The sequence below is a fragment of the Marinobacter antarcticus genome, from assembly GCF_900142385.1.
Lineage (GTDB): Bacteria > Pseudomonadota > Gammaproteobacteria > Pseudomonadales > Oleiphilaceae > Marinobacter > Marinobacter antarcticus.
Genome location: NZ_FRAQ01000002.1, coordinates 173,014 through 230,684, shown reverse-complemented (window position 1 = coordinate 230,684; position 57,671 = coordinate 173,014). Strand labels below are relative to the sequence as shown.

Genomic DNA, 57,671 nt, shown 5'->3' with positions numbered 1-57,671 from the left:
GGCGCCTGTGACTCTCATCCCAGACGCGAACCCGATCAGCATTTCTTAAGGATGGCATAATGCGCATGAAACTGGCCGCAACGGCGGCAATCGCCCTTACCGCTCTTCCCCTGGCAGCCTCCGCAGACGGCGAAGTCAACATCTACTCTTATCGTCAGGCGTACCTTCTTGAGCCACTTCTGAATGCTTTTGAAAAAGAAACCGGTATCAAGAGCAACGTCGTATTCGCCAAACAAGGCCTGGCGGAGCGCCTGGAGCGGGAAGGACGTAACAGCCCGGCAGATGTTGTGATGACTGTCGACATCTCCCGCCTCAATGAACTGGTCGAGCGTGACCTGGTTCAAGACGTCGACAACGATGTGCTGGAAAAGAACATCCCGGAAAACCTGCGCCATCCGGATGGCAAATGGTTTGCCCTCACGACCCGTGCCCGTTTGATATACACTTCTAAAGAGCGCGTTAAAGAAGGAGAAATCACAACCTACGAGCAGCTGGCCGACGACAAGTGGGACAACCGCATCTGTACCCGCAGCGGCAAGCACCCGTACAACATTGCCCTGATTTCATCGATGATCGCGCATCACGGTGAAGCCGAAACAGAAACCTGGCTGAATGGCGTCAAAGATAACCTGGCCCGCAGGCCCCAGGGCGGCGACCGCGACCAGATCAAAGCGATTGCAGAAGGTGTGTGTGACGTATCGATCGGCAACAGTTACTACTACGGCAACATGCTGCAAGACGAAAACCAGCGCCCGGCCGCAGAAGCTGTTCGCTTGGTATTCCCGAATGCCGATGGCCGTGGAACCCACATCAACATCAGTGGTATTTCCCTGACCAAAAGCGCACCGAACCGGGATAACGCAGTAAAGTTGATGGAATTCCTGTCATCCCCGGAAGCTCAGGGCATCTACGCTACAGCTAACACCGAATACCCGGCCAACCCGAACGTAAAGCCCACCGGGCTGGTTGCAGAATGGGGTGAGATCCAGCCGGACAGCCTTTCTCTGCAAACTATCGCAGAAAACCGTAACGCGGCAGTCAAACTGGTTGACCGCGTAGACTACGACGGCGAATAAACGGTTCGGTAAGGGCAGCGACGCTGCCCTTACCTTCACTTTCAATCGACCCCGCAAATGATTCCAGTCATTGCAGCGGCTATTTGAGCTGATTACAATCGACAGCCTTCGATACTTGTCTAGCCAATCAATGTCAGTAACAGGAACCCTATGAGCGAGGCCGCGTCCAGCGTTAACCCCGGGCTTGCCCAGCCCCTGCTGGCAAAGCGCACCTCAAGCCGCTGGCTGTTCAGCGCTATTCTCACCACAGCCATCGTCGCTCTGCCTGTTCTGTCGGTCATTTTTCTGGCCTTCTTCCCGGAAGAAAATATCTGGCCACACCTGATAGATACCACACTGCCCCGTTATCTCGTCACCACCCTGAAACTCATGACGGGTGTTGGCGCTATTACCCTGGTCATCGGCCTCTCGACCGCCTGGGCCGTAACCATGTGCGAGTTCCCCGGCCGCAAGTTCTTTGAATGGGCCATGCTGTTGCCTTTCGCTGTGCCGGCTTATGTAATTGCCTATATTTACACCAGCCTTCTGGACTATGCCGGCCCGGTTCAGGGCGCCCTCCGGGACTGGTTTGGCTGGGCCAACGCTGCGGATTACTGGTTCCCCCAAATCCGCAGCCTGGAAGGTGCCACGCTGATGCTCGGCCTGGTGCTCTACCCCTATGTTTATCTTCTCGCCAGGGCCGCATTTCTCGATCAGTCGCCTTCCCTTTTTGCGGTCAGCCGCAGTCTTGGCCACTCAGCACTGAGTACGTTTTTCAAAGTCGTTCTGCCCATCGCCCGCCCGGCCGTTGCGGTTGGTCTTTCACTGGTGCTGATGGAAACCCTGAACGATTTTGGCACCGTCGATTTCTTTGCGGTGCAGACCCTCACCGCTGGCCTGTTTGATACCTGGATGAACCTCGGCAACCTGGGTGGTGCTGCGCAGATAGCCACAACCATGCTCGTATTTGTTGTTATTCTGGTCACCCTTGAGCGCTACTCCCGACGCCGGCAACAACAGTTCGCCGCCAGGGATAACCGCGACCCGATCCGTCGCTTTACCATGTCATTTCCCCGGCAACTGATCTGTGTTGCCGTTTGCGCTGTCCCGGTGGTGTTTGGTTTTATTATCCCCGGAGTGACCCTTGGCGTTTACGCCTGGGAGTATTTTGATGAGAGCTGGAACCCGGTGTTTGTGCGCAACACGCTTAACAGCCTGTTTCTTTCAGGAACAGCGGCACTGACTACTCTTTTGATCGGCACCACCCTTGCCTACAGCCGCAGGCTTCACAACACGCAAGGCATGAAGGTACTCATGCGCCTTTCAAGCCTGGGGTATGCCATGCCGGGTGCCGTACTTGCAGTTGGTGTGATTGTGCCTTTTGCAGGTTTTGATAACTGGCTGGACAGCCTGATGAGAGACACCTTCAACGTCAGCACCGGCCTGCTACTTAGCGGATCGGCCTTCGCCATCGTTTTTGCCTATACGGTCAGGTTCCTGGCGGTCTCTGCCGGTAGCGTAGAAAGTGCGCTACAGAAGATTACCCCGAGTATGGATATGGCATCCCGGTCACTGGGCAACAGCCCGGGTAGAACACTCGTGAAGGTACACCTTCCCATGCTTCGCGGCACATTGATTACCGCTGCACTGGTGGTTTTCGTGGACTGTATGAAAGAGTTACCGGCCACGCTGATACTCCGACCGTTCAACTTTGAAACCCTGGCCACCTACGTGTACCAGTTTGCCTCCGATGAGCGCCTGTATCACAGTGCCCTGCCGGCCCTGATTATTGTATTGGCCGGTATTATCCCCATCATTCTGATGAGCCGGTCAATTTCCAACACCCGCTCTATGACCTGATCTAGTCCTCGTCTCGGGGCTGGGGCATTATCCTTGAGCGGGCATCCTGAACCACAAACCGACCCTGAAACACAGCAACCGGATCACCCTGCGGCAGACTGTTAGGCGGGCCGCAGAACACTTCAGTGGTCAGATCCAGTCGCCCCTTGCCGTGCCTTGCCAGGCTCTTTCTGAAACGTTCAGGGATTTCATCCCCCGGAAGCCGGCAGATGGCATAAAAATCCGAACTCACCGGCTCAAGATAATCAATGCTGCCGGTCTGCACCACCACACTGCCTTTCAGCCCAAGATCTGCGAGTGCAAGCTCCGTGAGCCCCCAGGCCGCCGTTACAGCAACCGAGTACACACTGCCACCAAAACCGGTGCCCTGATGATTGCGATTTGGCTCAAGCGGTGCACTCAGAAGCAAGGCGCTGCCGTCCCACGAGTGCAATTCAATTCCCAGAGCGCGGGAAAGCGGAATTTCCTCGTGAATGCGCCTCTGGAATGCGGAAAGCTGAGTCATAAACTCCTCCTGATATGTACTAATTCTAGGCGCACTATCCGTTTTTCCCTATGCGACCAACGTCGGTTCCGAAACGAATCAGGCCCGGCTGCGCCGGGCCTGATTCGAACAAAAACAGGTTGTGCGTTACTGCCAGATCACCTTCTGGCGCTTTGCATACCAATCGTTCACCTTGCTTTCGTAAGCGTCTTCCACCACGTTTCGTTTGAGCTTCATCGTCGGGGTCAGAAAACTGTTCCCGATCGACCACTCATCACTGACGATTGTAACAAAGGCCAGTTGTTCGTGGGGGTCTACCGTCTTGTTCACGTTAACCACAAGTTCAGCAAAACTCGCCTCAAGCTCCTTGCGGAAACCCTCGTCAGTCAGCTTCGGCCGGATTCCCTCAGCCAGCTGAATGATGGCGAAGGGCTGGGTCTGGTTGGCCCCGGAAACACACACCATCTCGATCGACTGATGCGCCATCAGACGGTTCTCAATCGGCGCAGGCGCAATGTACTTGCCCTTGCTGGTTTTGAAAATCTCCTTCATCCTGCCTGTAATCTTCAGGCGACCCAGTTCATCGATTTCGCCTATGTCGCCGGTTCTCAGGAAACCATCATCGGTAAAGGTTTCACGGGTTTTCTCTTCATCCTTGTAGTAACCCATCATGGTGGCCGGGCTCTTGACCAGGATCTCGCCCTCAGGGCTGATTTTCGTTTCCACACCCGGCATGGACTCACCCACATAACCGGTACGAGAACGCCCCGGCTTGTTGATGTGAGAATAGGCAAAATTCTCAGACATGCCGTAGCCTTCAAGCAATTCCAGACCAAGGTTGCGATACCAGTCCAGCACATCGCCGGCGAGCGGAGCCGAACCGCTGCCAGCCAACTTGGCTTTATCCAGCCCGAGCCCCTTGAGAATCTTTTTCTTGATCAGCTTGTTCACCACCGGAATCTTCAGCAGCTTATCCAGTTTCTTTTGCGGCAGCTTATGGAGAACACCCTGCTGGAATTTAACCCACAATCTGGGTACCGAAAGGAATAAGGTTGGCTGTGCGCGTTTCATATCCTCAACAAAGGTGTCGAGGGATTCCGCGAAAAAGAGCTGATAGCCCGCATACAGTGAAGCCAGTTCAACAAACGTTCGCTCAAATACGTGCGCCAGCGGCAGATAGGACAACATGCGTTCATTGGAGCCGACTTGCAGAACCTTAAGACCACCGTCGGCGGCAAACGCCATATTACGGAAGCTGAGCATGACGCCTTTCGGCTTGCCGGTGCTGCCCGAGGTGTAAACAATCGTCGCCAGCTCGTCAGCATCACGCTGAACGTTCTCCTCCAAAGGCGGATACTTGGCAACAATATCGTCCCAGGTTTCAAAATCGTTGGACGGGCTCAGCGGATAGGAAATGCAACGGACTGATTCCGGTACGCCCGACTTCATCATGTCCCAGTCGTCCAGTTTGCCCACAAACAGAACATCACACTCAGCGTGGTTCAGCACGTAGTTAACTGTATCGGCATTCAACGTCGGGTATAAAGGCACAGAAATGTGCCCAGCCATCCAGATCGCCCAATCGGTCATTATCCAATGCGCGCAGTTCTTGGATATCAGGCCGATACGGCTTTTGTCAGCGAGATTCAGTGACTTGAGGTACGACGCCATACGACGGGCCTCGTCAACAGCCCTGCCCCATGTGTACTCCACCACCTTGCCATCGCCGATGGGCTGCGTCATATACAGCGAGTTCGCCTTAGCGCCCTCCCAGTGATAAACCATATCCAGGGGAAGTTTGTTTGTTGTGTCCATGGATCTTCCTTGCTTACGTTATTTGATTTATGCACACAGTATTAAGACTTTAGTAGGGTATTTCAACACATTATGATGCGTCAAAGCGTGACTCACGCTGAGAGAGCAAAAACTCTCTCCGGGAATATCCGATCAGGCCAACCTCGCGTTAACATGCGCTACCACCAAGGTGGCGGGGCTGTGATAAACTCCCGCATCTTGTTACTGCAACTACCGCAACAGACCTCGGAGATGGGCATATGGCCAAGAAAATCCTGCGCACCCTGTTGGGCGCGTCATTAATCGCAATGGCAAGTCTTTCACAAGCTGCAGAGCCACGTGTTGTCGCTATTACACAGATTGTTGAACACCCGGCGCTGGATGCTGTTTATCAGGGTATAAAAGATGAGCTGGCAGAACGGGGCTACAAAGAAGGTGACAACCTGACGGTCATGCATGAGAGCGCTCAGGGGAATTCCGCCATTGCATCCCAGATTGCCCGCAAATTTATCGGTGATAGTCCCGACGTAATTGTTGCCATCGCTACACCTTCTGCACAGACAGTTGCCGCTGCCGCCCGCAACATCCCCGTGGTGTTTGCTGCCGTAACGGACCCGGTTGGCGCAAAACTGGTGAAGAATGCCGAGGCACCGGGCGCGAACATTACCGGCGTAAGCGATATGCTGCCCATCGACAGGCACCTGGATATGCTGCTGCGCATCGTTCCGGATGCCAAGCGCATTGGCACCGTCTATAACCCCGGTGAAGCCAACGCAGTATCACTGATCGAACTGCTTGATGAGCGCCTGCAAGCCCGTGGCCTGACACTGGTTAAAGGTGCCGCCACCAAAACCTCCGAAGTGCTGGGCGCAGCCCGCTCCCTGGTGGGTAAGGTAGATGCCATTTACCTGACAACCGACAACACGGTTATCAGCGCTGCCGAAGCGGTCATTTCTGTGGGCGAACGAGCCAAGATACCGGTATTTGCAGCTGACACGGCTACGGTTGCCCGTGGCGCCGTTGCCGCGATGGGTTTTGATTACTACGATCACGGCCGCCAGGCCGGCGTAATGGTTGCACGCATCCTCGAAGGCGAGAAGCCGGGCGACATGGCAGTAGAGACCATGGAAAAGCTCAGCCTGTTCGTAAACCCGGAAGCGGGCGAACGCATGGGTATCACCCTGTCGGATGAAATAATCGCCGAAGCCGCCGAAGTCGTAAAAAGCGGCAAGTAACGCCCGACCTACACGGGCGGACTCTCTATAAAGAGCCCGCCCGTTCTTATTTCACAGTGAATCTTACCCATGCTCAGTGATATTGCACTTTACGGCGCAATTGAAACCGGCCTTATTTACGGCCTGGTTGCATTCGCTATTTACCTTTCTTTTCGCGTACTCGATTTCCCCGATCTGACCGTTGACGGCAGCTTCCCGCTGGGCGCTGCCGTTGCCGCCGTGCTCATTGTTGATGGCTGGGACCCCTGGCTGGCAACAGGCTGCGCCGTGGTCGCCGGCATGGCTGCCGGTGCTGTAACCGCCATCCTTAACGTAAAGCTGAAGATTCTGAACTTGCTGGCTTCCATCCTCACGATGATCGCCCTGTATTCAGTCAATCTCCGGGTGATGGGCCGACCCAACATAGCCCTGCTTGGCGAAGATACGATACTCACACCCTGGTATTCACTGGATCTTCCCTATCACCAGGTACCAGTATTGCTGTTTGTGATTGTGATCTTCGTCGCCCTGATACTGCTCTGGCGCTTCATGAAATCTGAAACCGGCCTCGCCATGCGCGCCACCGGAGCCAACCCTCGCATGGCACGTGCCCAGGGCATTGCCACCGGCGCCATGATCATCCTTGGCGTAGCGGTATCCAATGGCCTGGTTGGCCTCGCTGGCGCACTCTTTGCGCAGAGCCAGGGCGCAGCAGATGTCACCATGGGTGTTGGCGTTATTGTTATCGGCCTGGCCTCACTGATTGGTGGTGAGGCAGTGATCACACCATCAACAGTTGTTCGTGCCCTGATCGCCTGTGTGGTTGGCGCCATTATTTACCGCTTGGCCATAGCCTTGGCATTGAACGCAGATTTTCTCGGCCTGCAAGCACAGGATCTGAACCTGATAACCGCCGTTCTGGTCACCCTGGCAATTGTATTGCCCGGCATCCGCAGTTCCGTGGTTAGCAAATTCACCCGCAAGAAAGCCTGAGGAGGCAATATGATCAGTGCAACCGATCTCCAGCTTACCTTTGGTAAAGGCACTCCGCTGGAAAACCCCGCTCTCCGGGGCATGAGCCTCACCGTTAATCAGGGCGAGTTTGTTACCGTGATTGGCAGCAACGGTGCCGGCAAGTCCACATTCCTGAACGCCCTGGCGGGTGAGGTTCTGGTTGATAGCGGCACTATTGTTGTCGACAACCTCAACGTTACCAAGCTGCCCACCCACAAACGGGCAGGCCGCGTGGCACGGGTATTTCAGGACCCGCTGGCTGGCACCTGTGAAGGCCTGAGCATCGAGGAGAACCTTTCGCTCGCCATCAAACGCGGCCAGCATCGCAGCCTGGGCACGGCCGTAAAAAAACAGTACATGGAACAGTTCCGGGAAAGCCTCTCCTCCCTGAATCTAGGGCTTGAAAACCGCCTCGGCGATAAAATGGGCTTACTCTCCGGCGGCCAGCGCCAGGCAGTCAGCCTGCTGATGGCGAGCCTTACCCCATCTGCCATTATGCTGCTGGATGAACACACCGCAGCTCTGGACCCCAAAACCGGTGCTTTCGTGCTGGCGCTCACCACCAAAATCATCGAAGAGCAAAAACTGACGGCCCTGATGGTCACCCACAGCATGAAACAGGCGCTGGAAGTTGGCAGCCGAACAGTAATGCTGCACCAGGGGCAGGTGGTGTTTGATATTGCAGGCAAGGATCGCGAAGGCCTGGAAGTGAAGGATCTTCTGGAGTTGTTTGAAACCCAGCGCGGGCTTTCAGTGGACGACGACAGCCTTCTATTGGGCTAACAAAAAGGCAGGATGCTCTCCTGCCTTCCCCACTCCCGGCAGCTAAAGATTGATATGGAATGGCCGATAAGAAAATTATCCGCTTTACCGAACAGCCATGGAGCAGTGACTCAAAGCGGTTTCCCTCTGAAAAATAAATAAATATTACAGAGAACTGTTGAATATGGGCCCTCATCAAAACAAAACACTCCGTATCCGTTTTTTAGTATTAACCGTCCTGTTAGCCGCCGTTGTCGTGATTGAGAGCGGCGCAATCATCATGGGCAACATGGCCATTGGGAACCAATCCGCCGAGCTCGCTGAAAACAAAATCCCTGTTCTCAACAAAGCCCATGAGTTAAAGCTTTCGGTGGTTCAGGTACAGCAGTGGCTGACCGACATCAGCGCCACGCGCGGTCGTGACGGATTAAATGACGGTTTTGATGAGGCTGCGAATAACGCCGAAAAATTCAGAACACTGATCGATGATCTCATCGTGCTTGATAGTGAGCATGCGAAGCGTTATCAGGCGATGCTGCCGGTTTTTAATGCCTATTATGACGTAGGGAAACAGATGGCCCAGACCTATATTGACGAGGGCCCGTCCGGCGGAAACCAGATGATGGCGCAATTTGATGAAGTCGCCGCAAAAATGTCGACGGAGGTCGATAGTTTTCTTGAAACGGTTGATCAGGAGACAGTCGCTGCCCTGTCGAACCAGCAGATGTCGGCCGCATCAACCGGGCGCACTATCGTTATAGGTTCCATCATCGTGCTGCTTGGCGTTGGTCTGGTCTACCTGCTCGTATCCCGGGTATTGGCCTGTCTGCCCAAGGTTATGGTCGAGTTGCAGCGGGTGGCCGAAGGCGACCTTACCTCCTCCATCGAGGTGACCCGCCGGGATGAAATCGGTGACCTGATGCGAGGTTTGCAATCCATGCAGCAACGGCTGCTTGAAATGATTTCACAGATCAATGCCACAACTACCCAGCTCTCCACAGCGGCGGAAGAGGTATCGACGGTAACAGCACAAACTAGCGCCAATATTCAGCAGCAGCAGTCCGAAACCGACCAGTTGGCAACGGCGATGAACGAAATGAGTGCCACAGTAAGGGAAGTTGCTGAGAGTGTTGGCAATACATCCACGGCTGCAAACGGCACAAATGCCGAGGCTGAAAAAGGCCGCAGGGTTATGGAGCAGGCGGTACAGGAAATCCAGCAACTGGCTGTGCAGATTGAAAGAGCCTCGGAAGTCATGGGCCAAGTTGAACGCGACAGCGACAACATAAACACCGTGCTGGATGTGATTAAAAGCATCGCAGAACAGACCAACCTGCTCGCGTTAAATGCGGCAATCGAGGCAGCCCGCGCTGGTGATCAGGGCCGCGGGTTCGCTGTAGTGGCAGACGAGGTGAGAACTCTGGCTGGTCGCACTCAGGCCTCTACCGCCGAGATCAACCAGATCATAGAAAAGCTTCAGACAGGTTCGCGCAATGCGGCACAGGCAATGAGCCAGAGCCGGGAGCAGGCCAAATCAGTAGTTGATCAGTCTTCTCTGGCGAGTTCTTCGTTGACGACCATTGTGGAATCGGTGTCACAAATCGATCAAATGAGCAGCCAGATCGCAACGGCGGCAGAGGAACAGAGCACGGTGGCTGAAGATATGAATCGTAATCTGGTCCGGCTCAGCGACATGGGGAAACAGAACGCCTCGGGTGCCCATCAAACGTCCCAGGCAGGCCAGGAACTGGCGCGCATGGCCTCTTCGCTGCAAGGGTTGATCGGGCAGTTCCGAGTGAAACAGTAGGAACGGTCTAACCGGCACTCAAAACCCGGCCACCATGGGTCGGGTTTTGTATGATTTACGATCACAACATATAGTTATTTTCACATTCCCACCCCAAGCCTCGGATTATTCGGAAAATTCCTTCTTGCAAGCCATTTTCCATTGATTTTCTTTGCCAGAAACCTCTTATCAATAGTTCCACTTAAATTCACAAAACACTATATCCTGTTATACTCATCGAAAATAAGCCCATATATAGTGTTTCGCAGGCAGCGATACAAAAGCAAAATCAACAGTACCTACACAGGTTTTGCAACGTTTTACAGGGAAAAGGCACCGCCAAAAAGGTGCCATCGACAACCGATTTACTTGAAGATTGAGGGTGGCAATGAACGCTAAGGCAGAAGCAGTGGTTACATCGATTCCGATGCAGGACACTTCGCTTGATATCTGGACCAGCAAATATCAGCTCAAAACCAAAACCGGCGAAGCCGTCGACAAGGACATCAACGCCACCTATCACCGCGTTGCCGTTGCCCTGTCGCAAGTCGAGAACAAAGATGTGCGCGCCGAGCACATGAAAAACTTCGCCTGGGCCCTCAAGAACGGTGCCATTCCGGCCGGCCGGATTACCTCCAACGCCGGTGCCGAAGCGCACAAGCCTGCAACCTCTACCATCAACTGCACCGTGTCCGGTTCCGTTCAGGATTCCATGAACGACATCCTGGAGAAAAACCACGAAGCAGGCCTCACCCTCAAGGCTGGCTGTGGTATCGGTTACGAGTTCTCTACCCTGCGCCCGAAAGGTGCCTACGTAGCCGGCGCCGGTGCGACCACATCCGGCCCGTTGTCCTTCATGGATATCTTCGACCGCATGTGTTTTACCGTGTCTTCAGCCGGTGGCCGCCGCGGTGCCCAGATGGCCACCTTTGATGTTCACCACCCGGATGTTATCGATTTCATCCAGGCCAAGCGTGAAGACGGCCGCCTGCGCCAGTTCAACCTCTCACTGCTGATCACCGAAGACTTCATTGAAGCCGTTCGTAACGACAGCGACTGGAACCTCTCCTTCCCGGTGACCAAGAAAGAAGCAGAAGAAGAAGGCCTGGATCTGGCCGATCCCAGCCAATTCGTGTATCGCGACTTCCCGATACTGAAAGGCTATGTGGTTAACGAAGAAGGCAAGGTGGCGTGCCGTATCTACCGCACCCTGAAAGCCCAGTTCATCTGGGACACCATCATGACCTCCACCTACGATTACGCAGAGCCCGGCTTCATCCTGATCGACAAGGTCAATCAGATGAACAACAACTGGTTCTGTGAAGACATCCGCGCCACCAATCCCTGTGGCGAGCAGCCCCTGCCCCCTTACGGCAGCTGCCTGCTGGGCTCTGTGAACCTGACCAAGTTTGTGGACTACCCGTTCACCGACAAAGCCAGCTTCAACTATGAAAAGTACCGCAAGGTTGTGGGCATTTTTACCCGCATGCTGGACAACGTAGTAGAAATCAACGGCCTGCCCCTGGCTGAACAACGCCACGAAATTACCTACAAGCGCCGCCACGGCATGGGCATTCTGGGCCTGGGCTCAACCCTCGCCATGCTGCGCATGCCTTACGGTTCAGAGGACTCCGTGCAGTTCACGGAAGACGTTGTACGCGAAATGGCTGTAGAAGGCTGGCGCCAGTCGCTGACCCTGGCCGAAGAGAAAGGCGTTGCGCCGATCATGAACGACGAGTTCGAAATTACCCCGAAAATGATGGGTAAATGCCCGCAGCTGTCAAAAGACGGCTACAAGCTCGGCGATAGACTCACAGGCCGCGTACTGCACGCCAAATACAGCCGCTACATGCAGGAAATTGCCAAGGTTGACCCCAAGCTGGTTGAACAGCTGGCAGAGAAAGGTGGCCGCTTTACCCACCACACCTCTATTGCACCGACCGGCACCATCAGCCTGTCGCTGGCCAACAACGCCAGTAACGGCATAGAGCCAAGCTTCTCGCACCACTATGCCCGTAACGTGATCCGCGAAGGCCGTAAGACCAAAGAAAAAGTCGACGTGTTCTCCTTCGAGCTGCTGGCCTATCGCCACCTGGTTAACCCCGGTGCCATGCCCTTCTCCGAAGAAGAAGACAAAAAGCTGCCCAGCTACTTCACCACCTCCGATGACGTAAGCCCGGCGCAGCACGTAGACATCCAGGCCGCTGCGCAGAAGTGGGTAGATTCTTCGATTTCCAAAACCGCGAACGTACCAACCGATTTCGAATATAAAGAATTCAAGAACATCTACCTCTACGCCTACGACATGGGCCTGAAAGGCTGCACCACCTTCCGCTTTAACCCGGAAGCCTTCCAGGGCGTACTGGTAAAAGAGAAAGACCTTGAAAACACCCTCTACGAGTTCACCCTCGACGACGGCAGCAAGGTGAACCTGAAGGGCAACGAAGAGGTAGAGTACGACGGCGAGACACATACCGCCGCCAACCTGTTTGACGCGCTCAAAGAAGGCACCTACGGAAAGTATTGATCCGGAAAACCGACACAGGACAGAAGACATGACAGTGAAAATCAGCAACAAAATCGTCGGCTACCGGGTGAAAAAAGCCAACACCGACGCACCCAGCGAACCGCAGGCAGCGGCACAGCCGGAAACCCAGCTCGTTAAGATGAACGAGTACATCGAACGGCCGGATTTTCTGGTGGGCACCACCTACAAAATCAAGCCGCCGGTGGCCGAGCACGCGATGTACATCACCATTAACGACATCCTGCTCAACGAAGGCACAAACCACGAAAGCCGGCAGCCGTACGAAGTGTTTATCAACTCCAAATCCATGGAGCACTTCCAGTGGGTAATCGCCCTCACCCGCGTAATCTCTGCGGTATTCCGCAAAGGCGGCGACCTGACCTTCCTGGTGGAAGAGCTGCGCTCCGTATACGACCCCAACGGCGGCTACTTCAAGAAAGGCGGCGTGTTCATGCCTTCCCTGGTGGCTGAAATTGGTGCCGTTATCGAGAAGCACCTGAAGGCCGTAGGCCTGATGGAAAGCGAGGAAATGAGCGAAACCACCAAGCGCATCCTCGCCGAAAAGCGTGCGGAGTTCGAAGCCAACAACACCAAGGCGACCAACGACGACACGGCTGGTGACTTCCCGCCCAACTCCACCATGTGCGGCAAGTGCAACACAAAGGCGGTGATTGTGATGGACGGCTGTGCGACTTGCTTGTCCTGCGGCGATAGTAAGTGCGGTTGAAGTGAATGATTGGTAGGTAAACAGGAAGGCCCGGGGTTTGCGCTCCGGGCCTTTTTTGTTTGTGCCCTCACCTACTGACATGTATTCGCGTGACCGCTTCGTTATTGCGCGGTGATATTACGAGATTTGGCGGAAGCGCGGTTGTAATTGTCTGGTTTTGGGCTAGTTTTGTGAGTAGCTTGCTTAGGAATAACGTAATAGCGATGCGTAAAAATATGGAAGTCACGATATTGAATAACGAAGAGCGCGGTCTATTACGCTGTTAGGCGCTGGGTTCGAACAAGGAGAGGAAATGAGCACAAGACAGATCCACGTTTTCATCAGTCACGCCTGGAAATATTCAGGACATTACCAAACACTTGCAAGTTGGATCTTCGAAGAAAACTGGAGAGTGGGTCAAGCGTCCCTGGACTTTCGGAATTATTCTGTACCAAAGGATAATCCAATTCACAATGCACCAAACGACAAGCAGCTTAAAGAAGCGATATTAAAACAAATTGCTATGAGCCACGTGATAGTGATTCCGACGGGGATGTATACCGGATATAGCAAATGGATCGCAAAAGAAATCAAAGGTTCTACCGACTACGGAAAGCCAATTTTAGCAGTTAACCCACAAGGTCAACGTCGCACCTCGGGCGTGGTAGCTAATGCATCATCGATGTCGGTTGGCTGGGCAAAGAAATCCGTAATTGGAGGGATCTGGGAGCTGTACAAGTAATGGCCGCTATCGATATCGACTCAGAAGATTTACCTGGTTTGTATCAATCAGCGAATCAGGCGTCGCTTAGCTCGCAGAATGTCTACTATACCGGCTTGAAGTGGTACCTTTTTCTGTTAGTGCTTGCAGCGTTCGTTTCGTACCTGCGCCCAACTGATGCTGTGGGAGCACTGGTTTCGGCAAGCCTTTTCCTGATTACGCTCGGAATACTCATTTTCATCCGGGTTAAAAGACCCGATGACGTTTGGTACAACGGTCGCGCGGTTGCGGAATCGGTCAAAACTATCGCTTGGCGCTGGATGATGAGGGCCGAGCCATACGAAGACGATGAGAACATCGAAATTGTATCTCGAACATTTCTAAGTGACCTCAAGACGATACTAGATCAGAACAAAAGTCTTTCTCATTCACTTCAGGCAGGAATTGCCTTAAATGACCCAATATCTGAAAAAATGCGAGAGGTCAGGAAGCTCCCAGTTGCGGAGAGGTTGCTTGTCTACGTGAATCATCGGGTAACCGACCAAGCGAACTGGTATTGGATGAAATCGCGGTTCAATAAGCGCCGTGCTCAACAGTGGTTCTGGGTATCTGTTGTTTTGCACTCCGCCGCGATCCTTATGCTGCTTTACAGAATCAAAGACCCTTCCTTCGCTCTTCCCGTTGAGGTCTTAGCGACCGCTGCTGGTGCCGTACTAACTTGGCTTCAGGCTAAGAAGCACAATGAATTGAATTCTGCATACGCATTAGCCGCCCATGAGATTGTAATAATCAAAGGTGAGTCCACGTCGGTGCACGATGAAGGGCAACTGTCCGAGTTTGTAACCAATAGTGAATCAGCATTTTCAAGAGAGCATACACAGTGGGTCGCACGCAAGGGGGACTAGCCCCTAACAAGGCGCATCAATACGCGGCCCGTGGCCGCCGGACGCCCTTTTCATTGCGGCTGCGCCTCCATTACAAGAGCGCTGTTGTGCGCTGGCGTTACATGCATCATAAATAGGGAGCCACATGGCAGAACTTTTTAGTACGAACCAGAGCAAAACTGTTCTCACAAAGTTTAAACACAAAATTGATGGTTTGGTTCCTGTTGACGATTTCGAAAAGCAACGGAATAGCCTTATTCGCTTAGTTGTTGGTTCCATGGAAAACAAGCCCGATCAATGGGATGAGCTTTGTGAAATCAATATTCAATGGATTGGCAACCAATTTATTAATCGACTGGCTGATGAGGAGAAAGAACTAACAAAGGAAAAGTTGGATGATATTTGTTCCATGTGTTTCCGCTTCCTGTTCGAACTGTATCTTTCCATGAAAAATGATTTGGCAATGGAGTTTGAATCTGCAAGACGTTTTGTTTTTAACAACGTTGATTTATTTGAGCACAATGCTAAAGAGCAAATCGAATATGCTATTCGTGATATGCCGATCAATATCTTTAAGGCTATAGCTAATAGTGACGCTATAGAAAGTTTGAAAAACTTCAATGCAGTATCTGCTAAAGCAGAAAAGCTAAAAGACGACTGGAATGCAGACCTGGCTGAGAGAGAAGCTAAAGTCGACTCACTTAAAGAGTCTTTATCTAAATATGAAAATGCTTTCAACTTTGTTGGCCTGTATCAGGGATTTGATGAACTGGCGACAGAGAAGAAAAAGGAGCGAGATGGAATACTAATTTGGCTTCGGATCTTGTCGATTTTAATCGTATCACCTATAGTTGCAGAGCTAATTTTTGTGTATCTGAATCTAGAGAACATTGCCGCAGTTAGAGACGGTCTTTTGGTTTCAATTTTCCCTACAGTTTCGTTGGTTGCAATTTCCGTTTACTACTTTAGAGTTCTTCTATTCAACTACAAGTCTGTAAAGTCACAGCTTTTACAGATAGATCTTAGAAAAACATTGTGTAGATTTATCCAGAATTACTCGGAATATTCTAGCGATATAAAGAAGAAAGATGCGAACTCCTTAGATAAATTTGAAAGCATTATATTTTCCGGGATAGTCACGGATGATGGAAACCTACCATCAACATTTGATGGGATGGAACAAATAGGAAAATTGATAAAAGCAGCAAAATCATGAAGAAGGCATGTAACAAGCGCATGTTGTCGGACTGGTTTTCCGCTTCGCTCCAAACCAGCCGCAAATGCGGACGTTAGGCTGTCCTTGAACTAGGAGATTTATATCAACGATGGGAAATATGTCATTTGGCAATCTCCTCTGGGAGAGCGTGGTGAAAAGTTGGGGAGGTATGCTTACCTTTCTCAGCTTTGGCGCTGCATTGCTCGTTTTCTATTTGACGCCCAAGAACACGAGCGTAGCTATTAATCATGTTTTGCCGATATTTATATTGCTCTTCTTTCTTGCCGTTGTCTCTCTTAGGGCAGCCTGGATTTCGTTCGGCTATTCGAAATTGATACTTCCAAAAGTTATTCATGTTAAAGAACCTCCAAAGGCGTACAAAAACGCTTTCGCACTGTTCTTGGTTAAGCCAACACCTCTATTATCACATGATGCAATTATTTCAGTTTATTATCTGGAGGATGGACTTGAACAATTAGTAGGGGTCGGAAAAGTTGTAAATGTGCAAAATGATAAGAAGGTGCAGATTGTTGTGACGAATGATTATGATTTTGGTGAGAAGCTAAACAATTTAAAGAGAAACTCGAAAGACGAACTTGATAAACTTGTAATCAAGTCATCCGTCCCTAGCTTCATTTTGGAGAATGTTTACAATGGCTGAAGATGAAAACATGAGCACTTTTCCCGCGGCCGTCGTTAAAATAATTGATGACTTTACCCTAGTGATTAATCGTGGGTCTGAGCATGGTGTTTCAAAAGGAAATCACTTCCTGGTTTATTATGTAGATTCAGATGAGATTATTGATCCAGAGACTGGTGAGAGCCTGGGAGCCCTTGAAATAGTTCGCGGAACGGGTACTGCAACGCATGTTCAACCTAAATTAACGACGATAAAATCTAATCGGGTAGTTTCTAAAGGAAGAGTAATTCGCAGGCAAGCTGGTATATTTGCATCCCTAAGTGGTGAAATTGTAGAGGAACCAGAGAAGGAAGCTGTTCCATTTGAAGATCCTAATATAGGTGACAAAGTGAAGCCAGTATAGCCATACAAGTCAAAGCACGCGGACTTGGTAAAAATGTCATCTTTTTTGTTCCAAAAAAGCCGCCAACTTCACCAAGCCGGTGTTTGAGGCGTTATGTCTATTAGGAGAGCGGAGTTTGGATCTTCCAGAAAAGCTTTATAAGTATGAAGCTTTCACCATGCAGTCCCTTCTAAACCTCAAGAATCAGGTCGTATATTTTGCGCCACCCTCGGGCTTTAACGACCCATATGATTGCGCGCTGAAAGCTGATATCGAGGAGATAAGGCCCGGCGAGATTGAGAAGTTTAGGTCGATCTATCTGACCAAGGATTGGCCTGACAATATGAAGCGAGCATTAGAGTTGAAAGCTCCTGGCGAACTGAGGCCTATGCTTATGAGGGGAGCTCGAACGGCTTGTGAAGAGGTCGTCGAAAGATTCATTGAGAGCAGAGGTGTCTCCTGTTTTTCTGAGGTAAACGACGAACTGCTCATGTGGGCTCATTATTCGGATAAATACCAAGGGTTCTGTTTAGAGTTCGACACAAACACCGAGCTTTTTGCAAAAGCAAAAAAAGTTAAGTATGTGGACGAGATGCCAAAACTAAACGCATTGAGTGTTTTCACGGATGGAGAGCGAGGTGAAGTGCTGGATCTTTTTTGCACAAAATCTAATGCTTGGAAATATGAGCGTGAATGGCGGGTTCTCCATAGTGAGGCTGGAACTGCATACAAATATCCCGCTGAGGCCCTAACCGGCGTTTATTTTGGCCCAAATATAGGCCGAGATGTTTTGGAGGTCATATGCTTGGTCCTGAAGGGGCAAAATTCGAAAGTGAGATTTTGGCGGGGGGAAAGAAACCTTTCTGCGTTCAAAGTAGACTTCCAAGAGTTCACCTACACCTCGCACCTAGAAGCCCAGAATACCGATATGCTGACATAACAATTCGCGTAAGCCGGACATGGACTTCCCCCACTTCAGTAGACACGCATCGATAACTCTGGACTTACCCCGTCTCAGTAGACACTCCTGGCCTATGATTGGACTTACCCCGCAACAGGAGAAGCACGATGCCGAAGATAATTACTGGGAAGAAGACTCAGCGGTAACGTGTTGAGTTCAAGGTCAAAGCGGTGGAATGGAGCTATCCTGCGCACCGGAGCGCGATGAGATCAACCGCCTGAAATGCCCGAATGTCGGAGCTTCAGGAGGAGAACACGGGGGCAATATGACTAATTTTCAAGATAAGGAACAGGCGTGAAAAAGTGCATTCTGGCGTTGGTTTTATTTAGTGGTGCATGTTTCGCGCATGAACCTGAGAGAGCTCCGGAACTTTGGTCCTGGTTTAAAGATCTCGATAAGTCTGCAGCAGCTTGTGAGATTCAGAGCTCGTTTGCGCTTCAGACAATCGGCCTTGAGAACCAGGTCGAAAACGAATACGGGATATATGGAACCTACAAAGGCAACAGAGTGGTCGTCAAATGCCTGGCTATGGGAGAAGGCAAAAGCAAAGTCTGGGTGGCTGTAGCTGGCCATGATAGGGATGCCGTTGAGCTCGTTCGAAACATGATCGTAAAAGAGATCATTTAGTGGATTGCGTAATCAAAGTCTGCCCTTTAATTTATAAGCGCAGGTTTTACCATGAGTAATAGTAACCTCAATGCGCATTATAAAAGGGTGATAGGTATGATTTTCTTTGATGCTGCCCGTTGGCGGGGCGCTACCATTGTGGTGGCATTATGCGGGTCGCTGGCCAGTTGCGCGGCTCTTTCGCCTGCGCCGAATCTGACCTCCGATGAAAAGAAGACCCTCAGCGCCAGCCTGAACGAGAAATACAAGGCGTATCAGGATTGCATGGCCAGTGAATCCGATCGCTTCAGCCATATAACATCCGCACCACCTTCAGACATTGCCAAGGGCGCCCAAGCGGGCTGTGAAGCTGCTTTCAGGAGCTATCATCAGGCCGTGACCAAACATTTTACGGCCTTTGTATCCAGTGCAGGCCAAGTAGAAGCCCGGAGCCGGGCGGACCAGCATGCCAGCGATGCAAAAGATCGCACCTGGGGTCATGTTATCCAACGGGTTCTGATCCAAAGACAATAAACCAGATGTCTGGGGGATACGCGGCGTTCACACGTGGGCTGCCGCGAAAAATACCATGACTTCCTGAAGAGAGCCGGGAGATAATGGCGTGGTGGTTTTTCCTAGGCAGCATCCGACGTGCGACCGGTGGAAATCTGATTGCGCCCCTGAATCTTGGCCTGGTAGAGCTCTTCGTCGGCCCTGGAAATAGCGTGCTCCAGGGTGACATCTTGAGCGTGGCGGCTGGCGACACCCACACTGATGGTGCATCGAATCATCCTGCCACCATCATTGACCACCAGTTGCTCGATATTGTGGCGGAAACGCTCGGCCACTGTGAGGGTTTCGGCCTCGTCCGTTTCCGGCAACAAAAGAGTGAATTCTTCACCACCCCAGCGAGCCAGAATGTCGCCTTTGCGCCGGGAGTTATCAAGCTCGTCGGCAATTTTCTTCAATACCCTGTCGCCGACTGCATGGCCATATTGGTCATTGATGCTCTTGAAATGGTCAATATCGATCATCGCCACACACACATTGCTGTCCTTGCGCGTGGCCAGGCTCCACAGTGATTCGGCGACAGGCAGAAAACCACGCCGATTGTTGAGGCCGGTCAGCAGATCGATCTGAGCCGTCCGCTCGGCTGCCACCCGGGCCTCTTTGTTTTTTCGGGCCAGATCGGCCAGCGCCAACATCAACAGCATGGCATCCACTACCATGCCGATGTCCAGGGCATAGTAGCCAGGCTGGGAATAAGTAATCACGCCAGCTACCGTCAAGGCCGTCACAAAAGCACCAACAACGGAGGCCAGTGTGCCTAGCATGAAATAGCGTGCGGATTGGTTGCCTCCCATCCAGCTCGACACGCCCATGTAAAGCATCAGTGCCGTGAACACCGGCACAACCAGGAATGCCAGTTGTAGCGCCAGGCCCTGTTTGTCTAAGGCGAAACACGCGCCAAAGAGCGTGAAATAGGCCACACCGATTGTCTGGATGGTTTTGTGGAGCCGTGGTCGGTGGCGTCGGGTCTTTAGAAAACTCGTCGCAAAGGCCAGGCCAGAGCTGACGAAACACAGCATGAACAGCGGTGGCGCCCACTGTTGCCAGCCCACTGCATCGGGCCACAGCAGGGCCATGCCGACACCATTGTAGGACGCCGTCACGATCACGAAAGTGGCCGTGTAGAGCGAGTAGAACAGATAACGCCGCTTCCGAAGGCCGGCGAACAGCATCAGGTTATAGGCAGACAGCGCAAACATGACGCCGTAGGCGAAGCTGAAGAAGATCGCCTCTGACTGCTCTCGGCTATGGTTGACGGCAATGCTGGAAAAGTAGAGTGGCACCACCATTGGATCTGCAGTCTCAACGCGCAGCAATAGACGTGTCTCGCCGGGCGGAAACAGATAATCGGCACTGGGTATGCGTTTGGCAATGGAACGATGCGCCAGCGCGATGCTATCACCGCTGACAAAACGCTGTGGCAGCAGGCCTTCGGTGATGAAAAAGAAGTCGACCCTTTCCAGCCAACCTGTTCCGACGGACACGCGCCGCAAAATGGCGTCTTCGGTCGGATTGGAAACGTTCGCCACCAGCCATATCGCATCGGAATTGATGCCATTGGCTAACACGCCACTCTCAGGACGCTTCAGGACCGCCGGATCAGCACGAATCAGAGACTGAACTTCGTCAACGGAGAGCATTTCCCCTTGTTCAACGAGATACCCGACCCGATCGGCTATTGCGCCCTGGTAGTCGGCCCGAGCGTCAATCAGGGGCAATGCCCCGTAGTCGTGGGCTGGTTCAGCCAGAGCGCAGGGTGTCAGGTTCAGAATGATCAGCAGGAAAAAGAGGAACCAATGCCGTTGCACTTGATTATATTTCCGTGAGTATTTCTGCATAGATTATAGCCAAACCTGTGACATGTCATATCCTGCTGCAGTGCTTGAGCACCAAATCCATATTGCCTAGAATGGCGCTCTTTTCATTTAAAGCAGGTCACTACCATGAACGATACTAAATCGCTGCCAGCGTTACCGGATAGACTTTCAAGAAATCCCCATAGCCCGCATCATGTAGCAGAAGTTTTCGATCACGATATTGGTATCCGGCTCAATGACAAAGAACGTACCAATGTTGAGGAATATTGCATCAGTGAAGGTTGGATAAAAATTGCCTCGCCCAAAGCGCTGGACCGTCGCGGGCAGCCGCTTCTGATGACTCTGAAAGGAAAGGTTGAAGCCTACTACCGGTAAGCAACAAGGTCGCCTTCCAGCTTAGCGGGCAACTCAGGGGAGCCCACAAATTTCGGGAATTAAAATATGAATTTAAGGCTTGTCGGCACCATCGGGACATTTCTTTTAGTAGTCCTGGGGCTCATGTATCAAGTTGGCGACTTTAGCGTCGGAGATTTTTTCGTTTTTCTGGGCCTCGGGTCTGTAGCGGGCTTAATCGCCTGGTTTAAACTTTTTAAGCCAGGTTCTCAACGTGAAGGTAAGTAACTAAGCGCAGATGCCAGAGGGTTGCTCAGATCAACGCCAGTGAAGAGAAACAAAAACCGGGACAGATTTATTCGTTAGTTTTCTTGGTCCCCGACAACGGTGGTTTTCAACGCACTAACAACCCGGGCCTACATCAACCAAGCTGATAAGGCCATCATAGGGTAATGTCCCATCGGTTGAGTTTGTCGGCGGGGTCTCTGGATATGACACCTCTGTGATGTGATTAGCGCCCCCACCTGCTTTCAACTGCGCGTTCAGGTCCTGACGAGCGAGGTTGAAGCTGGTTAACGGCTGCGGCACCACATGCCAGCCAGGCCGCTTCTCCTGGCCAACGGTCGCCACAAACAGCCGCCCACCGGTATCCAGCTTGTCAGGTGTCGCCCAGACCCTCAGGTAACCTCGATCAAAAACATGGCCCTGTTGTCCCGGCTGAACCAACCCGAGAGATTGTGGGTTGGCGTTCCAGAACCAGGGTGATAGCGGTGCGGTTGGATAGTCGGTACCGCGCAATGCATTGAAGTAAGCCCTTGGCACACTGTGCCAACGAATCGGATCTGCTTCCCGCCAACCGGAACGAATCAGGCAGGCGCGCACCTGATCAATATCCCGGGCAACAAAAAGAACGTTAATAGGCGCTCTGCGAATGCCGAGGATGGAGCTGGCATAGGTTTCGCGGCCTTTAAGTATGCTTTGCGGCGATGCTGACAACACGACCGTTTGCTTTGCCAGTGCTGGATGCACAGAGAGGTCCGGCACCCGAAACACATTGAACATCAAACTCATCACCAGAACCCCTGCAACGCCGACGACGGCAACGGTCAGTTTAAGTCCCGGGGCAACATGGAACCGCAGTCCGATACGATGAACATGAGCCGGACTGATATAGGTGGCAGAAATACCCAGCACCAATCCTAAAGTGCCCACAAGGTAGCCGGCGAGCACGTCACTGGGATAGTGGACGCCCAAGTAGAGTCGGCTGAACCCGATCAAAAACGCGATCAGCAGGCCCAGCATCAGCAGGTTGATCCGTGTACTCCAGAGCCGGACGAAGCGCATGGCGATATAAATGGCAAATCCATAAAAAGCCACGCTGATGCTGGCATGGCCACTGGGAAATGAAAATCCCGATGGATCCAGTACGCCGCCGTCCGGTCGGGGGCGATGAAACGCAAGCTTGCCAAGAAAGGTCAGTAGCTCACAACTTACAAGGGAAATGGCCAGCGGTAGAATCAGCGATCCTTGTTTGCGGTACCAGAGCCAGCCGCTCAACGCCACGGTGCCACTGGCAACCACCGGCCAGTATCCGAAGGAGGTGATGGTGTAAAACAGGTGGTCGAAAAAGGGGCTACGTACACTCGCCAGAAGGCCGTTAACGCGAGTGTCCAGCCCAACCACCGTATCACCGGTAATGACATCTTCAGCCAGTCCGCTGAAAAGGGCGAGAATATAGAGCCCGGTTAAACCCGTCAGGGTCAGCGGTAGCCCAAGCCAGCGTGAGCGGTCGAGGCGCTGCCTGATAAAGATGGTCGTCGCGGGAAATCGCCGTATGAGACGAACGACGTCCGGATTTTGGCGCAACGCGGCGCCCACGGATTTTAAAATTGATCTTAGAAACTGAAAGCCACTGGGGCCGAAGCGCAGGATTGACCATCGCAAGACGTAGAATATCAGCAGCGTGAAAACCAGAACCAGAACCAGTATGCCAACGCGAGAGAGCCAGGTCTGGGCCAGTGACAACGACTGCGAGAAAATGTAACCCGGCAAGATCCACTGAAAGCCCCAACCAATGGCCCCGAGCAGGTTCCAGGTCATGAAGGAACGGCGCTCCATTCCCACCATCCCTGCAATGAACGGCATGATTTCCTTCACCGAAGGCACAAACCGGGCGAGAAATACGCTTTTGCCACCGTGGCGGTCGAAATACGCCTCCGCTTTCTGCACATGTTCTGTCTTCAGAAACCAGCGATCTTCCCTTAACCAGTGTCGGCCGTAGCGGCGTCCCAGGAAGTAATTGATGTTATCGCCAAGCGTCGCGCCCACGATGGCAAAGAACAGCAGATCGAAAAGATCAAAAAACCCCTGACCGGCCAGCATTCCCATCAACAGCAGCAGCGTAGAACCCGGCAGAAAGAGACCAAGTAGAAAAACGGTCTCCGCCAAGGCTGCAAATAAGGCGAACCAGTAGCCCCACAACCCAGCGCTTTGGGCCAGTGAGGCGGCAGTCTGGGCAAGGGAATCCATCATGGGTATTTCCTGAACGAATCAGCCTGACTAGAACTTGTAGTTTAAACCAACTGCAAGCAGGTACGACGATTCACCGTAAAACGTGAGGTTGGATTGGGTATCGCCATAGCCGACAAAAGAAATAAACGACCAATCCTTCCACCCCATCACGTCCCGGTATTCGTACGCTGCAAACAGGCTTAGCTCGTCATCTGAGCGCGCTTTAGTAAACAGCGTACTCGCACTGTCATAATCTCGCCTGGCGTAACCCGCTGTTAGCACCAGGCTGTGTTTGCCCAGAATATTGAACCAGCTGATATCGGTGCCATAGGAGTCGAATGAGTTTGCACTGCCATCGGCGTCATGTTGAATGTAGATGACCGAGGGTATCAGAAAGCTGGTAGGCGACACGATGAAGCGATAACCGCCCTTGGCATAGTAGCTTTCAGCATCGCGCGCCAGGCCAGTCCCGGCGTTGAGGTCGTCCTCAACATCTGTGGTGGCGTAGGCAAGATCCAGGCTGAAGCTGGAACCTGAAATGCTCTCAAGCTTCAGGCGATAGGCATTGCCTGTGATGTCGGTCTCCCTTCGCGCGGTGTTGAGCTGATAGGGATTTTGCCAGGTTTCTCCGGATATCACCGTTGGTAAAAAGGAGACATCCACAACAGTGCCCGAGCTGAGCTCATGTTTATAACCCAGCTCCATCGCCAACGTTCCCACCGCGATATCTTCTCTTGAAGTACCAAAATAAATCTGCTGCCTGAGTTGCTTGCCAAAGGTATAAGCAATGCTCCCGAGCGGGGCTATCAGGCTTTCTGACTCACTTTCTGGCTCGTTTGCCAGCGAATCGATTGTTGCGTCACCTTCGGTATTAAAATTGGAGGTCGAAGACGTAATGACCGCGTTCAGAGAAATTTCACCACTGATTCCTTGCTGGGGAGCCAGTTGCGCGTAGCTGGGCAACGTAATGAAAAGAACAGAAAGTGCCAGGTACTTTTTCATTTGAAAACTCCTATTCAGGGTTGAATACGTCCCAAAGGTGCTCAGCGCACGCAGGCGGGGTGAGTGATGATCAGGAAGTCCGCTCTCCGGGGATGACCTCTGAGATGCTGTATTTACGCGTAAACATGGTCTTACGGTTCAGCCAGACGAGTACGACCGCAATCAGCGAAAAAAGATAGGTGTCGTAAGGCTGGGCATCTGGCCAGAAGACATCATCTGGTGACCTCAATTCGGGCAGCAACTTCTCAAGCCATACACATATATTTTATAGTTCACTGGTTCGAAGCTGAAGGCTGCTCTATGTCTGTAGACGAGCGGTTGAGGACGTTCCCAGGTGATTGCGATGGCCTTTGTGCTTGTATTGCTTATTTTGACGGGATTGGCGCTGTCCGTCTGGCGGCTAATGGATCACCGGGCTGACCTTAAAGCTATGCATGAGCTTGCGGTCAGCCAACCTGCACAACCTCCAATCTTCACCGCCGATATGATCGCTCACCTGCCTGAACCGACACGCCGCTATTTTCTATACACGATTACACCGGGCACTCCACTCTCTAAGGTGGCCAGCATCACCGTGGTCGGGTGCTTCGGGATGGGCAACAGGGACAAGCCCAGCTATCTGGATTTTACGGCAACTCAGGTTCTGGCCATGCCTGCCGGGTTTGTCTGGAAAATGCGTGCGCGGCGTGGCTTGATGAGGCTGTCCGGTTCTGACAGCCAGAGGTGGACGCGGTTCTGGCTGATGAGTTTGTTGCCAGTCGCCCGCCTGGGTGGGAACCCGGATCATACCCTTTCAGCGTTTGGCCGTTATGTGGCCGAGGCTGTCTTCTGGACACCTGCAGCGGTGCTGCCCTGCCCCGGTATTGTCTGGGAGGCCTTAGATGCTGATCGCGCCCGGGTCACCGTAAAATATCGGGACCTGTCACAGTCAGTTGATCTGACCGTGGGGGCGGATGGTCAGCCGACACAGGTCTGTTTTGAGCGATGGAGCAATGCAAATCCGGAAAAGCAGCACCGGCTGCAACCGTTCGGCGGTTATCTCTCAGAGTTCCAGTACTTCGGCGGGTTTCGCCTGCCCACCCATGTGGAAGCCGGAAATCATTTTGCCACGGATCAGTACTTTCCATTTTTCGTGGCGGATGTGACTGCTGTAGAGTTCCCCCATGAATGATTTCGGTCATAATTTTATAGCGTTGCGGCAATCTCCTGGCTGCCGTTCTTCTGGTTCTCTGGTGGAATAGAAAGAAGGTCTGAACGATGTCCTGGATGGTAATACTTACACAGGTTCTTCTGCCGCTGGCGCTGCTGGCGTGGATGGCGTTTTACCCGGCGGCGGGATGGCTTGCGTGGGGGCTCCAGCTTGTTTCGGTAGCACTGGTTCTGCTGGGTATTGGCCTTGTGTCTCTGTGGGCGGTGCCGCCGTTTTGGGCGCCTTATGCCTATGGCCTGTTACTGCTCCTTATCACGGCTACCCACCTGTTCCGAGAAGGTATTCCCGGTCCCGGGCTATGGCAGGCGTCAGCGGCGAGTTCTGTCATGATCCTGATGGCGGCGGTGTTGGGCTTGCTTGGCGGTTATCTGGCATGGCACGCAATGAAGGGGCGCGTGCTGCCCGAGGAAGCGGTGGTGGACATAGCCCCTCCCTTCCCCCCGGGGCACTACCTCATTGCCAATGGAGGGAGCACACCGATGATCAATGGGCACCTCAAAACCCTGAACCCGGCAGTCGAGCGTTTTCGCCCGTGGCGCGGCCAGAGCAAGGCCCTGGATATCTTCCGGGTTACCCCTCTGGGGTTTCACAAGAATGGCTGGCAACCGACGGATCCGGCCAGATACACAACGTTTGGCGTGCCGGTTCTCTCGCCATGCAGCGGCGAAGTGGCCCTGGTAGTTGATGGGATACAAGATATGCCGGTTCCGGAAATGGACCGCGACCATATGGCTGGCAACTATGTCGCTATCAATTGCGGGGATTTTTTCGTGATCCTTGCGCATTTACGCCAAGGCAGTATCGCGGTAGCAACCGGAGACAGGATAAGAACCGGTGCCTTTCTGGGGCAGATGGGCAATTCGGGAAACAGCTCGGAACCGCACCTGCATCTGCATGCCCAACGAGGGTTGCCAGAGGAAGCGCCCCTGGCTGGCGAACCGCTGTGGCTCACCATCAATAATCAATTTCCGGTGCGCAATGACACTCTGCACATTTTTTAGAGAAAGCCGGAGATTTAACTTGTCAGCAACCGCTGAGGTGCCGGAAATCACATAAGCCAGCGTTTCTTCATCAACAGGTATGATAAAACAAACATCAATGATCCCAGTAAAATCAGGTAGATCCAATCAAAGGTCATATCTGTCAAGCTGGCGTTTTCCAGGAGTATGGACTGAAGAGGCTTATACAATTGATAGGATGGCAGCAACGGCGCAACGGCGGTTAACTTCTGTGAAACATCTGCCATTGCCGAAGGGAGCAGGTGCGGTAAATAGAAGATAACGCCCAGCGTTCTGGCGCTGGCTTGGCTGCGGCATAGAAACCCCAGAAAAATCCCAAAGGCGCTGAAGCAAAAGCTACCTGCCAGGAGTATGGCGATATAATCGAAAAGGTGTACCGGGCCGAATTTTCCTAGCAGATGAAGAAACAGTACCGCCGCCAAGGTCAGCAGCATTCCCAGGATCAATTTGGCTATCAACCATTGGGCTTCGGTTATGGGCGTCTGGAGAAGAGCAAGCAGAAGCTTCTTTTCCTTTTCCTCGGCCACTTGCGCCGGCAGGATAATGAAGCCGATGAGCAGAACCAACATCAATACCCATGTAGGCAACGTCTCTCTCTGAATGCCGCCCTTGTGCAATGCCTGGATTCCGGTAATCCAATCCGGGCGACCTCCTTCTGCGGCTTTCTGTAATGCTGAGAAAGTCTGCATGATCGCAACGGTTTGGATGGAATCTTTCTTCAAGACAATCAACGCAAGGCTGTCGGTTTCTGCTTCATTTCTCGTTAAAATTCCGTCTATCTTGCGCTCGGTTAATAAACGAATCCCCGCTTCCGTATTTTCAACCCAGGTTATCTCGATAAGGTTTTCAGCAGCACTGATACTCTGGGTGATTTCGGGTGTAAACGCTTCCTGCTGAACCAGACCGATTTTGATTTTGCTTGCTTCGACGCCGGTCACGTCTACCAGATTCAGCGTAACAAACACGAACAGCGGGATGAACAGGATCAAAAAAAACGTCTTGTTTTTGAGAGCGATGGCTAAATCATTGCATGCAAGTATGAGGATATTTCGCATCATAATGCATACAGATTTTCATGAATTTCGGATTGAAAATACGCTTGGGGAGATCCGTCGAAGACCAGGCTGCTTTCATGCAGCACCATGATCCGCGTTGCAAGGTTTTTTATCTCTTCAGGTCGATGGGAAGTAAAAAGAATGGTCTTTCCAGCTGCATGCATCGATTTTAACAAACGGTAGATTTCCCTTGTCATCTCGAAGTCGAGGCCCGATGTGGGCTCATCCAGAATGAGCAGCGGAGGATCTGCCAACAGTGCGCGTCCGATGTTCACCCGCTGCTTCAATCCTTTTGACAGCGCCTGTACCTTGCTTCGTCGAAAAGGCAGTAGATTGAACTCGGCCAGAACGTCTTCCACCCGAGACTTCGGGGCGCGGGAGAGCCGGGCGAAGAGCGTGAGGTTATATTCAACGGAAAAGAAATCGATTAGATTGGGATCTTCTGGAATGAAACCCACCTTTCCGACGACAGCCACCCTGTCTTTCAGATCGGCCCCGTCAACCGTTGCGGTACCGCTATCCGGAACGATCCAGTTTGCCAGCATTTTCAGTAAGGTCGATTTGCCAGCACCGTTATGACCAACAATGGCGATTAGCTCGCCTTTGTCTACTTCAAAGCTGGTGGACGCAAGTCCTCGCTTTTGATCATAGAGCTTTGCGAGATTCTGAACTACGAGCTGCATAAGTCATACATCAATACAGGACAAAGGCGAACGTCATCAGCATCCAGAATCTCTCAGACGATTTTTAGCCCAATGTGTGAAGATTCCAGCGCTGGCTAAACCAGCCTGACAATTACTATCACGAGAATGATAGCTACCAATAAACCAATCATAACCCACTCCTTGGTAGTGAGAACTACTTAATGGAAATCAACGTGTCAGAACTCAGTTTCGAATACCGGTATTACTGCCAGCCTGTGCTTTTCAAAGCCCTGATACTGTGCGTTAACGCACATAGCGTATCTTATATTTTCGAGCTATGTTTTGAAACAAAAAGGGAATCAATGGAAACGAATTTTCGAAGCTTGGGTAAATCCACTACCGTTTTAAAACCGTCCGTGGAAACGGGGTAGAACCCTTCGGGCTAGAAATAACAGTGAGACTATTCTCGGGACTGGCACGCGCTTTGTGCTAAGAAGCCTCTGAATAATCCCGCAGCGCCGTTGCTCCAGGTGATCTACGCTTTAGAAACTGGCAAACCAGCCGTTACGCTGTTTAGAGAGTTGTAGAACACCAAATGGCCGGAGTTGGCAAACCTGACTGATATAGGGAATGGGTCATGAATCTGGGATACAAGCTGGGGCTGGCATTCGTTATCACGTCACTGATGACAGCCGCGACCGCGTGGATTGGTTATTCCGGCATGTCGAATCTTGAAACCGATTTTTCGTTGGTCAACGAGCTGTCTGCTGTTGTGTCCGATGTTCAGCAATTGCGCGGGGCCGAAAAGGACTACGTAATTACCGGCGACGATCGCTTTATCACTCGTGCTGACGAACTCAACGAGCGGATGCAGCAGCGTATTGACCGTCTTGTTGCCGAGTCCGACGGCGCCGAAGTGAATGACCGGATGGCGCGAATACGTGAGCAGCTTGCGAGCTATGTCGGGCAGTTCCGTGCCTACGCCGAACAGCGTCGTTCACTGGCGTCGCTGGGGCGCGAAATGGAGGAAACGGCAACTGCTCTGGAGGCGCTGCTGATCGACGTTCGCGCTGAGCAGCAGAAACAATACAACGCTCTCAATGACAAACTGTTTGCCAGCAAAGCTGATTTCAAGGCGCGGTTGGACAAGGTTGATACCGCCAACCTGATGATCAAGCGAATGCTGGAAGCACGCATGGAAGAGAAAAACTTCATCATCTACGAAGAGCGCGCCGCGCTGGCAAAAGCAAGAAAGCTGGCGAGTGAAATTTTAGCCTCGGCAGATGCACTGGAGGCGCCGGCCACAAATCCTGACGGTGAAGATAGCATCGAAAATGGCCCTGGATCGCAGACAGCCACCGCTAGCGTCGCTGCCGAAAAAGTGCGCGTACTGGCACAGAATTATATGGTCGCGCTGGATCGCTATCTGGAAACCTGGCAGGTGGCGGGCGAAGAGCTGGGTTCGATGACGGAAAGCGCAACAGCGATGCAGGAACTGGCGGATCAGGAATCACAGCTGGTGCTGGCCGCAATCGATGATGACCTGGGGCAGAAGATCAGCCTGCTGCTGATTGTGGCTTTGATCGCCATTGTTATTGCGGTGCTGGCGGGCTACACCGTATCCCGTTATATCACCCGTGCCATTGATGTCTTGCTGAAAAGCATGAAACGGGTCGCCGAAGGTGATCTGCAGGTGTCGCTCGAGGCAAAATCAAAAGACGAGCTGGGGCAGCTGTCCCTGGCGGCGAACCAGATGGTCGAGCGTCTGAAAGCGCTGCTGGGCACAATTCGTGAAACCGGCACCGAGCTGAACGGTGCGGCGGAGACTATTAACCAGTTGGGCGCTGAAAACGCCAGCGCCATTGATCAACAGCGTGCCGAAATAAGCCGCATCGCCACCTCGATCAACGAGATGAGCAGCTCAATACAGGAAGTTGCCAACAACGTCTCTGATACGGATATATCAACCCGTCAGGCGGATGAGCTTGCGGTTCAGGGGCAGAAGGCGAATCATTCGGTCTCGCAGGCAGTCGAAGCGCTGGAATCCAATATGCAGGCTATTGTCGAATCCATCGAGTCGCTGAAGGGTGACAGTGAACACATCGGTCAGGTGCTGGATGTTATCCGCACCATCGCCGAGCAGACCAACCTGCTGGCACTGAACGCCGCGATCGAGGCGGCGCGCGCGGGTGAGCAAGGGCGCGGGTTTGCCGTGGTCGCCGATGAAGTGCGTACTCTGGCCAGTCGTACCCAGGGATCAACCAATGAAATCGAGCAGATGATTGCGGCGTTACGCAGCAGTATTGCCAGCTCGATCGGGGTGATTAACGAGAGTGAGTCCGGTCTTAAATCCGTGGTGGCAGCCAAAGACACCGCCGAGACAACGATCAATGACATTAAACGGTCGCTGACCGCTATTTCGGAAAAGATGACCCAGGTGGCTAGCGCAACAGAGCAGCAGGGTAACGTCTCTGAGGAGATCAGCTCGAACATCACATTCATTGATAATGCCGCCGAACAGATCAGCCAGCGGGCCAGTCGCGTTAGCGAGTCCAGTGAGTCGCTGCTCAGAGTTGCCCGGCGTCTTGACGAACAGTTAAGCGGGTTCAGGCTTTGATCAGAGCCTCCCTAAGTCTAATTAATGGATTTCCGCAATAAGAAAGAAGTATCCGTGAATAAAACTAATCCTGAGAAATTACCGGCGGGATCACATAATTTTTGGGCAAACATAAACGAAAAAAGGCAGCCGAAGCTGCCTTTTTCACTGCGTGTTGCGTGTTATTTACACAGCAACTACGTTTTCCGCCTGTGGGCCTTTCTCGCCCTGAGTAACGGTGAACTCAACTTCTTGGCCTTCGGCCAGAGTCTTGAAGCCGTCGCCCTTAATGGAGCTGTAGTGAACAAAAACGTCTGGGCCGCTTTCGCGAGTGATAAAGCCAAAACCTTTTGCTTCGTTGAAAAACTTAACGTTACCGGTAACAGTTGACATAATATACTTTCCTGAATTCAATCTTTAAATGTGCCGCCAGAACATCTTATGATGACTGGTCAGCGATATGCGGGAAACAAAAAACTGGCGAGATCAAAAACAGAACATGCTACTTGTTACAACTGAGAAGCGTCTTATTTATGACGTGCTTTGCTAAATCTTTCCAACGAGACGTAAGGTACCCTCTACTGCCGCAAAATGCAAAGGTATTTCTTATCAGCATAAACCGAGCCGTTGATAGAACTGGCCGCGAGCTCTAGGATCCTTGTTTAATAGCGGCGCAATGATCGCAAAACCACACACGAAGATGCCCTTTCTATGACGGAACTCAACCAGCTTGCCGGCCTCGTGCCGGACCAGCTTCGCAACATTGAAGACCACCTTGACCGTCGCTACATCCAGCCTGGAAAGCTTCCCGGTACGCTGACACTGGTGGCCCGGCGAGGTGAAATTGCCTATGTGAAAGCCCTGGGGTTGATGGATGTGGAACGCAACAAGCCGGTTTGCCGGGATACTGTTTTCCGCATTTACTCTATGACCAAGCCGATCACGTCTATCGCCATGATGCAGCTTTATGAGCAGGGGCGGTTTTTGCTGGATGATCCGGTCTACAAGTATATTCCGGCCTGGAAAAACCTGCGGGTTTATAAAAGTGGTGTCTATCCCAATTTCCTGACCACACCTGCAACCCGCACCATGACCATTCGCGATCTGTTCACGCATATGTCAGGCCTGACCTATGGCTTTATGAACCGCACCAACGTGGACGCAGCCTACCGGGAGTTAAAGCTTGATGGCAGCCGGAGCCTGACGCTGGAGGCATTGGTCGATCAGCTGGCAGAGCTGCCGCTGGAGTTCTCACCGGGTACGGCCTGGAACTATTCCGTCAGCACGGATGTGCTGGGGTATCTGGTGCAGTTGCTGTCTGGCCAGCCTTTTGATGAGTATCTGCGCGAGCATATCTTTGAACCTTTGGACATGCCCGATACAGGCTTCCAGGTGCGTGACGATCAACTTGAGCGCTTCGCGGCCTGCTATCAGTACCAGCCCGGCGATCAGTTCAAGCTGCAGGACGATCCGGAGACGTCCCCTTTCCGGCACAAAAACAGGTTTCTGTCTGGCGGCGGCGGGCTTGTCTCTACCATTGATGATTATTTTCATTTTGCCCAGGCGCTTTGTCAGGGCGGAGAGTTTCAGGGGCGGCGGATTATTGGTCGAAAAACGCTGGAATTCATGCGTCGCAACCACCTGCCCGGCGGCCAGGATCTGCCGGGCCTCTCGGTCGGTGCGTTCAGCGAGACACCTTATGCCGGGAGTGGCTTTGGCCTGGGCTTTTCGGTAAAGACCGACGTTGCCAAATCCCAGACCAACGGATCGGTCGGTGAGTATGGTTGGGGGGGGCTGGCGAGCACCAACTTTTTTATCGATCCGGTCGAGGAGCTGGTGGTGATCTTCATGACGCAACTGATCCCCTCGTCGACTTACCCGGTCCGCCAGGAGTTGCGGGCCATCGTTAATGGCGCCTTGGTGTGACCCACCTCAAAGGTGAGCGTTGACGCCATCAGAGTCCGCTGAGGCGCCATCATAAACAATACGGCCATCGGTCAGGCGAATCGTCCGCGGGCAACGTGAGCTTAAGCGTGTGTCATGAGTGACAATCACGATCGCGCATTGATGCTCAATGTTAAAACGCTCAAACAGGCCAAATACTTCATCCGCGGTTTGCGTATCCAGGTTACCCGTTGGCTCATCAGCCAACACCAACGCAGGCCGCGTAACCAAAGCTCGCGCAATCGCCACCCGCTGCTGCTGTCCGCCGGATAAACGATTGGTTGGCTGACGCATGTAGTCAGTCAGCCCAACTTCGTTTAACAAATATTCGCCATAGGCCGTCTGCTCTGCCGAGGGCTTTCCGTAACGCAACATCAGCGGCATCAGCACATTATCCAGCGTACTGAACGCACTGATCAGATGGTGAAACTGAAACACGAAGCCAATCGACTCACTGCGCAACTGGGTGCGCTGCTGCTCACTCATACCCTGAGTCAAATGCCCCTGAATACGCAGTTCGCCCGATGAAGACACATCCAGCAAACCGATCACATTCAGCAGCGTACTTTTACCTGAACCGGAAGCACCAACCAACGCCACCAACTCACCAGGGCTGACCTGCAAAGAAATATCGTGCAAGACATGATTTTCCAGCGGTGTACCCGCGTTAAAAATCTTATTCAGTTTATCCAGCTGCAACACCACTTGTTGGTCCGCAGAGCTCGTTAACACCGGAGGCTCAGACATAACGAATCGCCACAGCAGGATCATATCGCGCTGCACGGCGCGCCGGCACAACCGCAGCAATGACGCCTGCCGCAGTGGCAATCAAGATCGCCGAAAACAACATAGAAGGTTCCAGCCGAATGAAAAACAAGCGCTCGCCAAAGTTGTTAAACACCTGCACCAAGGTATAGCCAACCATCACCCCTAACAGCGAACCCGCCAAGCCCAGCAAGCCACCCTGCAATAGAAACACGCGCAGAATTTGCTGCTGCGAACTGCCCATGGCGCGTAAAATACCAATCTCACGGGTACGCTGTACCACACTCACCGCCAACACACTGGCAATGCCAAAGATCACCGACAAAGCCACAAATACGCGGATCATTTCTGTCGTCATGGATTGCGAGCTCAGCGCGTTAAGCAGCTGACCGTTGCTTTCCATCCAGCTTTGCACATGCAAACCGGTTAATTTTTTGATGCGCTGTGCCCAGTATTCAGCACCGAACACATCCGCAATCTTTAACTCTAAAATCGTAACGCCACCAGGTAAGTCGAGTAAGGTTTGCGCTTGTTTCAGATCGGTGTAGACATAGCGGCTATCCAACTCACGCACGCCCAATTCAAAGATGCCCGCCACATTCACCACTGCCTGGCGATCATCACCGGCATCCAGGCGCAACTTGTCACCAGTGCGCAGGCCTAAATCTTCAGCCAATTGGCTACCGACCAATACATCACTGGCGCCAACGCTAAAGCGCCCTTCGCGCAGATAGTCTTTCAGCTCAATAATGCCGGCATAGCGCTCGGGATTTATGCCCATTAAGGCTACCGAGGCGCGCGCTGTGCCTTTCTGCGCAAAGGCCGGCCCGGAAATAAGCGGCGAGACGGTATTCAGCACCGCATACTCATCCAGTGCATCGCGCACTTCCTGCCAATTATTAATGGTTTGTAAACGCTGCGCGCGAGGGCTTTCCAGCGCCCAGACGTACTTGCCATCAGGGGTTGCGGACAAGTTATTGTGTTGCTGTGTGGCCTCAATACGAATATGCGCTTGCGTGCCCAGGGTTTTATCGATGATGTTAGTTTGCAGCCCCATGATCAACGCGGTGATAAACACAATCACCGCCGCGCCCACCGAAATGGCGACGCTGATCAGCAAGGTTTGTAGCGGGTTATCGGCGAGAAACCGCAAGGAAATGCGCCACTCAATCCATAGTGAATCGCGTAAACGACCCGCACGGCTAACGAATGACATGGGGTGCCTGTTCAAAGCGCACGCGGGCGCGCTGGCCATCACTCAGTTTATCCGCTTGTACCACAACATCACCTTCCGCCAGGCCGGAGACAATTTCACTGTGTGTCATATTGCGTAAACCCAGTTGCACCTCTACTGCGTTGACCTCACCGTTTTGCCAGCGCATAACCTGTGCCTGCCCGCTCGAGTAAGACTGTAGATAATCATTGGGCAACACCAGGGCACGCTCACGCTCTGCGGCAATAATATTGGCAGAAACCGTCATGCCTTGAAGAAAGGCATGACGCTCATTCGAGGCATCAGCCAGCACACTGATATGCACATCAATAGTACCGCGCCCGCTATCTACTGCTGGGGCGATAAAGCTCACAACGCCTGGCACCGTTTGCTCTGGCCACGCATCCGCAATCAGTTGAACCGGCTGTTTTAATTGCAGGGGAGCAAAGTTTTTCTCATCCAGCGCGACCACTACTTCGAGGCCATCGCTTGCAATGCCATCACGATCCAGACCGTCGCTACGGGCAATTTCCAGCAGTACCTTGCCCGGTTGCACCAGGTCTCCGGGCTCAACATTGCGAGTTTGGACCCGTCCGGAGAAAGGTGCATAGATACGGGTTTTCGCAAGCTCAGCTTCGGCACTATTAATGCGCTGCTGCAGTAACTGCTCTTCAGTGCTATTGGCCGCCAGGGAATCTGCAGCCAACTGCGCGCGAGTCAAAACGGTTTTGGCATTGAGCTCCATACGCTGCGCTTGTTCAGCCTGCTCGGTAGAGAGCAGGCCTTTGTCCGCCAGGGCTTCGCGACGCCGCGCTTCACGACTGGCTTGGCGTAAATTATCACGCGCCTCAACCAGGGCAGCCTGTGCTTGCGGCCGACTGATTTTTTGCAATTGTTGAAGCAAGGTTTGCGCTTGGGCCAGGCGTGATTGTAGTTCTTCAGGGTTAAGCTCGATGAGTAAATCGCCTTTGTTAACCCGATCACCTTCACGCACATGGCGAGCCATTACCGTACCCGTAATTTCGCTACCAATGCGTGCCAATGACTGATAACGCACCTCGCCACTGGCCACAATGCGCAACTCGAGCGGCATCAGTTCAACCGTTAACGCGGGCAAGACCGGGCCGCGCCATTTTTGCACGCCCACCAGCGAGGCGGCGCACACCGCGACAATGATAACTCCGTAAATTATGCGCATTTAAACCTCGCGAGAACACGACTAAACCAGCCCGATCGCATCGGGATGGATAGGTCTATTCAATCAAGAATATAGTACTTGTATCCCTGAGCGAACTGTTAAGCTCTTGATCTTGGTGCTCTACCCCGTTGATTTAACACTACCAGGCACCCAAACCGTCACCGTCCAAGAAGTGGAGTCTGTTCATGCAACCAAAAGACATCGTGGCCCAGTTCATCACCGATATCCATGACCAGCGTTTGGATGAGGCAAAAACCTTGCTAGCTGCGGAGGGGTTTGAATATGTGGGGCCGAATATGCGGTTCCTCAATCGGGATGACATGCTGGCCTACCAATTCGGTATGGTTGCCATCCAGAAAGACCTGATCCTCCGTCAGCTCAGTGCCGACGGGGAGCACGTGTTCGCGATCCTGGATTACCAGACCAACTTTCAAGCGATCGGGGATGTGCGGCTTGCCGTCTGGTTTCGTGTCAGAGACGACAAAATCCAGACGGTTGAAGCCTTCTACAATGCAGCCGTGGTTGAAAATATGCTGGGCGGCAACCTGCCTTCAGCGAGCTGAAAAAATGGACTCAGGTCACTTGCCTGTTAAGCGACCCCCAACACGTTCTTGCGCTGCTCTGCCCACGTATGGATCAAATGGTCTACGGCCAGGCCGATAAAGGCCACGCATAAGCCGAGAACAATGCCTTGGCCCATACCGTTGGCTTCAGACAAAGATTGCATGATGAGCTGTCCCAAGTCGTCGGTACCAATGAACGCGCCGATGATAACCATAAACAAAGCAAAGATGACGGTTTGGTTGATGCCCAGCATGATGTGTGGGAACGCCAAAGGTAGTTCAATCTGTAACAGACGCTGCATGCGGTTAACCCCTGACATGGAGCCTGCTTCTTGCAAGGATTTAGGCACGTTACTCAACCCTTCTACGGTGTAACGTGTGGCAGGGATTGTGGCGTAGACGATTACCGCAATAAGCACTGATAAATCACTCACCCCAAACAACATGATGACTGGAATCAAATAGACGAACGATGGGAACGTTTGAAACGTGTCACACACCAGTAATATAACTTTCGTTGCCCGAGGGCTTCGAGAGCACAAAGTGCCGACAGTGCAACCAATAATAACGGAAATAATGACTGCAAAGGTGGTCATATAGGCTGTGATGAGGGCGCGATCCCACCAAGGTGTTAAAGCAATAAAGGCAATAAAGGCGGTCACAATAACAGCGGAACGGAGGCCACCAATAATGTAGCCCGTGCCTGCAACCAGGAACAAGGTTGCAGCGACTGGCATCGATAGATAAGCCTGTTTCATGGGCATCAAAATTGAGGTAATCATAAACAAATTGAAGGCTTGCACGCTGCCGTAAGTATTGGTGATGATCCAGTCAACAATGGCGTCCCAGAACTTTTCAGTGGTGAACCCTTGTGATTCATGAATGAAGTAGAGGTAGTTAGCCTTTTCCGGGAAAACTATCGATGCAACATAGGCAATCACAGAGGTGAAGATCAAAATTCCCAAGAAGGCTAACGAATACCTGTGACGCACATGGAATGGCTGGTCAGCAAAGTAATCGACCTGCTTGTTAGCCCAGGCCAGGGATAGCTTATCCAAAACGACCGCAATCAATACAATAGACACACCCAGTTCCAGAGCCTGGCCAATATTGAGCATGTTCAAGGACACTAACAAGTCGTAGCCCAGCCCCTTTGCGCCAATGAACGATGCGATGACGGCCATGGCCAAACACTGCATGATAACCTGGTTAACACCGATCAAAATGTCATGACGGGCCGTAGGGATGAGCACTTTAAACATGAGCTGGCGAGGGTTACAGCCACTCATCATGCCCGCCTCCAACACTTCTGGAGAGACTTTTTTAAGGCCTAAAATTGTTAAACGGATCATTGGGGGGGTGGCAAAAATAACCGTTGAAATAGCACCTGCATGGTCACCAATGCCAAAAAATACCACCACTGGGATTAGGTAGGAGAAGTGAGGCATGGATTGAGCCACGTTTAACAGTGGCGCCAACATGGATTCGAACATCTTGTTTTTAAAGGCAATAATGCCCAATGACAACCCTATAACAACCGATAATGGCACAGCCACTAAGACAAAGGATAAGGTTTGCATGGCGGGTGTCCACTGACCAAATACAGCAATGTAAATGGTGCTGGCGCCAGCTAAAACAGACAGGCTACGGCCACCAAGATAGTGGCCTGTTATAAATGCACCAGCAGCAACAGCTGGCCACGGCAGTGCAGGAATTCGAGCCCACTGGTTTTCACTGATAAAGTCCCAGCTCGTAAAGGCCACAACGGTTTTAACGCCGCCCAATAGAAGTTCACGAATCAGATTAATGCTAAAGAGAATCACGCCAGACAGGGTGCGAGTGAACTCTTTCATCATGGTCGATTCTTCGGTGATGTCCAACTCAGAATCGTAAACATCGACAACCCAGAAGTCATTGATGAGGAACTTGAGGCCGTCGTTGACAATGTCTGGCAGCAACCAGAACTGTGTCTCTTGCAGGCGCCATAAGTTGCCACCGGTGGCAGGATCGATGGCCATTACAAGCGCAAAGAACACCGCCAATAAGACGACAAACTGAGTCCATTTATTTTCGGCAAAATATCGCATCAGGTTTGGCTCACGACTTAGTTATTGACTGGCATACTGTTAGCTTCACCAAACAAGACGTGTATTACGGTGCTGCGGTTTAAAACGCCAACAATCTTGTTTTCTGCATCAATGACAGCCACCGGCTTTTGCTCAGTTAACACCGACTCGGCTACGGTTTCGACAATGGCATCTTCAGATACAGTGATGTCACTCATCTCAGCAGAGGCGTCATATTTCCCCATGATGGTTTGGCAAGAGAGTACGCGTTCGCGTGGCACTCCGCGGGTGAACTTGGCGACGTACTCCGTGGCCGGGTTGAGTACGATGTTTGCTGGGGTATCAATCTGTTCGATGACACCGTCTTTCATAATGGCAATGCGATCGGCAAGGCGCAGTGCTTCATCAAAGTCGTGGGTCACGAACAAGATGGTTTTATTTAAGCTACTTTGTAAACGTAAGAACTCGTCTTGCATCTCCCTGCGAATCAAAGGGTCCAGGGCTGAGAATGGCTCATCAAGGAACCAGATATCAGGTTCCACTGCCAATGAGCGAGCGATGCCAACACGTTGTTGTTGGCCGCCAGAGAGTTGTCGCGGGAAGTCATTTTCGCAACCTGTGAGCTCCACCAGATTTACCATGTCCATCGCACGGTCCATGCTGTCGTTGGTGCTCATGCCTTTCGCTTGCAGTGGTAAGGCAATGTTTTCCAGCACTGTCTTGTGAGGCAGCAGGGCAAAACTCTGGAACACCATGCCCATTTTGTTACGACGGATGTTGATGAGTTCTTTTGCGTTCATGGCAAGCAGATCTTCGCCATCAATAAAGATATCGCCAGCAGTGGTGTCGATCAGGCGTGAAATACAGCGCAAAAGGGTCGATTTTCCAGAGCCTGACAGGCCCATGACAACGAGCATTTCTCCTTTGTGCACTTCAAAAGAGGCATTGTTAACACCAATAACACACCCTGCTTCAAGTAATGATGCTGTATCTACTTTTCCGCCTGACTGTTTCAACATTTTTACAGCGTTGTCGCCAAAAATTTTATAGACAGACTCGCACTTGATCACCGGCTGAGCTGGTATTGACATAATTAAATCCCGATAAAAAAAGAAGCGCTAAAGGCAGCATCAAGGTTTCTTGATGCCTGACCTGAATGCAGCGCATTCAGGTCAGGGGGGTTGGCTTACAGCCAGGCTTTCCAGGTTGCTTCGTTGTCAGCAAGCCATTTAGCAGCGGCTGCTTCGTGGCTCATGCCATCGATGTCAACCAATGCAGCCATGTTGCCGATATCGCTTTTAGTAAAGGAGATGTTGTTGTAGATTTTGTAAGCTGTTGGCCATTTTGCAGGCATTTGATAGTAAGCGGCCTTCTTCAGCCAACCTGCTGGTGGAGAACCACACTTGCCATCACCGCCATCTGTCTTCTTGCAGCCATCACTATACTCGGGGAATTCAACGAAGCTGCCACCGTCACCGGCATCGGTGAAGTTAGGTGACCAGTTAAAGACGACGACTGCACGGTTGTCTTTAGCCGCTGACTCCAGTTCAGCCCAAAGTGCACCAGAAGACCCGGCAAACTTAGCTGTAAAGTTCATATCAAGTGCTTCGATGCGGTCCAGGGTTTCTTGGCCATGCCAGTCCATCGGGCCGTCCAGATAGCGACCTTTGCCGCCACTGCCTGCTGTTGCAAACAGATCAGAACATTCGTTTAGTGCTTCCCAGGAAGGTAGGCCAGGACATAGATCGCCTACATACGCAGGGTACCACCACTCTTCTTGAGTAGCAGAAGCGTGCTTGCCCACATCAATGATGCCGCCAGCGTCTAACGCGTTGTTGAACGACTTACCAAACGTTGACTGCCATACTTCGTGACCGATAGTGACGTCACCGTTACGAATTGATTCGTAAACCGCTTGGCTATCAGCAGGTACGTAAGAAACATTGTCGCCAATGCTTTCAAAAATCCCGCCAATAACGTACGCCATGGTGATTTGGCTGGTCCAGTTATGGGTAGGAATTACAATAGGCTCTTTCGAGTCTGCCTGGGCTACATTAGCACCAAGTACGAGTGAGCTAACTGCAGCAGCAGTAGCGAGTTTGTTGAAAAATTTCATGTATATCTCCAGATAGTATTGTTATCAGTCGTTAATCATTTCTTTCTTTGATAACAGACACTGCCCTGCCCCACAGGGGCAGGGCAGTGTCTGGCGTTTAGATCTTGGTTACAACGAATGTGCTGGCGCATATTGCTCTTGGCCACGCGTCCCATAATGTAGTCGCGCAGCACGGCACGCGGGGGGTAGGACGGAATAGAGCGACCGAAATGCTCCTCGAAGCTGTAATCCGCGAACTCCAGGCACTCCTTGGGGCCGTTTGACCATAGATAACGATACATGCTGCCGTGGACGGGCTCGCCGTAGGCATCCAGGCCTGTGCGCCACGTGTAGTTCCACATGCCGCCCCAGTCGCTCTGCTTTTCGTAGCATACGATCTCGGGAATATCAGCACCGGCGTCGCGGGCTGCTTCAAAGGCGCGTAATTGGGCCAAGCCGCTCGGGCCGGCGCCTAGAATGGCAACTCTAAAAGTCATAGAGACTCCTGATTTCAGGCGTTGCACCGTGCGCCAAGCCAGCTTTGTTCCGACGACGGATTAAACGCGAAATAGAGCGCAGCTCGTACCGGTAACGGTCGAACCATCAAGCTCTGCAGTGATGTGCGCCAAGGCTGGATCTACTGATGGCACAATGTGATGAAGGCTGCATCTGTGGGTAAAACAGAAGGCCGAGGGTGGTCAGGCCACCGATAAAACGCGAGATCTCGAGAAAACGCTGGAGGGAAGCGCTCGAACTGGTCAAGCAGGAAAAAACTTGGTAACTCGTATGCCAGGAGAAGCATACTAACACATCTCAGGTGTCAGCGTTTTTTTGCGACACCCGGGCAACGAAATCAACCACTTACCAGTCTGAAAAGCTATTCTTCGTCGCTGAATGCCGACCGGTGGAACTCCGCGGCCTCTTCTGCTTCCTTGACGCCCGTTTCCCAGAGTTCTGGCACGTCGCCACCAGCCAGCACCTCAAGTACTGCATGGACTCCGTGGGAGAGTGAGGTAAGGTTGTAACCGCCCTCCAGAACGAACGCGAGCCTGCCTTCGCAGTGCTTGTCAGCAATGTCCTGGATGATCCTGGTCAGCACCTTGAAGCCGTCGTAGCTAAGGTTCAGCGCCATGTCGTTGCGGTGGGGGTCAAATCCTGCCGAGACCAGCACCAGGTCCGGTTCAAAACGCTCGGCGGCCGGTATCAGTATGTCCCGGAAGACTTTCTCGAAGGCAATGTCGCCGGCGGTTTCAGGGAGGGGAACGTTGATGGTGTAGCCTTCACCAAGGCCATCACCTACCTCTTCAAGGTGGCCCGACCCGGGATAAAACGGCGCGGCGCAATGGGTGTCAAAGAACAGCACATCCGGGTCTGCCCAGAAAATATCCTGGGTGCCGTTGCCGTGGTGCGCGTCCCAGTCAATGATCAGGATACGTTCACAACCCAGCTTTGCCTGGGCATGGGCGGCCGCCACGGCGACGTTGTTCAGTAGACAAAAGCCCCGCGCCCGCACGGGTTCGGCGTGATGACCCGGAGGGCGCACGAGGGCAAACGCGCTTTGTGCCTCACCCTTTAAAACGCATTCCACGGCGGCAATGGCATTGCCGGCTGCCGCGGTGGCGGCTTTGATACTGTCGGGGGAAACCGCCGTGGTGTCTTTATCGAGCCAGGCGCGTTTGCCATCCAGCGAAAAGAGATGGTCCAGATAGGAGGTAATATGCACCCGCGCCAGCTGATCGTAGGTGGCAGCAGGCGCTCCGGACTGGAATTGGACACCCGGTATCGGGTTCTTCTCCAGATGCGCCTTTATCTCCGACAACCGGCCCGGATGTTCGGGATAGCTCCATTTGAAATCCAGTTCCTGGAGAATAATCCTGACGCGTTTTTCAACCCGACTGGGCATGAAAGGCAGGTCTACCTCGGGATTGTGTCCCAGCATTACCTCATCATAAAACACTTTTACACTGCGATCGCCGATCATGAGACTCTCCCCTTCTTGAGCTGTTTCGGTTGCCTCTTGGTACTGAGGTTGCGCAACGGCTTCCCGTAAAACAAAATCTACTCTACTGGCTTTTTTCTGGCCATAGAAACTCCGTTGACCTAACTCACCAATTCAAAACTCTCAGGCCCGGAACGCGGATTATTCATCCGTGATGCTAACGCGAGATTTAGATGAAAGTCCAAGCCAATATTCTCGTAATCTTATTTCCCTGCTTCATTTCTATTTCCCGTATATCGATCGCACCAAGCTTACGAATCAATTTTTTTGCTGGCTTTACATTTTCAATTTTCGAAACCAGACTTGTAAACCAGCGACATTGTGTTGAGTACACTTGGCTTTCTTTTATTAATTTTTTGAGAAACATTCGTTCGCCACCCTTACACCAAAGCTCTGTTTCCAGACCACCAAAGTTTAGTGTGGGAGACGTGGGTTTTGAATTTTTTATGGCGTCATTTTTATTTAAGCGCATAGTTCTTTTCTCACCGCGATTACGGGCAAGATTATTGAGTTTACGCTGATTGCCTTTCAGTGCTTCATCTTGCGAAGCATGGAATGGTGGATTGCATACGCTGACATCAAAGAATTCTCCCGCTTTAATAATCCCGTCAAAAATATGATTTTTATCATGTTGCGTGCGCAGTTCGAAGCAGTCTTTTAGCGTGGGGTTGTTAGCGATAATCGAGGCTACGTTCTCAAGCGACTGAGTATTAATATCACTACCAACACAATGCCAACCATATATTTGGCAGGCCAAAAGCGGATATATTCCATTTGCACCAGTTCCTATATCGAGCATGGTGATTTTGGTCTGCGCATTAGCCAGATTCGCAGTAGACTCGTCAAACCCAAGCAAATCCGCTATGTAATGGATGTAGTCGACTCTGCCTGGAATGGGTGGACAAAGAGCATCCTCCGGAATATCCCAATTGATAATATCGTAGTATCGTTTTAATAACGCCACATTTAGGGCTTTTACTGACAATCGGTCTGAGAATTCTATGGACAGGTTGTCGTGAGCATTTTTTTTCACATATGGGGCTAGTGGAGGGTAACTTTTTATGAGAGATGAAAAGTCATAGCCTTGATTGTGTATATTCCTCGGGTGCAGGCCTTTGCTATTTGGCCTGGATTGGTCCTTTTTAGTTCGATGGCGTGTGCTCACAGTAATATTTCCGAGGTTTATAATTTAAAAGAGGCATGGGTATTGTGTTAGCCCATTATTATAAACTTAATATATGAATTCGGTATACATAACAAGCGCATTAAAGACAACCTGGACTTCACCCAGTGTAGTCGACACTGGAGGTCTCCTCCCCGTTTAGCGGACGCGCCGTCACTTTCGGCGCTGAGGCTGAAGAAAAATCCCGAAATTGCCGCTTGGGCTTGCTAGAATTGAGCAAGCAGGCAAGGAGTGGTCTGGCAGGAAAACCCTTGCACTACGAGGGGCCAAAAACCGGCCAGAACGGCTTACCTCGGGCTCACTTCTCAGGGCGATTACGAGAACCTGACGGTTAGAGTCCGGAATCCGGGCAATAAGCTGTTCAGGAAATGACGGAACTTGAGAATGGTGGTTTCATCCGGCAGGCTAGCCAGCTTCAAACCGGCAAAGTGGCTATATGGTGACAGTGGGCAGAATGAGCTAAGCTCCCGTTAATGGAAAAATTTGAGACTTGGGGAGAAAGGGAAAATGCGGAGTTATGTGGAACGCACTTTTCGGCAATATCGCAAAACGCAGCCTAATCACTATTATATTTTCATTCAATCCCGAACTCGTTAAAAGATTGAAACCTAATGTTAAAAACAAATCCCCAAGCTACAAAATTTCATATTAAACATGAAACACACAGAAAAACACTATTAAAATTTGTTGCTCTTGCACTAATTCTTGTAGCCTATTTTTTATTTATGAGCTGGAAGTATGATGCATCTACAGGCTTTACAGTTACATTGCTGACTTGGAGTTTTTTTGTATTGTGCACCCCGGTTGCAGATGGTGGTTTTATTTTAGCCTTCCCCATTCGATTGCTGTTCGGGATCAAGATGTCAATAACACAAATAGTGCTGTGGCTTGTTGCTTTAGGGATTAATATATTCATGTTGGTCTCAAAACCCGTCGCATATGATTTTACATTTTTAACTAAGCTATTAAAGCATATTTTGACTGTCCCTTACCCTTACTGGAGTATTTTAATCTTAAGCGCTGTGGGAACTCTTCTATCAATCTATTTTGGTGATGAAATGATGGATGTGACCTCGCACAAAGATCGGTCGATACATCATCGCCATAAATTGAAATACCGATCGGTTCTTGTTGCGGGGCTAGGTGTTTTAACCGTAGTTTCTTATTATTATTTATTAAACAGTTTAAATATTGAATTACCAAAATAATACTGTTACATAAAAATGCAAATTTAAATATAACTGGTTTTCCACCGCTTTGCTTCAGTAATCCAGATGGCTAATTGCAACGGTTAGAGAAAAAGGTCAGAAATCAATTAATATTGCTTAGGGAACCATAAACGATGCTATCTATCGAAACATAATGTAAATGACTATTATCTCATCACAGCTGACTTATGCGGTTCGCATGCCTGTATTAGCAAAATACCTGGGGTTGCTTGCTTTTATGCTGGCTTTACTGACCCTTGCGCCTCTGGGTGCCGCAGTAATTTTTCAGGATTACCAGATTGCTATACGTTACCTCGGTGTTATTGCTGTACTACTGATTTTCTGGGGTGTATCACGATCCATTGCAGAACCCAGGCAGATACAGACGAATGAGGCGCTGACCATCGTTGCGCTGGCCTTTGTGTTTTCCCCGTTACTGATGACGTTTCCGTTTATGGGAAGCGGTTTAACTTTTTATAATGCCTTATTTGAGGCGATCTCTGCTGTCACCACGACAGGTCTGTCGGTGACTACAGATCTCGCAAGCAAGCCGCAAAGCTTCTTATTCGCGCGGTCATGGATGCAGTGGTATGGCGGCCTGGGGATCGTGGTGCTTTCTGTTGCAATGATGATGGGGCATCAGGTTTCCAGCCGCAGCCTGAGTGAGCCTTTGGGTGCTGAAACGCTGGCGACAACTACGCGTACCCATGCACGTCAGACACTGATTATCTACTGTTCGCTGACCGTAACAGGCATTGTTATGGTCTGGTTGATCTCCGGTAATGGCATGATGGCCGTAAACCATGTATTAGCCGCAGTATCAACTGGTGGATTTTCCTCGTTTGATAACAGCCTTGCGGACATTGATAGCTGGTATAGTCGATTCGGTATTATCAGTTTAAGCCTGTGTGGCGCCCTGCCCTTGCCGCTGTATATCATTATCTTTTCAAAAAACTGGCGCACTGGTATTCGCGATTCGGAATTACTGGCACTTGTTATAGCAATATTCGTGTTGAGCATTCTGTTATTTATCTCTTTGCATTTTAATTCAGGCATGGGTCTGGAAGCCGCAGCTGGACATTCGTTATTCCTGGGCATTTCTGCACAGACCACGGCTGGCTTTACCACACTGGATATCGATTCGATAGACAATGGCGCCAAGCTAAGCATGATCGTATCAATGTTAATTGGTGGCAGTGTGGGCTCGACGGCTGGTGGCATCAAGTTATTACGTTTCCTGATTCTGCTGCGCATGATTCAGGTTGTGGTGAAACGTACGACAATGCCGTTACAGGCGGTGCAATATCCAAGGCTGGGTGACAAAAAGCTGGAAGAAACGGAAGTGCAGCGGGTGCTTATCCTTATCCTGCTATTTATTGGTATTATTGTTATCTCCTGGTTTGCTTTTTTGATGTATGGCTATGCGCCTATGAATGCACTGTTTGAGGTGGTTTCTGCAAGCGCCACGGTTGGCTTGAGTACCGGTATAACCTCTGTAGACATGCCAGTCCCACTGAAACTGGTTTTATGTTTGGACATGCTATTTGGACGACTCGAAATTATCGCACTACTCGTAGTGCTATATCCTCCAAACTGGATAGGTAAACGTAAGGGATTATAATGAAAGCAATATTTATTGGTGCAAGTAACACCGCTATAATGACAGCAGAATTTTTGTTAAAGCGTAATCATGAAGTGATTATCATCGAGATTGATAAAGAAAAAATCGATATGATCAGCAATGAATTAGACTGTGGCTTTCTGCATGGTGATGGTAGTAAACCTTCACTGTTGCGTGAGACTAACCCGGAAGAAACGGATGTGCTTTTCTGCCTTACCGGCCATGACCAAACAAACATCATTGCTAGCCTTGTCGGGCGTTCATTAGGGTTTAAAAAAGTTGTTACCAAGATTGAAGACCCGAGTTTTGAGCACATCTGCGTAGAACTGGCACTGACAGCCACTATTATTCCATCACGCACTATAGGTCGCCATCTGGCTGACATGTTTGAAGGCCGTGACTCGTTTGAGATTTCTACCATGTTTCGTTACGGTGCATCCACCTTCTCGTTTGTTGCACAAGAAAAGCATGTAGGCACAATACAGGATTTAGCGTTATCCGGAGACAGCCGTGTAATATGCATCTATAGAAAAGAAAAACTGATTCTTCCAGAAGAAAACGAACGGATTGAGCTGAATGATGAGGTGATTATTATTACTCACCAGAATAATCTTGAAACCTTAAATGCGCAGCTAGATTTGGCCGTCAATGATAAACCGGATGATTCTAAAAAATAGATCATACGAGGTGCTCGAATTCATACTGAGCACAGGACCCGACTAAAAGTGGTGAGCTTCTTGGCTAGAATATTAGCTTATAAAACAAGGGAAATATGAACCCATTACTTACGCATGCCCTAGCGGTTTTTATGGCCTTTTTTGCAATCATGAACCCTATTGCAAACACAGCGGTATTTTATGGCTTGACGGGCGACAGGGAAAATATTGAACAGAGAAAAATTGCTACAAAGTCTCTAACCATCACATTTTTTATTATTTTAGTATTTGCAGTCTTTGGGAAATATATTTTCCATTTATTTGGAATAACTCTTCCCGCATTAAGGATCACTGGAGGTATTCTGGTATTCCTTATCGGATACCGCATGCTTCATGGTGAAAGCTCAAAATTACACACAGCCAAAGAGCGATCCGATACGGACATAACGGTATCGCCTCTTGCTGTTCCTCTGCTTGCGGGGCCAGGAACCATAGCAACGGCTATGAACTACTCGGCAGCAGGAGGGTGGATGGAAATTTTAATTACACTTTCTACATTTTCGGCGCTATGTTTTATTACCTTCTTTTGTTTTATTTATAGTTCAAAAATACTATCCATAGTAGGTAAAAGCGGGGTTGGAATTGTTACGCGATTAATGGGATTCATTCTGGCGGTTATAGGTGTTCAAATGTTGGTAGAGGGACTGAATGTAGCAATAAAGATCTCGCCAATCGGAAGCTAAAAACTGCATCAACGGGCCCAGCTTATATTCCATGTTTATTCGCTACGCGAAATATAGAATTGCGAGCTAATAAATTTATAATAAAACTTTACGAGCAACGCATCATGAAGAATATATTGATAAAAATATTCCAACCAATACTCCATATTTTTGAATCCGGTGAAGGGGAATATCGTTATGAGAAATCACACCGTAAGATACTGCTTACTGTTGGTGCGTTGTTTTTAGTCCTATCAATTGTCTCTGTTGTTTTGACTATTATTTCATCAAATATGGGCGGACTTATTCCTTTTCTGATATTTTTTTTGGTTGGGCTTGTATGCGAGGTGGTTGGATTATTAGGAAACAACCGCGCGGTCGCGAAAATATGGGGCAGTAAATAGACTATTTCAGTCGGAGAAGATACTGCTTCATAATTTGCTTAAGCTAACGTTTAAAGAAGCATGATTGCACTACAAGGAACGTCGAATGAAGCATACCGAAAGGCATAGAACTCAAAGAATTGGATGGCTTCGCGCGGCTGTTCTCGGAGCCAATGATGGCATTGTCTCCACTGCCAGTCTTGTCTTGGGCGTGGCTGCAGCGGGTGCTGACGCACAAGGCATCTTGGTTGCCGGCGTCGCTGGTCTGGTCGCTGGATCTATGTCGATGGCTGCCGGCGAGTATATTTCGGTCAGTTCACAGGCCGATACCGAGCGCGCCGATCTGGCACGAGAGAGTAGAGAATTGATCGCCAGTCCCGAGGGCGAACAACAGGAACTCACGGCAATTTACATCGAGCGCGGGCTGGATCCGGCACTCGCCTCAGATGTGGCTACCCAGTTGATGAAGCATGATGCACTGGGAGCACATGCACGTGATGAGCTGGGCATCTCCGTTTCCTTGGCAGCTCGACCCGTTCAGGCGGCGCTTGCTTCTGCCAGCTCGTTTACGGTGGGTGCTGCTCTTCCGCTTCTGATCGTCGTTTTGTTTCCATTTGCCTCACTCATGTGGGCCGTCTCAGGCAGTTCGCTACTATTTCTTGCACTGCTGGGCTTGCTGTCCGCCAAAGCCGGAGGTGCCCCGGTAATTGCCGCCACCTCACGCGTGACCTTTTGGGGCGCATTGGCAATGGCAATGACGGCAGGAGTGGGGGCGCTCTTCGGGGTTTCAGCTTGACGCCCCTATGTCGACGGCCAAATTCAGAAACTAGCGGGTAGCACTCACCGTATGGCCAGCCGATGCGGTTGCAACGGTATCGGCCAGCATCTCAGCAGTGATTGCCGACAGGGTCCAGCCCAGGTGACCATGACCCGTGTTATAGAACACAGTGGGAAGGTTGCCCGGCCCTACTCGCGGCATCATATTGGGCAGCATGGGGCGCAGTCCCGCCCAGGGCACAACCCGCCGGGTACAGACCCCCGGGAAGCATTGCTCTACCCAGCGGGTGAGCGGGCGAATCCGGTCATCCCGGATATTGCGATTGTACCCGTTGAATTCCGCCGTACCCGCCACCCGGAAACGAGTATCACCCAGCCGGCTGGTCACCAGCTTGGTGGCATCGTCCAGCAGGCTGACGGTCGGCGCCGAGTTTTGCGAGACCTCATCGTCCAGCTCAACGGTAATGGAATAGCCCTTGACCGGATAAATGTTGACGCGGTCTCCCAGTTTCGCCGCCAGCTCCCGGCTACCAACACCCGCACAAATCACCACGCCATCGTAGGTTTCACGGGTTTGCTGTTCGCCGTCAAATGAGGTTACCCAAGCATTGGATTGATCCGCACTCAGTTCGGTCACCGTGTGTCCGTAGCAGGTCTTGACCCCGAGACGCAGAATCGCCTCCGCCAGGCCGTTGGTGAACTTGTGGATATCACCGGTTGAGTCGCTTTCGGTGAAAAACCCACCGTAATAGGTGCCGGCCAAGGTGGGTTCGATTGCACGCATTTCCTCTGGAGAGACAGCGTGGCGCTCCAGGCCTCCAGCGGCCAGCAGTTTCGAGACGTTCGCAGCGTGGTCGAAACCGGTTTTGTCCCGATAGATATGCAGGATGCCCTGCTTCTTGAGGTCGAAATCGATACCTTCTTCTCGCGCCCACTCAAAAAGGAAGTCACGGGCGGCAATCGCCAATCGCGCGGTTTCGGTGGTGTTTTTTTCGTACTGGGGCATCGCGGCAACAAACTCGGCAAACCAGCTCAACTTATGCCAGGAGGGCTTGGGGTTGACCAGCAACGGGGCGTCATTGCGAAACATCCACTTAATGCCCTTGGCTACGGTCTGCCAGTTATTCCAGACCTCGGCATTGGAAGCCGACAGTTGACCACCGTTGGCGAAGGAGGTTTCCATCGCCGCATAACGGTGCTTCTCGTAAACGGTGACATCCAGGCCACGCTTGGCCAGCGTGTAAGCGGTCGTGATACCGGTAATACCACCCCCAATAACTGCAATTCGCTTCATGGCAATCTCCAAAGAGCGTCCAGGGTTACCCTTCTACACAGAGCGGTAGAAAGCACCCCTTCCGTCACGGAACCTGAGAGATTCACGCGCCGTTTCAACGAAAACGGCCGTTTGCTCCTTCGGTGTGCCGACTAACGCAGTCGTCGACAGCTCTTCGGAAAGTCGTCATGTTAACGGTCCTTTTGCCTGAGAGTTTCCGGGGCAGTTGCTCCTTCGGCGCCGATCACACAGTTGTGCGATACGATCTCTCCCGCTAACACGTCGGATTTGCAATAAATCCTATCCTGCTTCGCAACATAACAAATAATTCAGCAATACAACATCTCCACCATCATTGGAGCCTGCTCTGGATTTGGATTTTTTGTTGTTCTATAGCCACAAAGGGTGACTATGCTTAAAGTACCTTATTTGAGAACACTGAATTGAGCATACCGCACCGAGGAAAAGATTCATGAGCCAGAATGCCGGCAACACAAGCAAGGTAGATAAGCTACTGGCTGAGCAGCGTGACTATATCGCGAAGCGCGAAGGCGGTTATCGCGAGCGCGCGCTGAAGCTGTACCCGTGGGTGTGCGGGCGCTGTGCCCGTGAGTTTACCCGCATAAATTTGCGGGAACTGACGGTGCATCATGTCGATCACGACCACGACAATAATCCTGCCGATGGCAGTAACTGGGAATTATTGTGCGTGTACTGTCACGACGAAGAGCACAGTAAGTTTGAAGATTTCGTGCGCTATGGTGGTAGTTCTGAAAAAAGGCGGGAAGCGGCTACGCACAATCCATTTGCCGGTCTCAAGGACGCGCTTGAGAAGAACAATTGACCGAAATGGCATATCCCACTGGCTGCGGATGGCGCCGTCCCTGCCGGAGTCATCTTTTCGACTCGCCTGCAGGCTTGGCATCAACCTCGGGTTTAGCGTCGGGGCTCGCCTTACCTTTTTTGACTGGATCAAAAACCCGGTACGCGAACAGCGTGGCGACAATCTGCGTGCCGAGTACAGCGCCCCAGAGGATACCTGCGGGGCGGATGGTCCAGAACGGGCCGCGAGTGCGGGTCAGGAAGATGGTCAGGTGGCCGGCCACCGACAACTTCAGATACATCATGGTCTGGATGTGAGCGCGATCGATATGGAACACATGCTCGCCGAGATAGAACAGGCCGAACGCTGCGATCACGCCGATCACGCCGAGCGCGCTGGATACGCCTAGCACCAGGCGCATGTTCCAAGCCTCGGGCGCGTTCTTGTACCGCACTCTGTCATAGGCGATCGATAGAATTGCACCGTCGTTGAGCAGCGCCAGCATCACTATCATCACTGCAGTCAGGGGATAGAAATTAAATACCAGGTGACCCATTTGCCATCGCGCTTGACCCGGGCCTTGAGCGCGTCGATGGCGTTGCCGGCCTGGCGCTCTTCCCAGAAGCCGACCATCCCATTGGCCACCAGCAACAGCAAGATGATGAAAAAGTCCGCCCAGTGCCGGAGCACCCCCGACAGAACCATCGCCTCCTCGATCATCCAAGGGATCGGGCCCCAGAAATAACTCAGGAATTTGCGCCAGGTGCTGGTCTTTTTCTCGGTGATCTCGTTGGGGCCATACCGGTCCAGTCGCTTGGCCGCCTCGGCCTGGGTCAGGCCGTCCGGCTAGGCCTGAAGTTTTTCCTGCAGGTCCGGCAGCGGCAGGGTTTTCAGATCATCTTTGGTATCGGATGCTGCGGCCGGTTTTGTCGTATCCGATGCGGCTGCATCCGTTTTGGCGTTCATGTCTTGCCCCTCCATTGCCAGTCGCGAATTTCAGGGAGATCTTGCCCATTTTTGTCGATGTAGATTTTATGCTCTATCAACTTTTCCTTGAGTCTGCGCTTCAGCGCGAGACCTTTGTCGCCGGTTTGCGGCAGCCGATCAATCGTGTCCATCACCAGGTGGAAACGATCCATTTCGTTCAGCACGGTCATATCAAAAGGCGTGGTGATCGAGCCCTCCTCCTTGTAACCGCGCACATGGATATTCTCGTGATTGGTCCGGCGATAAGTCAGGCGGTGGATCAGCCATGGGTAAGCATGAAATGCGAAGATCACCGGTTTGTTCGTCGTGAAAAGCTCATCGAAATCCTGACCATTCATCCCGTGCGGGTGTTCGGTCTGCGGCTGCAGTCGCATCAGATCGACGACATTAACCACGCGAATTTTCAGCTCAGGAAAGTTTTCACGCAGGATCGACACCGCGGCGAGCGTTTCCAGCGTGGGGACATCCCCGCAGCAGGCCATTACCACGTCGGGGGCTTGATCACCATCGTTGCTGGCCCATTCCCATATGCCAATGCCGGCTGCGCAATGTTGGGCGGCGGCATCCATGTCTAGCCACTGCGGTGCCGGATGCTTACCCGCAATCACGACGTTGACGTAATGCCGGCTGCGCAGACAATGATCCATCACTGACAGCAGGCAATTCGCGTCGGGGGGCAGATACACACGGACAATCTCGGCCTTTTTATTGACGACGTGATCGATAAAACCCGGATCTTGATGGGTAAAGCCGTTGTGGTCCTGACGCCAGACGTGCGATGCCAGCAGATAATTGAGCGACGCGATTTTACGCCGCCACGGCAAATGCGACGTGACCTTCAACCATTTCGCGTGCTGATTGAACATCGAGTCGATAATATGGATAAAGGCCTCATAGCAGTTAAAAAGACCATGACGCCCAGTGAGCAGATAACCTTCGAGCCACCCTTCGCATTGATGTTCGCTCAGCATTTCCATCACGCGGCCAGTCGGCGCCAGGTGTTCATCGTTGGGCTCGGTCGCCGCATCCCATTGCCGATCAGTTGTTTCGAACAGCGCCACGAGGCCGTTGGAAATGGTTTCATCGGGACCGAACACACGAAAATTCCGCTGTTCCTGATTGATCTTGGCGATATCGCGCAGGAACGGCCCCAACACGTGCGTATCGCCGATACCGCTCGCGCCTGGTGTCGGCACATCGCAGGCGTATTCGCGAAAATCCGGCATGTGCAGATCGCGCAGCAGCAAGCCACCATTGGCATGCGGATTTGCGCCCATGCGGCGCTCACCCTCGGGCGCCAGTTTCGCTAACTCCGGTAACAGGCGACCCCGCTCATCAAAGAGTTCTTGTGGGCGGTAGCTGCGTAGCCAGTCGTTCAGCAACTCCAGATGCCCCGGTTGCGCCGCGGGATCGGAAATCGGAACCTGATGCGCGCGGAAAGTGCCTTCAATCTGGAAGCCGTCAACAAATTTTGGGCCCGTCCAACCCTTGGGCGATTTCAGCACAATCATCGGCCAGCGCGGGCGTGCGAAGCCGCCCGCATCGTCGTCATTCATGACGCGAGCGTTTTGCTGAATCTGCTGGATCTGCTGCACCGCCGTGTCGAGCGCCGTCGCCATCGCCTCATGCATGAGTGCGGGCTCATGACCCTCGACAAAAATCGGTGTCCAGCCGTACCCGCGCAGCAACTGCTCCAGCTCTTCGTGGGTAATGCGCGCGAGAACGGTCGGGTTGGCAATTTTGTAGCCGTTGAGATGCAGTATCGGAAGCACCGCGCCATCAGTCACCGGATTGAGGAATTTATTGGAATGCCATGCCGTGGCCAACGGTCCGGTTTCCGCTTCACCGTCGCCTACTACACAGGCGACGATCAACTCCGGATTGTCGAACACCGCGCCAAAGGAGTGACTAAGCGAGTAACCGAGTTCACCGCCTTCGTGAATCGAACCTGGACACTCCGGCGAAGCGTGGCTCGGGATCCCCCCCGGAAATGAAAACTGCAAAAAAAGTTTTTGTAATCCGGCGTCATCCTGGCTGATATCCGGGTAAATCTCGCTGTAGGTGCCTTCAAGATAGGTATTAGCGACGACAGCCGGCCCGCCGTGGCCGGGGCCGGACACGTAAATCATATCGAGATCGTACTGTTTGATAACCCGATTCAAATGCGCGTAAATGAAGTTTTGTCCGGGCGTCGTTCCCCAGTGGCCGAGCAGCATGTGTTTCACATCGGTGAGCGCAAGGGGCCGCCTCAACAGCGGGTTATCGCAGAGATAAATCTGGCCGACCGACAGGTAGTTTGCGGCACGCCAATACCGGTCTATGCTCTCGAGGAGCTCCGGTGTCAGAACGTCCGGTTGTTTTTTCGTCATGCCAATCTCCGCTATAACCGCCGTTGAACATTGTTGACCAGTCTTCGGGCCCGCGCCACCACCTGTTCGACCGCCAGGCGTATGGCCGCTGTTGGCGTTCGGCACCATATTCACCGCCAGAAACCGCAGCGTATTAATGCGTTCCAGTTCAAGTGAACGGGACATAAAGCCACCTTCGGCCTGAATCAAGCAAATCGGAAAACAGCCCTGTACAAACCAAACTTTGTGCCCTCGTCACCACCGCGTCCGTCTGCTAGCGCACAGACCCAAGGCTGCGGCGGACGCATCGTGGTTTTCGAGTCATAATCTGGAGCGCGTCATGCAACTTGGAATGGTCGGTCTGGGCCGGATGGGGGCGAGCATGGTGCGGCGCCTGATGAATCATGGGAACACGTGCATCGTTCACGACACGCAACCCGAGGCCATGATACCGTTATGCAAGCTCGGGGCGGTAGGCGCCGCTTCGATCGAGGATCTGGTAACAAAGATGGAACCGCCGCGCGCGATCTGGCTGATGGTCCCGGCGGCGGCCGTCGATGCGGCACTTGATGCGCTTGCCATACATCTGGAACCTGGCGATATCGTGATCGACGGCGGCAATTCCTATTACCGCGACGATATCGGCCGGGCCAAAAAAATGGCGCTTGCCGGCACGCATTATGTCGATGTCGGTACCAGCGGAGGCGTCGCTGGTGAAACTCGCGGCTATTGTCTTATGATCGGTGGCGAGGATCAGATTGTCGCCCATCTGGAGCCCCTATTCTCTGCCCTCGCGCCCGGCGTCGGCGTAATAGCTCGTACCCGTGGACGCAATGGCGTGCCCAGCTCAGCTGAGCAAGGCTTTTTGCACTGCGGCGCGACCGGTGCTGGCCATTTCGTCAAAATGGTGCACAACGGAATCGAATACGGGATTATGGCGGCCTATGCCGAAGGTCTGGAGATTCTGGCTCATGCCAATATCGGCAGCCGCCCACCAACAAGCGACGCCGAGACCACGCCTCTGCGCAACCCCGAATTCTACCAATACCAACTGGACCTGCCCGAGATCGCCGAAGTCTGGCGTCGCGGCAGCGTCATCGGCTCCTGGCTGCTCGACCTGACCGCCGATGCTTTGCTGGAAGACCCCAAGCTGTCCGCATACGACGGCCGCGTGTCGGACTCTGGTGAAGGCCGCTGGACCATCCAGGCAGCGATCGATGAGGCGGTGCCGGCGCATGTGCTTACCACCGCGTTGTACGAACGTTTTGCCTCGCGCGGCGAAGCGGGCTTTGCCAATCGTCTGCTATCAGCCATGCGTCACGAGTTCGGAGGGCATGTGGAAAAGCCGCCAGAGGCGTCCGAATGAGTGCGGCTACACTATCGCCACCGACCGAAGATGTTTCAAACTCGGACGCACTGGTGGTTTTCGGCTTCAGCGGCGACCTGGCCAGCAAAAAGATCTTACCGGCGCTTTATGCCATGGTCAGAAAAGGCGTGCTGAACGTACCAGTGATCGGTGTGGCCTCTTCGCCCTGGAGCACCGAGGAATGGCATCGTCACGTGCGGGCCAGTCTGGAGCATGACAGGGCCATCGACGACGAAGCGGCATTCGATCGGCTGCTATCCCTGCTCGACTATGTCGCCGGCAACTATGCCGATGAGTCCACCTTCCAGGCGCTGAAACGCGCCCTGGGCACCGCCCAACGCCCGGCGCACTATCTGGCGATTCCACCCGCGCTGTTTGCCACGGTGATCCGCAGCCTCGGTGCTGCCGGACTGGCCAAGAATGCCCGCGTTATCGTCGAAAAACCCTTCGGACGAGATCTGACTTCGGCGCGCGAACTCAACGCGATTGCATCATCGGTGTTCCCCGAGGATGCAATCTTTCGCATCGACCATTACCTTGGCAAGGATGCGATCATGAACATCCTGTACTTCCGCTTCGCCAATGCGTTCCTGGAGCCAATATGGAACCGCAACCACGTGGCAAGTGTAGAGGTAACGCTTGCCGAGGAGTTCGGTGTGGGTAACCGCGGCGGCTTCTATGAAAGCGCCGGCTGCCTGCGCGACGTGGTGGCGAATCACCTGTTCCAGATCGTGGCCCTGCTGGCGATGGAGCCGCCCGCCTTCCAGGGTTTCGGGGCGGTACATAATGCCAAGGCCAGCGTGTTTCGCGCCATGCAGCCGCTGACCTCCGACGCGTTGGTGCGCGGGCAATATGATGGCTATCGCCAGGAAAAGAATGTTGCACCGGATTCGGATGTCGAGACCTTCTGCGCCCTGCGCCTTTTCATCGATTCCTGGCGCTGGAGTGGCGTGCCTTGGTACCTTCGTGCCGGTAAGCGACTGCAGACGACCGCCGTCGAAGTCCGGGTCCAACTGCATGCCCCGCCGCAACAGCTGTTCGACGATTCCGGGCCGGAGGAGTGCAATGCCAACTATCTGCGCTTCAAGCTACAACCCGGGTCCGCAATAGCC

51 protein-coding genes, 1 pseudogene and 1 riboswitch (1 of these 53 running past the window's edge) are annotated in these 57,671 nt (G+C 52.1%); of the genes and pseudogenes, 31 read left to right on the top strand and 21 right to left on the bottom strand.

Annotation, left to right across the window (positions count from 1 at the left end; translation table 11 throughout):
* Nucleotides 1–59 precede the first annotated feature (59 nt).
* Both BUA49_RS12420 and BUA49_RS12415 read left to right on the top strand, forming a co-directional pair.
* A complete protein-coding gene (locus tag BUA49_RS12420) occupies nucleotides 60–1,076 on the top strand; it encodes a Fe(3+) ABC transporter substrate-binding protein (protein ID WP_072798171.1) in 1,017 nt (338 codons plus the stop codon).
* Between the two features lie 150 nt (nucleotides 1,077–1,226).
* The gene (locus BUA49_RS12415) at nucleotides 1,227–2,915 is read left to right on the top strand and encodes an ABC transporter permease (protein ID WP_072798170.1); all 1,689 of its coding nucleotides are present in this window, start codon (nucleotides 1,227–1,229) and stop codon (nucleotides 2,913–2,915) included.
* A gap of 1 nt (nucleotide 2,916) precedes the next feature.
* Here the strand turns inward: BUA49_RS12415 and BUA49_RS12410 are convergent, their stop codons facing one another.
* Together BUA49_RS12410 and BUA49_RS12405 are read right to left on the bottom strand one after the other, a co-directional pair.
* Nucleotides 2,917–3,420, bottom strand: a complete 504-nt coding sequence (locus BUA49_RS12410; protein WP_072798168.1) for a thioesterase domain-containing protein — start codon at nucleotides 3,418–3,420, stop codon at nucleotides 2,917–2,919.
* Nucleotides 3,421–3,546: 126 nt separating this feature from the next.
* On the bottom strand, nucleotides 3,547–5,214 hold the full coding sequence (locus BUA49_RS12405; protein ID WP_072798167.1) for an AMP-binding protein: 1,668 nt from the start codon (nucleotides 5,212–5,214) through the stop codon (nucleotides 3,547–3,549).
* Nucleotides 5,215–5,453: 239 nt separating this feature from the next.
* On the opposite strand from BUA49_RS12405, the gene BUA49_RS12400 reads away from it, so the two are divergent.
* The 14 genes from BUA49_RS12400 to BUA49_RS12335 all read left to right on the top strand — a co-directional run bounded on the left by BUA49_RS12400 (nucleotide 5,454) and on the right by BUA49_RS12335 (nucleotide 19,146).
* A complete protein-coding gene (locus BUA49_RS12400; protein ID WP_072798165.1) occupies nucleotides 5,454–6,428 on the top strand; it encodes an ABC transporter substrate-binding protein in 975 nt (324 codons plus the stop codon).
* Nucleotides 6,429–6,497: 69 nt separating this feature from the next.
* Nucleotides 6,498–7,400 (top strand): ABC transporter permease, encoded by a 903-nt coding sequence (locus BUA49_RS12395; RefSeq protein ID WP_072798163.1) that lies wholly within the window; start codon nucleotides 6,498–6,500, stop codon nucleotides 7,398–7,400.
* A gap of 9 nt (nucleotides 7,401–7,409) precedes the next feature.
* Entirely contained in the window at nucleotides 7,410–8,204 is a 795-nt protein-coding gene (locus BUA49_RS12390) for an ABC transporter ATP-binding protein (protein WP_072798162.1), read from the top strand.
* 163 nt (nucleotides 8,205–8,367) lie between these two features.
* The gene (locus BUA49_RS17785) at nucleotides 8,368–9,990 is read left to right on the top strand and encodes a methyl-accepting chemotaxis protein (RefSeq protein WP_072798160.1); all 1,623 of its coding nucleotides are present in this window, start codon (nucleotides 8,368–8,370) and stop codon (nucleotides 9,988–9,990) included.
* A 367-nt stretch (nucleotides 9,991–10,357) separates the two neighbouring features.
* Nucleotides 10,358–12,496 (top strand): adenosylcobalamin-dependent ribonucleoside-diphosphate reductase, encoded by a 2,139-nt coding sequence (locus tag BUA49_RS12380; protein WP_072798158.1) that lies wholly within the window; start codon nucleotides 10,358–10,360, stop codon nucleotides 12,494–12,496.
* 28 nt (nucleotides 12,497–12,524) lie between these two features.
* Nucleotides 12,525–13,223: a TSCPD domain-containing protein gene (locus BUA49_RS12375; RefSeq protein ID WP_072798157.1), complete on the top strand. Its 699-nt coding sequence runs from the start codon at nucleotides 12,525–12,527 to the stop codon at nucleotides 13,221–13,223.
* A gap of 292 nt (nucleotides 13,224–13,515) precedes the next feature.
* On the top strand, nucleotides 13,516–13,944 hold the full coding sequence (locus BUA49_RS12370) for a TIR domain-containing protein (RefSeq protein WP_072798155.1): 429 nt from the start codon (nucleotides 13,516–13,518) through the stop codon (nucleotides 13,942–13,944).
* Nucleotides 13,944–14,828 carry a DUF4231 domain-containing protein gene (locus BUA49_RS12365; RefSeq protein WP_072798153.1) on the top strand — a complete coding sequence of 295 codons (885 nt, stop codon included), beginning with the start codon at nucleotides 13,944–13,946 and terminating at the stop codon, nucleotides 14,826–14,828. The genes BUA49_RS12370 and BUA49_RS12365 overlap by 1 nt, the downstream gene beginning before the upstream one ends.
* 124 nt (nucleotides 14,829–14,952) lie before the next feature.
* Entirely contained in the window at nucleotides 14,953–16,023 is a 1,071-nt protein-coding gene (locus BUA49_RS12360; protein ID WP_072798151.1) for a hypothetical protein, read from the top strand.
* A gap of 118 nt (nucleotides 16,024–16,141) precedes the next feature.
* Nucleotides 16,142–16,684 carry a hypothetical protein gene (locus BUA49_RS12355; RefSeq protein WP_175547585.1) on the top strand — a complete coding sequence of 181 codons (543 nt, stop codon included), beginning with the start codon at nucleotides 16,142–16,144 and terminating at the stop codon, nucleotides 16,682–16,684.
* On the top strand, nucleotides 16,677–17,066 hold the full coding sequence (locus tag BUA49_RS12350) for a hypothetical protein (RefSeq protein ID WP_072798147.1): 390 nt from the start codon (nucleotides 16,677–16,679) through the stop codon (nucleotides 17,064–17,066). Before BUA49_RS12355 ends, BUA49_RS12350 begins: the two co-directional genes overlap by 8 nt.
* Nucleotides 17,067–17,181: 115 nt before the next feature.
* Nucleotides 17,182–17,985: a DUF2971 domain-containing protein gene (locus BUA49_RS12345; protein WP_072798145.1), complete on the top strand. Its 804-nt coding sequence runs from the start codon at nucleotides 17,182–17,184 to the stop codon at nucleotides 17,983–17,985.
* Nucleotides 17,986–18,300: 315 nt separating this feature from the next.
* A complete protein-coding gene (locus tag BUA49_RS12340) occupies nucleotides 18,301–18,633 on the top strand; it encodes a hypothetical protein (RefSeq protein ID WP_072798143.1) in 333 nt (110 codons plus the stop codon).
* A 51-nt stretch (nucleotides 18,634–18,684) separates the two neighbouring features.
* Nucleotides 18,685–19,146 (top strand): hypothetical protein, encoded by a 462-nt coding sequence (locus BUA49_RS12335; protein WP_139248785.1) that lies wholly within the window; start codon nucleotides 18,685–18,687, stop codon nucleotides 19,144–19,146.
* Nucleotides 19,147–19,247: 101 nt separating this feature from the next.
* On the opposite strand, the gene BUA49_RS12330 is transcribed toward BUA49_RS12335, so the two are convergent.
* Nucleotides 19,248–20,990, bottom strand: a complete 1,743-nt coding sequence (locus BUA49_RS12330) for a sensor domain-containing diguanylate cyclase (protein WP_072798664.1) — start codon at nucleotides 20,988–20,990, stop codon at nucleotides 19,248–19,250.
* Nucleotides 20,991–21,125: 135 nt separating this feature from the next.
* On the opposite strand from BUA49_RS12330, the gene BUA49_RS12325 reads away from it, so the two are divergent.
* On the top strand, nucleotides 21,126–21,374 hold the full coding sequence (locus tag BUA49_RS12325) for a DUF3297 family protein (RefSeq protein ID WP_072798139.1): 249 nt from the start codon (nucleotides 21,126–21,128) through the stop codon (nucleotides 21,372–21,374).
* A 360-nt stretch (nucleotides 21,375–21,734) separates the two neighbouring features.
* Here the strand turns inward: BUA49_RS12325 and BUA49_RS12315 are convergent, their stop codons facing one another.
* Nucleotides 21,735–23,864 carry a bifunctional DedA family/phosphatase PAP2 family protein gene (locus BUA49_RS12315; RefSeq protein WP_072798136.1) on the bottom strand — a complete coding sequence of 710 codons (2,130 nt, stop codon included), beginning with the start codon at nucleotides 23,862–23,864 and terminating at the stop codon, nucleotides 21,735–21,737.
* A 27-nt stretch (nucleotides 23,865–23,891) separates the two neighbouring features.
* Complete coding sequence (locus tag BUA49_RS12310) at nucleotides 23,892–24,845, bottom strand: DUF2860 domain-containing protein (protein ID WP_072798134.1); 954 nt, start codon at nucleotides 24,843–24,845, stop codon at nucleotides 23,892–23,894.
* Nucleotides 24,846–25,188: 343 nt separating this feature from the next.
* Here BUA49_RS12310 and BUA49_RS12305 point away from each other — a divergent pair, with 343 nt between their 5' ends.
* Nucleotides 25,189–26,016: a DUF6544 family protein gene (locus BUA49_RS12305; protein ID WP_072798133.1), complete on the top strand. Its 828-nt coding sequence runs from the start codon at nucleotides 25,189–25,191 to the stop codon at nucleotides 26,014–26,016.
* An 86-nt stretch (nucleotides 26,017–26,102) separates the two neighbouring features.
* Nucleotides 26,103–27,056: a M23 family metallopeptidase gene (locus tag BUA49_RS12300; RefSeq protein WP_072798131.1), complete on the top strand. Its 954-nt coding sequence runs from the start codon at nucleotides 26,103–26,105 to the stop codon at nucleotides 27,054–27,056.
* Nucleotides 27,057–27,103: 47 nt separating this feature from the next.
* On the opposite strand, the gene BUA49_RS12295 is transcribed toward BUA49_RS12300, so the two are convergent.
* Nucleotides 27,104–28,132, bottom strand: coding sequence for an ABC transporter permease (locus BUA49_RS12295; protein ID WP_072798129.1), 1,029 nt, complete (start codon nucleotides 28,130–28,132; stop codon nucleotides 27,104–27,106).
* Nucleotides 28,129–28,812, bottom strand: coding sequence for an ABC transporter ATP-binding protein (locus BUA49_RS12290; protein WP_072798127.1), 684 nt, complete (start codon nucleotides 28,810–28,812; stop codon nucleotides 28,129–28,131). Before BUA49_RS12290 ends, BUA49_RS12295 begins: the two co-directional genes overlap by 4 nt.
* Before the next feature lie 598 nt (nucleotides 28,813–29,410).
* Here BUA49_RS12290 and BUA49_RS12285 point away from each other — a divergent pair.
* Nucleotides 29,411–31,390, top strand: a complete 1,980-nt coding sequence (locus BUA49_RS12285) for a methyl-accepting chemotaxis protein (protein ID WP_072798126.1) — start codon at nucleotides 29,411–29,413, stop codon at nucleotides 31,388–31,390.
* 165 nt (nucleotides 31,391–31,555) lie between these two features.
* On the opposite strand, the gene BUA49_RS12280 is transcribed toward BUA49_RS12285, so the two are convergent.
* Nucleotides 31,556–31,762 carry a cold-shock protein gene (locus tag BUA49_RS12280; protein WP_072798124.1) on the bottom strand — a complete coding sequence of 69 codons (207 nt, stop codon included), beginning with the start codon at nucleotides 31,760–31,762 and terminating at the stop codon, nucleotides 31,556–31,558.
* 318 nt (nucleotides 31,763–32,080) lie between these two features.
* Between BUA49_RS12280 and BUA49_RS12275 the strand changes: the two genes are divergently transcribed.
* The gene (locus BUA49_RS12275) at nucleotides 32,081–33,295 is read left to right on the top strand and encodes a serine hydrolase domain-containing protein (RefSeq protein WP_072798122.1); all 1,215 of its coding nucleotides are present in this window, start codon (nucleotides 32,081–32,083) and stop codon (nucleotides 33,293–33,295) included.
* A 6-nt stretch (nucleotides 33,296–33,301) separates the two neighbouring features.
* Here the strand turns inward: BUA49_RS12275 and BUA49_RS12270 are convergent, their stop codons facing one another.
* From BUA49_RS12270 to BUA49_RS12260, 3 genes are read right to left on the bottom strand one after another with little or no spacing between them, the layout of a single operon-like run.
* Complete coding sequence (locus tag BUA49_RS12270; protein ID WP_072798121.1) at nucleotides 33,302–34,060, bottom strand: ABC transporter ATP-binding protein; 759 nt, start codon at nucleotides 34,058–34,060, stop codon at nucleotides 33,302–33,304.
* Nucleotides 34,053–35,294, bottom strand: coding sequence for an ABC transporter permease (locus BUA49_RS12265; protein WP_072798119.1), 1,242 nt, complete (start codon nucleotides 35,292–35,294; stop codon nucleotides 34,053–34,055). Before BUA49_RS12265 ends, BUA49_RS12270 begins: the two co-directional genes overlap by 8 nt.
* Nucleotides 35,281–36,489 (bottom strand): efflux RND transporter periplasmic adaptor subunit, encoded by a 1,209-nt coding sequence (locus BUA49_RS12260; RefSeq protein WP_072798117.1) that lies wholly within the window; start codon nucleotides 36,487–36,489, stop codon nucleotides 35,281–35,283. The genes BUA49_RS12265 and BUA49_RS12260 overlap by 14 nt, the downstream gene beginning before the upstream one ends.
* Nucleotides 36,490–36,674: 185 nt before the next feature.
* On the opposite strand from BUA49_RS12260, the gene BUA49_RS12255 reads away from it, so the two are divergent.
* Nucleotides 36,675–37,052 carry a nuclear transport factor 2-like protein gene (locus BUA49_RS12255; RefSeq protein WP_072798116.1) on the top strand — a complete coding sequence of 126 codons (378 nt, stop codon included), beginning with the start codon at nucleotides 36,675–36,677 and terminating at the stop codon, nucleotides 37,050–37,052.
* Nucleotides 37,053–37,078: 26 nt separating this feature from the next.
* On the opposite strand, the gene BUA49_RS12250 is transcribed toward BUA49_RS12255, so the two are convergent.
* From BUA49_RS12250 to rlmF, 6 genes and pseudogenes are all read right to left on the bottom strand, one after another.
* Nucleotides 37,079–39,139, bottom strand: a complete 2,061-nt coding sequence (locus BUA49_RS12250; protein WP_072798114.1) for an ABC transporter permease — start codon at nucleotides 39,137–39,139, stop codon at nucleotides 37,079–37,081.
* 17 nt (nucleotides 39,140–39,156) lie between these two features.
* Nucleotides 39,157–40,209: a quaternary amine ABC transporter ATP-binding protein gene (locus BUA49_RS12245; protein ID WP_072798112.1), complete on the bottom strand. Its 1,053-nt coding sequence runs from the start codon at nucleotides 40,207–40,209 to the stop codon at nucleotides 39,157–39,159.
* A gap of 95 nt (nucleotides 40,210–40,304) precedes the next feature.
* A complete protein-coding gene (locus BUA49_RS12240; RefSeq protein WP_072798111.1) occupies nucleotides 40,305–41,234 on the bottom strand; it encodes an ABC transporter substrate-binding protein in 930 nt (309 codons plus the stop codon).
* A gap of 107 nt (nucleotides 41,235–41,341) precedes the next feature.
* Nucleotides 41,342–41,710, bottom strand: a pseudogene (locus BUA49_RS12235) (NAD(P)/FAD-dependent oxidoreductase); the annotation flags it as partial.
* 380 nt (nucleotides 41,711–42,090) lie between these two features.
* Nucleotides 42,091–43,194: a histone deacetylase family protein gene (locus tag BUA49_RS12230; RefSeq protein WP_072798109.1), complete on the bottom strand. Its 1,104-nt coding sequence runs from the start codon at nucleotides 43,192–43,194 to the stop codon at nucleotides 42,091–42,093.
* 187 nt (nucleotides 43,195–43,381) lie between these two features.
* Nucleotides 43,382–44,377, bottom strand: coding sequence for a 23S rRNA (adenine(1618)-N(6))-methyltransferase RlmF (rlmF, locus tag BUA49_RS12225; protein WP_072798107.1), 996 nt, complete (start codon nucleotides 44,375–44,377; stop codon nucleotides 43,382–43,384).
* 629 nt (nucleotides 44,378–45,006) lie between these two features.
* Here rlmF and BUA49_RS12220 point away from each other — a divergent pair.
* From BUA49_RS12220 to BUA49_RS12195, 6 genes are all read left to right on the top strand, one after another.
* On the top strand, nucleotides 45,007–45,603 hold the full coding sequence (locus tag BUA49_RS12220) for a hypothetical protein (protein WP_072798106.1): 597 nt from the start codon (nucleotides 45,007–45,009) through the stop codon (nucleotides 45,601–45,603).
* Nucleotides 45,604–45,763: 160 nt separating this feature from the next.
* On the top strand, nucleotides 45,764–47,224 hold the full coding sequence (locus BUA49_RS12215; RefSeq protein WP_217650423.1) for a TrkH family potassium uptake protein: 1,461 nt from the start codon (nucleotides 45,764–45,766) through the stop codon (nucleotides 47,222–47,224).
* Nucleotides 47,224–47,901 carry a potassium channel family protein gene (locus BUA49_RS12210; RefSeq protein WP_072798104.1) on the top strand — a complete coding sequence of 226 codons (678 nt, stop codon included), beginning with the start codon at nucleotides 47,224–47,226 and terminating at the stop codon, nucleotides 47,899–47,901. The genes BUA49_RS12215 and BUA49_RS12210 overlap by 1 nt, the downstream gene beginning before the upstream one ends.
* 95 nt (nucleotides 47,902–47,996) lie before the next feature.
* Nucleotides 47,997–48,623 carry a MarC family protein gene (locus BUA49_RS12205; RefSeq protein ID WP_072798102.1) on the top strand — a complete coding sequence of 209 codons (627 nt, stop codon included), beginning with the start codon at nucleotides 47,997–47,999 and terminating at the stop codon, nucleotides 48,621–48,623.
* A 104-nt stretch (nucleotides 48,624–48,727) separates the two neighbouring features.
* Nucleotides 48,728–49,006: a hypothetical protein gene (locus BUA49_RS12200; protein ID WP_072798100.1), complete on the top strand. Its 279-nt coding sequence runs from the start codon at nucleotides 48,728–48,730 to the stop codon at nucleotides 49,004–49,006.
* 85 nt (nucleotides 49,007–49,091) lie between these two features.
* The gene (locus tag BUA49_RS12195) at nucleotides 49,092–49,781 is read left to right on the top strand and encodes a VIT1/CCC1 transporter family protein (RefSeq protein ID WP_072798098.1); all 690 of its coding nucleotides are present in this window, start codon (nucleotides 49,092–49,094) and stop codon (nucleotides 49,779–49,781) included.
* A 30-nt stretch (nucleotides 49,782–49,811) separates the two neighbouring features.
* Here the strand turns inward: BUA49_RS12195 and BUA49_RS12190 are convergent, their stop codons facing one another.
* The gene (locus BUA49_RS12190) at nucleotides 49,812–51,056 is read right to left on the bottom strand and encodes a D-amino acid dehydrogenase (protein WP_072798096.1); all 1,245 of its coding nucleotides are present in this window, start codon (nucleotides 51,054–51,056) and stop codon (nucleotides 49,812–49,814) included.
* Nucleotides 51,057–51,220: 164 nt separating this feature from the next.
* Nucleotides 51,221–51,319: riboswitch (glycine riboswitch) on the bottom strand.
* Nucleotides 51,320–51,507: 188 nt separating this feature from the next.
* Here BUA49_RS12190 and BUA49_RS12185 point away from each other — a divergent pair.
* Entirely contained in the window at nucleotides 51,508–51,879 is a 372-nt protein-coding gene (locus tag BUA49_RS12185) for a YajD family HNH nuclease (protein WP_072798094.1), read from the top strand.
* Nucleotides 51,880–51,928: 49 nt separating this feature from the next.
* Here BUA49_RS12185 and BUA49_RS12180 read toward each other — a convergent pair whose 3' ends face one another.
* From BUA49_RS12180 to BUA49_RS12170, 3 genes are all read right to left on the bottom strand, one after another.
* A complete protein-coding gene (locus BUA49_RS12180; protein ID WP_228704481.1) occupies nucleotides 51,929–52,414 on the bottom strand; it encodes a hypothetical protein in 486 nt (161 codons plus the stop codon).
* Nucleotides 52,381–52,695, bottom strand: coding sequence for a cation-transporting P-type ATPase (locus BUA49_RS17540; RefSeq protein ID WP_217650426.1), 315 nt, complete (start codon nucleotides 52,693–52,695; stop codon nucleotides 52,381–52,383). The genes BUA49_RS12180 and BUA49_RS17540 overlap by 34 nt, the downstream gene beginning before the upstream one ends.
* Nucleotides 52,696–52,820: 125 nt before the next feature.
* Entirely contained in the window at nucleotides 52,821–55,379 is a 2,559-nt protein-coding gene (locus BUA49_RS12170) for a phosphoketolase family protein (RefSeq protein ID WP_267283714.1), read from the bottom strand.
* A 154-nt stretch (nucleotides 55,380–55,533) separates the two neighbouring features.
* On the opposite strand from BUA49_RS12170, the gene gnd reads away from it, so the two are divergent.
* A complete protein-coding gene (gene gnd, locus BUA49_RS12165; protein ID WP_072798092.1) occupies nucleotides 55,534–56,559 on the top strand; it encodes a phosphogluconate dehydrogenase (NAD(+)-dependent, decarboxylating) in 1,026 nt (341 codons plus the stop codon).
* A protein-coding gene (zwf, locus tag BUA49_RS12160) for a glucose-6-phosphate dehydrogenase (RefSeq protein WP_072798090.1) crosses the window boundary here: on the top strand, nucleotides 56,556–57,671 show its 5' portion. Its footprint extends 318 nt past the window's final position; the window shows 1,116 of its 1,434 coding nt (coding positions 1–1,116); the start codon lies at nucleotides 56,556–56,558; the stop codon falls past the right edge of the window. The genes gnd and zwf overlap by 4 nt, the downstream gene beginning before the upstream one ends.

Excerpts from the sequence above, each read along its gene's own strand:
- BUA49_RS12170 (WP_267283714.1), bottom strand. The coding sequence starts at position 55,379 with ATGTCCCGTTCACTTGAACTGGAACGCATTAATACGCTGCGGTTTCTG.
- BUA49_RS12290 (WP_072798127.1), bottom strand. The coding sequence starts at position 28,812 with ATGCAGCTCGTAGTTCAGAATCTCGCAAAGCTCTATGATCAAAAGCGA.
- BUA49_RS12380 (WP_072798158.1), top strand. The coding sequence starts at position 10,358 with ATGAACGCTAAGGCAGAAGCAGTGGTTACATCGATTCCGATGCAGGAC.
- BUA49_RS12285 (WP_072798126.1), top strand. The coding sequence starts at position 29,411 with ATGAATCTGGGATACAAGCTGGGGCTGGCATTCGTTATCACGTCACTG.
- BUA49_RS12300 (WP_072798131.1), top strand. The coding sequence starts at position 26,103 with ATGTCCTGGATGGTAATACTTACACAGGTTCTTCTGCCGCTGGCGCTG.
- BUA49_RS12230 (WP_072798109.1), bottom strand. The coding sequence starts at position 43,194 with ATGATCGGCGATCGCAGTGTAAAAGTGTTTTATGATGAGGTAATGCTG.
- BUA49_RS12275 (WP_072798122.1), top strand. The coding sequence starts at position 32,081 with ATGACGGAACTCAACCAGCTTGCCGGCCTCGTGCCGGACCAGCTTCGC.
- BUA49_RS17785 (WP_072798160.1), top strand. The coding sequence starts at position 8,368 with ATGGGCCCTCATCAAAACAAAACACTCCGTATCCGTTTTTTAGTATTA.
- BUA49_RS12305 (WP_072798133.1), top strand. The coding sequence starts at position 25,189 with ATGGCCTTTGTGCTTGTATTGCTTATTTTGACGGGATTGGCGCTGTCC.
- BUA49_RS12240 (WP_072798111.1), bottom strand. The coding sequence starts at position 41,234 with ATGAAATTTTTCAACAAACTCGCTACTGCTGCTGCAGTTAGCTCACTC.
- BUA49_RS12260 (WP_072798117.1), bottom strand. The coding sequence starts at position 36,489 with ATGCGCATAATTTACGGAGTTATCATTGTCGCGGTGTGCGCCGCCTCG.
- BUA49_RS12265 (WP_072798119.1), bottom strand. The coding sequence starts at position 35,294 with ATGTCATTCGTTAGCCGTGCGGGTCGTTTACGCGATTCACTATGGATT.
- BUA49_RS12415 (WP_072798170.1), top strand. The coding sequence starts at position 1,227 with ATGAGCGAGGCCGCGTCCAGCGTTAACCCCGGGCTTGCCCAGCCCCTG.
- BUA49_RS12315 (WP_072798136.1), bottom strand. The coding sequence starts at position 23,864 with ATGATGGATTCCCTTGCCCAGACTGCCGCCTCACTGGCCCAAAGCGCT.
- BUA49_RS12185 (WP_072798094.1), top strand. The coding sequence starts at position 51,508 with ATGAGCCAGAATGCCGGCAACACAAGCAAGGTAGATAAGCTACTGGCT.
- BUA49_RS12355 (WP_175547585.1), top strand. The coding sequence starts at position 16,142 with ATGTCATTTGGCAATCTCCTCTGGGAGAGCGTGGTGAAAAGTTGGGGA.
- BUA49_RS12215 (WP_217650423.1), top strand. The coding sequence starts at position 45,764 with ATGACTATTATCTCATCACAGCTGACTTATGCGGTTCGCATGCCTGTA.
- BUA49_RS12195 (WP_072798098.1), top strand. The coding sequence starts at position 49,092 with ATGAAGCATACCGAAAGGCATAGAACTCAAAGAATTGGATGGCTTCGC.
- BUA49_RS12420 (WP_072798171.1), top strand. The coding sequence starts at position 60 with ATGCGCATGAAACTGGCCGCAACGGCGGCAATCGCCCTTACCGCTCTT.
- BUA49_RS12205 (WP_072798102.1), top strand. The coding sequence starts at position 47,997 with ATGAACCCATTACTTACGCATGCCCTAGCGGTTTTTATGGCCTTTTTT.
- BUA49_RS12295 (WP_072798129.1), bottom strand. The coding sequence starts at position 28,132 with ATGATGCGAAATATCCTCATACTTGCATGCAATGATTTAGCCATCGCT.
- BUA49_RS12365 (WP_072798153.1), top strand. The coding sequence starts at position 13,944 with ATGGCCGCTATCGATATCGACTCAGAAGATTTACCTGGTTTGTATCAA.
- gnd (WP_072798092.1), top strand. The coding sequence starts at position 55,534 with ATGCAACTTGGAATGGTCGGTCTGGGCCGGATGGGGGCGAGCATGGTG.
- BUA49_RS12250 (WP_072798114.1), bottom strand. The coding sequence starts at position 39,139 with ATGCGATATTTTGCCGAAAATAAATGGACTCAGTTTGTCGTCTTATTG.
- BUA49_RS12280 (WP_072798124.1), bottom strand. The coding sequence starts at position 31,762 with ATGTCAACTGTTACCGGTAACGTTAAGTTTTTCAACGAAGCAAAAGGT.
- BUA49_RS12190 (WP_072798096.1), bottom strand. The coding sequence starts at position 51,056 with ATGAAGCGAATTGCAGTTATTGGGGGTGGTATTACCGGTATCACGACC.
- BUA49_RS12270 (WP_072798121.1), bottom strand. The coding sequence starts at position 34,060 with ATGTCTGAGCCTCCGGTGTTAACGAGCTCTGCGGACCAACAAGTGGTG.
- BUA49_RS12410 (WP_072798168.1), bottom strand. The coding sequence starts at position 3,420 with ATGACTCAGCTTTCCGCATTCCAGAGGCGCATTCACGAGGAAATTCCG.
- BUA49_RS12350 (WP_072798147.1), top strand. The coding sequence starts at position 16,677 with ATGGCTGAAGATGAAAACATGAGCACTTTTCCCGCGGCCGTCGTTAAA.
- BUA49_RS12210 (WP_072798104.1), top strand. The coding sequence starts at position 47,224 with ATGAAAGCAATATTTATTGGTGCAAGTAACACCGCTATAATGACAGCA.
- BUA49_RS12395 (WP_072798163.1), top strand. The coding sequence starts at position 6,498 with ATGCTCAGTGATATTGCACTTTACGGCGCAATTGAAACCGGCCTTATT.
- BUA49_RS12245 (WP_072798112.1), bottom strand. The coding sequence starts at position 40,209 with ATGTCAATACCAGCTCAGCCGGTGATCAAGTGCGAGTCTGTCTATAAA.
- BUA49_RS12310 (WP_072798134.1), bottom strand. The coding sequence starts at position 24,845 with ATGAAAAAGTACCTGGCACTTTCTGTTCTTTTCATTACGTTGCCCAGC.
- BUA49_RS12375 (WP_072798157.1), top strand. The coding sequence starts at position 12,525 with ATGACAGTGAAAATCAGCAACAAAATCGTCGGCTACCGGGTGAAAAAA.
- BUA49_RS12255 (WP_072798116.1), top strand. The coding sequence starts at position 36,675 with ATGCAACCAAAAGACATCGTGGCCCAGTTCATCACCGATATCCATGAC.
- BUA49_RS12390 (WP_072798162.1), top strand. The coding sequence starts at position 7,410 with ATGATCAGTGCAACCGATCTCCAGCTTACCTTTGGTAAAGGCACTCCG.
- BUA49_RS12400 (WP_072798165.1), top strand. The coding sequence starts at position 5,454 with ATGGCCAAGAAAATCCTGCGCACCCTGTTGGGCGCGTCATTAATCGCA.
- BUA49_RS12360 (WP_072798151.1), top strand. The coding sequence starts at position 14,953 with ATGGCAGAACTTTTTAGTACGAACCAGAGCAAAACTGTTCTCACAAAG.
- BUA49_RS12335 (WP_139248785.1), top strand. The coding sequence starts at position 18,685 with ATGAGTAATAGTAACCTCAATGCGCATTATAAAAGGGTGATAGGTATG.
- BUA49_RS12180 (WP_228704481.1), bottom strand. The coding sequence starts at position 52,414 with ATGGGTCACCTGGTATTTAATTTCTATCCCCTGACTGCAGTGATGATA.
- BUA49_RS12405 (WP_072798167.1), bottom strand. The coding sequence starts at position 5,214 with ATGGACACAACAAACAAACTTCCCCTGGATATGGTTTATCACTGGGAG.
- BUA49_RS12200 (WP_072798100.1), top strand. The coding sequence starts at position 48,728 with ATGAAGAATATATTGATAAAAATATTCCAACCAATACTCCATATTTTT.
- BUA49_RS12325 (WP_072798139.1), top strand. The coding sequence starts at position 21,126 with ATGAACGATACTAAATCGCTGCCAGCGTTACCGGATAGACTTTCAAGA.
- BUA49_RS12370 (WP_072798155.1), top strand. The coding sequence starts at position 13,516 with ATGAGCACAAGACAGATCCACGTTTTCATCAGTCACGCCTGGAAATAT.
- BUA49_RS12220 (WP_072798106.1), top strand. The coding sequence starts at position 45,007 with ATGTTAAAAACAAATCCCCAAGCTACAAAATTTCATATTAAACATGAA.